Origin of the sequence: Nocardiopsis mangrovi, assembly GCF_042653925.1 — a bacterium.
Classification (GTDB): domain Bacteria; phylum Actinomycetota; class Actinomycetes; order Streptosporangiales; family Streptosporangiaceae; genus Nocardiopsis_B; species Nocardiopsis_B mangrovi.
Genome location: NZ_JBHSFQ010000001.1, coordinates 57,164 through 113,113, shown reverse-complemented (window position 1 = coordinate 113,113; position 55,950 = coordinate 57,164). Strand labels below are relative to the sequence as shown.

54 protein-coding genes (2 of these 54 only partly in view) are annotated in these 55,950 nt (G+C 72.6%); 33 read left to right on the top strand and 21 right to left on the bottom strand.

What is annotated here, in order from left to right; translation table 11 throughout:
• The 5 genes from ACFO4E_RS00525 to ACFO4E_RS00505 all read left to right on the top strand — a co-directional run.
• On the top strand, window positions 1-1,046 hold the 3' portion of the coding sequence (locus tag ACFO4E_RS00525; RefSeq protein WP_378570393.1) for a Gfo/Idh/MocA family oxidoreductase. The gene continues 25 nt to the left of window position 1, outside the view; 1,046 of the gene's 1,071 nt are visible here — the last part of the coding sequence; the start codon falls outside the window, past its left edge; it ends in the stop codon at window positions 1,044-1,046.
• A 164-nt stretch (window positions 1,047-1,210) separates the two neighbouring features.
• Window positions 1,211-2,425 (top strand): MFS transporter, encoded by a 1,215-nt coding sequence (locus ACFO4E_RS00520; RefSeq protein WP_378570391.1) that lies wholly within the window; start codon window positions 1,211-1,213, stop codon window positions 2,423-2,425.
• Window positions 2,426-2,678: 253 nt separating this feature from the next.
• Entirely contained in the window at window positions 2,679-4,034 is a 1,356-nt protein-coding gene (locus tag ACFO4E_RS00515; RefSeq protein ID WP_378570389.1) for a four-carbon acid sugar kinase family protein, read from the top strand.
• 149 nt (window positions 4,035-4,183) lie between these two features.
• Entirely contained in the window at window positions 4,184-5,341 is a 1,158-nt protein-coding gene (locus tag ACFO4E_RS00510; protein ID WP_378570387.1) for an adenosine deaminase, read from the top strand.
• Between the two features lie 183 nt (window positions 5,342-5,524).
• Window positions 5,525-6,292, top strand: coding sequence for a MerR family transcriptional regulator (locus ACFO4E_RS00505; protein WP_378570385.1), 768 nt, complete (start codon window positions 5,525-5,527; stop codon window positions 6,290-6,292).
• 86 nt (window positions 6,293-6,378) lie between these two features.
• Here the strand turns inward: ACFO4E_RS00505 and ACFO4E_RS00500 are convergent, their stop codons facing one another.
• The 6 genes from ACFO4E_RS00500 to ACFO4E_RS00475 form a co-directional block, all read right to left on the bottom strand.
• On the bottom strand, window positions 6,379-7,158 hold the full coding sequence (locus ACFO4E_RS00500) for an enoyl-CoA hydratase/isomerase family protein (protein WP_378570383.1): 780 nt from the start codon (window positions 7,156-7,158) through the stop codon (window positions 6,379-6,381).
• Complete coding sequence (locus tag ACFO4E_RS00495) at window positions 7,159-8,745, bottom strand: tripartite tricarboxylate transporter permease (RefSeq protein ID WP_378570382.1); 1,587 nt, start codon at window positions 8,743-8,745, stop codon at window positions 7,159-7,161. It lies immediately after the preceding gene.
• Complete coding sequence (locus ACFO4E_RS00490; RefSeq protein ID WP_378570380.1) at window positions 8,742-9,305, bottom strand: tripartite tricarboxylate transporter TctB family protein; 564 nt, start codon at window positions 9,303-9,305, stop codon at window positions 8,742-8,744. The genes ACFO4E_RS00495 and ACFO4E_RS00490 overlap by 4 nt, the downstream gene beginning before the upstream one ends.
• Window positions 9,302-10,273 carry a tripartite tricarboxylate transporter substrate binding protein gene (locus ACFO4E_RS00485; RefSeq protein WP_378570378.1) on the bottom strand — a complete coding sequence of 324 codons (972 nt, stop codon included), beginning with the start codon at window positions 10,271-10,273 and terminating at the stop codon, window positions 9,302-9,304. The genes ACFO4E_RS00490 and ACFO4E_RS00485 overlap by 4 nt, the downstream gene beginning before the upstream one ends.
• A 25-nt stretch (window positions 10,274-10,298) precedes the next feature.
• Window positions 10,299-10,694, bottom strand: a complete 396-nt coding sequence (locus tag ACFO4E_RS00480; protein WP_378570376.1) for a thioesterase family protein — start codon at window positions 10,692-10,694, stop codon at window positions 10,299-10,301.
• 124 nt (window positions 10,695-10,818) lie between these two features.
• On the bottom strand, window positions 10,819-12,102 hold the full coding sequence (locus ACFO4E_RS00475) for a CaiB/BaiF CoA transferase family protein (protein ID WP_378570374.1): 1,284 nt from the start codon (window positions 12,100-12,102) through the stop codon (window positions 10,819-10,821).
• Window positions 12,103-12,264: 162 nt separating this feature from the next.
• On the opposite strand from ACFO4E_RS00475, the gene ACFO4E_RS00470 reads away from it, so the two are divergent.
• The 6 genes from ACFO4E_RS00470 to ACFO4E_RS00445 all read left to right on the top strand — a co-directional run bounded on the left by ACFO4E_RS00470 (window position 12,265) and on the right by ACFO4E_RS00445 (window position 17,421).
• Window positions 12,265-13,059: a GntR family transcriptional regulator gene (locus tag ACFO4E_RS00470; protein ID WP_378570372.1), complete on the top strand. Its 795-nt coding sequence runs from the start codon at window positions 12,265-12,267 to the stop codon at window positions 13,057-13,059.
• Window positions 13,056-13,454: an FAS1-like dehydratase domain-containing protein gene (locus ACFO4E_RS00465; protein WP_378570370.1), complete on the top strand. Its 399-nt coding sequence runs from the start codon at window positions 13,056-13,058 to the stop codon at window positions 13,452-13,454. Before ACFO4E_RS00470 ends, ACFO4E_RS00465 begins: the two co-directional genes overlap by 4 nt.
• A gap of 83 nt (window positions 13,455-13,537) precedes the next feature.
• Window positions 13,538-14,029: a MaoC/PaaZ C-terminal domain-containing protein gene (locus tag ACFO4E_RS00460; RefSeq protein WP_378570368.1), complete on the top strand. Its 492-nt coding sequence runs from the start codon at window positions 13,538-13,540 to the stop codon at window positions 14,027-14,029.
• Between the two features lie 88 nt (window positions 14,030-14,117).
• On the top strand, window positions 14,118-15,053 hold the full coding sequence (locus ACFO4E_RS00455) for a U32 family peptidase (RefSeq protein WP_378570367.1): 936 nt from the start codon (window positions 14,118-14,120) through the stop codon (window positions 15,051-15,053).
• A 263-nt stretch (window positions 15,054-15,316) separates the two neighbouring features.
• Window positions 15,317-16,705, top strand: coding sequence for a glycerophosphodiester phosphodiesterase family protein (locus ACFO4E_RS00450; RefSeq protein ID WP_378570365.1), 1,389 nt, complete (start codon window positions 15,317-15,319; stop codon window positions 16,703-16,705).
• A 218-nt stretch (window positions 16,706-16,923) separates the two neighbouring features.
• Window positions 16,924-17,421, top strand: a complete 498-nt coding sequence (locus ACFO4E_RS00445; protein ID WP_378570363.1) for a hypothetical protein — start codon at window positions 16,924-16,926, stop codon at window positions 17,419-17,421.
• A 149-nt stretch (window positions 17,422-17,570) separates the two neighbouring features.
• On the opposite strand, the gene ACFO4E_RS00440 is transcribed toward ACFO4E_RS00445, so the two are convergent.
• A complete protein-coding gene (locus tag ACFO4E_RS00440) occupies window positions 17,571-17,930 on the bottom strand; it encodes a hypothetical protein (protein WP_378570362.1) in 360 nt (119 codons plus the stop codon).
• A 12-nt stretch (window positions 17,931-17,942) separates the two neighbouring features.
• Window positions 17,943-19,265: a helix-turn-helix transcriptional regulator gene (locus ACFO4E_RS00435; protein ID WP_378570360.1), complete on the bottom strand. Its 1,323-nt coding sequence runs from the start codon at window positions 19,263-19,265 to the stop codon at window positions 17,943-17,945.
• Window positions 19,266-19,478: 213 nt separating this feature from the next.
• Between ACFO4E_RS00435 and ACFO4E_RS00430 the strand changes: the two genes are divergently transcribed.
• From ACFO4E_RS00430 to ACFO4E_RS00420, 3 genes are all read left to right on the top strand, one after another.
• Window positions 19,479-20,216: a hypothetical protein gene (locus ACFO4E_RS00430; protein WP_378570358.1), complete on the top strand. Its 738-nt coding sequence runs from the start codon at window positions 19,479-19,481 to the stop codon at window positions 20,214-20,216.
• Between the two features lie 67 nt (window positions 20,217-20,283).
• Complete coding sequence (locus ACFO4E_RS00425; RefSeq protein WP_378570356.1) at window positions 20,284-21,201, top strand: phosphotransferase family protein; 918 nt, start codon at window positions 20,284-20,286, stop codon at window positions 21,199-21,201.
• Between the two features lie 617 nt (window positions 21,202-21,818).
• On the top strand, window positions 21,819-22,241 hold the full coding sequence (locus ACFO4E_RS00420) for a hypothetical protein (protein ID WP_378570354.1): 423 nt from the start codon (window positions 21,819-21,821) through the stop codon (window positions 22,239-22,241).
• A gap of 100 nt (window positions 22,242-22,341) precedes the next feature.
• On the opposite strand, the gene ACFO4E_RS00415 is transcribed toward ACFO4E_RS00420, so the two are convergent.
• The gene (locus ACFO4E_RS00415) at window positions 22,342-22,533 is read right to left on the bottom strand and encodes a DUF397 domain-containing protein (protein ID WP_378570353.1); all 192 of its coding nucleotides are present in this window, start codon (window positions 22,531-22,533) and stop codon (window positions 22,342-22,344) included.
• A 10-nt stretch (window positions 22,534-22,543) separates the two neighbouring features.
• Entirely contained in the window at window positions 22,544-23,386 is an 843-nt protein-coding gene (locus ACFO4E_RS00410) for a helix-turn-helix domain-containing protein (protein ID WP_378570351.1), read from the bottom strand.
• A gap of 326 nt (window positions 23,387-23,712) precedes the next feature.
• On the opposite strand from ACFO4E_RS00410, the gene ACFO4E_RS00405 reads away from it, so the two are divergent.
• Window positions 23,713-24,171: an ATP-binding protein gene (locus ACFO4E_RS00405; protein WP_378570908.1), complete on the top strand. Its 459-nt coding sequence runs from the start codon at window positions 23,713-23,715 to the stop codon at window positions 24,169-24,171.
• A 172-nt stretch (window positions 24,172-24,343) separates the two neighbouring features.
• On the opposite strand, the gene ACFO4E_RS00400 is transcribed toward ACFO4E_RS00405, so the two are convergent.
• Window positions 24,344-26,146, bottom strand: a complete 1,803-nt coding sequence (locus ACFO4E_RS00400; protein ID WP_378570350.1) for a 3'-5' exonuclease — start codon at window positions 26,144-26,146, stop codon at window positions 24,344-24,346.
• 409 nt (window positions 26,147-26,555) lie between these two features.
• Between ACFO4E_RS00400 and ACFO4E_RS00395 the strand changes: the two genes are divergently transcribed.
• Complete coding sequence (locus ACFO4E_RS00395; protein ID WP_378570348.1) at window positions 26,556-26,900, top strand: DUF3817 domain-containing protein; 345 nt, start codon at window positions 26,556-26,558, stop codon at window positions 26,898-26,900.
• 388 nt (window positions 26,901-27,288) lie between these two features.
• Complete coding sequence (locus ACFO4E_RS00390; RefSeq protein WP_378570346.1) at window positions 27,289-27,945, top strand: DUF1707 SHOCT-like domain-containing protein; 657 nt, start codon at window positions 27,289-27,291, stop codon at window positions 27,943-27,945.
• Window positions 27,946-28,078: 133 nt separating this feature from the next.
• On the opposite strand, the gene ACFO4E_RS00385 is transcribed toward ACFO4E_RS00390, so the two are convergent.
• The 7 genes from ACFO4E_RS00385 to ACFO4E_RS00355 form a co-directional block, all read right to left on the bottom strand.
• Window positions 28,079-28,594 (bottom strand): hypothetical protein, encoded by a 516-nt coding sequence (locus tag ACFO4E_RS00385; protein ID WP_378570344.1) that lies wholly within the window; start codon window positions 28,592-28,594, stop codon window positions 28,079-28,081.
• A 184-nt stretch (window positions 28,595-28,778) separates the two neighbouring features.
• Window positions 28,779-29,132, bottom strand: coding sequence for an ADP-ribosylation/crystallin J1 (locus ACFO4E_RS00380; protein WP_378570342.1), 354 nt, complete (start codon window positions 29,130-29,132; stop codon window positions 28,779-28,781).
• Between the two features lie 199 nt (window positions 29,133-29,331).
• Window positions 29,332-31,170 (bottom strand): thiol reductant ABC exporter subunit CydC, encoded by a 1,839-nt coding sequence (cydC, locus tag ACFO4E_RS00375; protein ID WP_378570340.1) that lies wholly within the window; start codon window positions 31,168-31,170, stop codon window positions 29,332-29,334.
• Between the two features lie 121 nt (window positions 31,171-31,291).
• Window positions 31,292-33,193 carry a thiol reductant ABC exporter subunit CydD gene (cydD, locus tag ACFO4E_RS00370; protein ID WP_378570338.1) on the bottom strand — a complete coding sequence of 634 codons (1,902 nt, stop codon included), beginning with the start codon at window positions 33,191-33,193 and terminating at the stop codon, window positions 31,292-31,294.
• Between the two features lie 36 nt (window positions 33,194-33,229).
• Window positions 33,230-34,294, bottom strand: a complete 1,065-nt coding sequence (cydB, locus tag ACFO4E_RS00365; RefSeq protein ID WP_378570336.1) for a cytochrome d ubiquinol oxidase subunit II — start codon at window positions 34,292-34,294, stop codon at window positions 33,230-33,232.
• An 11-nt stretch (window positions 34,295-34,305) separates the two neighbouring features.
• Window positions 34,306-35,829 carry a cytochrome ubiquinol oxidase subunit I gene (locus ACFO4E_RS00360; RefSeq protein WP_378570335.1) on the bottom strand — a complete coding sequence of 508 codons (1,524 nt, stop codon included), beginning with the start codon at window positions 35,827-35,829 and terminating at the stop codon, window positions 34,306-34,308.
• 299 nt (window positions 35,830-36,128) lie between these two features.
• The gene (locus ACFO4E_RS00355; protein ID WP_378570333.1) at window positions 36,129-36,761 is read right to left on the bottom strand and encodes a DUF305 domain-containing protein; all 633 of its coding nucleotides are present in this window, start codon (window positions 36,759-36,761) and stop codon (window positions 36,129-36,131) included.
• 132 nt (window positions 36,762-36,893) lie between these two features.
• On the opposite strand from ACFO4E_RS00355, the gene ACFO4E_RS00350 reads away from it, so the two are divergent.
• Window positions 36,894-37,562: a DUF3105 domain-containing protein gene (locus ACFO4E_RS00350; RefSeq protein WP_378570331.1), complete on the top strand. Its 669-nt coding sequence runs from the start codon at window positions 36,894-36,896 to the stop codon at window positions 37,560-37,562.
• Window positions 37,563-37,658: 96 nt separating this feature from the next.
• Here the strand turns inward: ACFO4E_RS00350 and ACFO4E_RS00345 are convergent, their stop codons facing one another.
• Together ACFO4E_RS00345 and ACFO4E_RS00340 are read right to left on the bottom strand one after the other, a co-directional pair.
• The gene (locus ACFO4E_RS00345; RefSeq protein WP_378570329.1) at window positions 37,659-38,117 is read right to left on the bottom strand and encodes a DUF3515 domain-containing protein; all 459 of its coding nucleotides are present in this window, start codon (window positions 38,115-38,117) and stop codon (window positions 37,659-37,661) included.
• A 21-nt stretch (window positions 38,118-38,138) separates the two neighbouring features.
• Window positions 38,139-38,372: an Lrp/AsnC family transcriptional regulator gene (locus ACFO4E_RS00340; RefSeq protein WP_378570327.1), complete on the bottom strand. Its 234-nt coding sequence runs from the start codon at window positions 38,370-38,372 to the stop codon at window positions 38,139-38,141.
• A gap of 94 nt (window positions 38,373-38,466) precedes the next feature.
• Here ACFO4E_RS00340 and ACFO4E_RS00335 point away from each other — a divergent pair, with 94 nt between their 5' ends.
• Window positions 38,467-39,510: a thiamine-phosphate kinase gene (locus ACFO4E_RS00335; RefSeq protein ID WP_378570325.1), complete on the top strand. Its 1,044-nt coding sequence runs from the start codon at window positions 38,467-38,469 to the stop codon at window positions 39,508-39,510.
• Window positions 39,511-39,912: 402 nt separating this feature from the next.
• Window positions 39,913-40,473, top strand: a complete 561-nt coding sequence (locus ACFO4E_RS00330; RefSeq protein ID WP_378570323.1) for a cellulose binding domain-containing protein — start codon at window positions 39,913-39,915, stop codon at window positions 40,471-40,473.
• Window positions 40,474-40,583: 110 nt separating this feature from the next.
• Here ACFO4E_RS00330 and rpmB read toward each other — a convergent pair whose 3' ends face one another.
• Entirely contained in the window at window positions 40,584-40,769 is a 186-nt protein-coding gene (rpmB, locus tag ACFO4E_RS00325) for a 50S ribosomal protein L28 (protein ID WP_378538063.1), read from the bottom strand.
• Between the two features lie 429 nt (window positions 40,770-41,198).
• On the opposite strand from rpmB, the gene recG reads away from it, so the two are divergent.
• The 13 genes from recG to ftsY form a co-directional block, all read left to right on the top strand.
• A complete protein-coding gene (gene recG, locus ACFO4E_RS00320) occupies window positions 41,199-43,391 on the top strand; it encodes an ATP-dependent DNA helicase RecG (RefSeq protein ID WP_378570321.1) in 2,193 nt (730 codons plus the stop codon).
• An 89-nt stretch (window positions 43,392-43,480) separates the two neighbouring features.
• Window positions 43,481-44,068 (top strand): 16S rRNA (guanine(966)-N(2))-methyltransferase RsmD, encoded by a 588-nt coding sequence (rsmD, locus tag ACFO4E_RS00315; protein ID WP_378570319.1) that lies wholly within the window; start codon window positions 43,481-43,483, stop codon window positions 44,066-44,068.
• Window positions 44,069-44,132: 64 nt separating this feature from the next.
• Window positions 44,133-44,639, top strand: coding sequence for a pantetheine-phosphate adenylyltransferase (coaD, locus tag ACFO4E_RS00310; protein WP_378570317.1), 507 nt, complete (start codon window positions 44,133-44,135; stop codon window positions 44,637-44,639).
• Window positions 44,640-44,870: 231 nt separating this feature from the next.
• Window positions 44,871-45,416 (top strand): YceD family protein, encoded by a 546-nt coding sequence (locus tag ACFO4E_RS00305; protein ID WP_378570906.1) that lies wholly within the window; start codon window positions 44,871-44,873, stop codon window positions 45,414-45,416.
• Window positions 45,417-45,556: 140 nt separating this feature from the next.
• On the top strand, window positions 45,557-45,736 hold the full coding sequence (gene rpmF, locus ACFO4E_RS00300) for a 50S ribosomal protein L32 (RefSeq protein WP_378570315.1): 180 nt from the start codon (window positions 45,557-45,559) through the stop codon (window positions 45,734-45,736).
• 396 nt (window positions 45,737-46,132) lie between these two features.
• Complete coding sequence (gene rnc / locus ACFO4E_RS00295; protein ID WP_378570313.1) at window positions 46,133-46,864, top strand: ribonuclease III; 732 nt, start codon at window positions 46,133-46,135, stop codon at window positions 46,862-46,864.
• Between the two features lie 7 nt (window positions 46,865-46,871).
• Window positions 46,872-47,774, top strand: coding sequence for a bifunctional DNA-formamidopyrimidine glycosylase/DNA-(apurinic or apyrimidinic site) lyase (gene mutM, locus ACFO4E_RS00290; protein WP_378570311.1), 903 nt, complete (start codon window positions 46,872-46,874; stop codon window positions 47,772-47,774).
• Window positions 47,775-47,800: 26 nt separating this feature from the next.
• Window positions 47,801-48,103, top strand: coding sequence for an acylphosphatase (locus ACFO4E_RS00285; RefSeq protein ID WP_378570310.1), 303 nt, complete (start codon window positions 47,801-47,803; stop codon window positions 48,101-48,103).
• Between the two features lie 321 nt (window positions 48,104-48,424).
• Complete coding sequence (locus tag ACFO4E_RS00280; protein WP_378570308.1) at window positions 48,425-48,616, top strand: hypothetical protein; 192 nt, start codon at window positions 48,425-48,427, stop codon at window positions 48,614-48,616.
• A 429-nt stretch (window positions 48,617-49,045) separates the two neighbouring features.
• Window positions 49,046-52,603, top strand: a complete 3,558-nt coding sequence (smc, locus tag ACFO4E_RS00275) for a chromosome segregation protein SMC (RefSeq protein ID WP_378570306.1) — start codon at window positions 49,046-49,048, stop codon at window positions 52,601-52,603.
• A 369-nt stretch (window positions 52,604-52,972) separates the two neighbouring features.
• Window positions 52,973-53,905: an ABC transporter substrate-binding protein gene (locus tag ACFO4E_RS00270; RefSeq protein ID WP_378570304.1), complete on the top strand. Its 933-nt coding sequence runs from the start codon at window positions 52,973-52,975 to the stop codon at window positions 53,903-53,905.
• Window positions 53,906-53,938: 33 nt separating this feature from the next.
• The gene (locus tag ACFO4E_RS00265; RefSeq protein ID WP_378570904.1) at window positions 53,939-54,943 is read left to right on the top strand and encodes a FecCD family ABC transporter permease; all 1,005 of its coding nucleotides are present in this window, start codon (window positions 53,939-53,941) and stop codon (window positions 54,941-54,943) included.
• A 309-nt stretch (window positions 54,944-55,252) separates the two neighbouring features.
• Window positions 55,253-55,950: the 5' portion of a signal recognition particle-docking protein FtsY gene (gene ftsY / locus ACFO4E_RS00260; RefSeq protein ID WP_378570302.1), read on the top strand. Its footprint extends 472 nt past the window's final position; the window shows 698 of its 1,170 coding nt (coding positions 1-698); its start codon is at window positions 55,253-55,255; its stop codon lies off the right edge, out of view.

Here is a 55,950-nt window from a genome sequence, read left to right as displayed (position 1 = left end):
CGGAACTGCATGTCGCCGTCGTGGGGTACGGCAAAGGGGGCGAGGTGTTCCATGCCCCGCTGGTCGACGCGACTCCGGGGCTGCGGCTTTCGGCCGTGGTGACCGGGGATCCCGGGCGGCGGGCGGCGGTGCGGAAGCGGTATCCCGGCGCCGCGGTGCTCGGGTCCGCCGATGAGCTGTGGCAGCGCTCCGGCGAGTTCGAGATCGCCGTCATCACCACCCCCAACGACACCCACGCGCCGCTCGCCCGCAGCGCCCTGGAGGCCGGGCTCTCGGTGGTGGTCGACAAGCCGTTCGCGCTCACGGCCGCCGAGGCGCGCGGGCTCGCCGCGGAGGCCGACCGGCTCGGCCGGGTCCTGACCGTCTACCAGAACCGGCGCTGGGACTCCGACTTCCTCACCCTCTGGAAGCTGATCGACGACGGCGCGCTGGGCCGGGTGCACCGGTTCGAATCCCGCTTCGAGCGGTGGCGCCCCGTTCCCAAGGACACCTGGCGTGAACGCGGAACCGCCGACACCGGTGCGGGCCTGCTCTACGACCTCGGCTCGCACCTGATCGACCAGGCGGTCAACCTCTTCGGTCCCGTCGACTCCGTCCACGCCGAACTCGACGCCCGCCGCGCCGGAGCGGGGGCCGACGACGACGCCTTCCTCGCCCTCACCCACGCCTCGGGCGTGCGCTCCCACCTGTGGATGAGCGCCGTCGCCGCCCAGCTCGGGCCGCGCTTCCGGGTCCTGGGCGATGCCGCGGCGTTCACCATCGACGGGCTCGACGGCCAGGAGGAGCGGCTCGGCCGCGGGGAGCGCCCCGACGCACCCGATTGGGGGGTCGAGCCGGAATCGGCGTGGGGCCGCCTCGGTGCCGACGGCGGCCTGCGCACCGTTCCCAGCGAGCGCGGCGCCTACCCCGCGTTCTACGCGGGTGTGCGCGACGCCGTGGGCGAGGCCGAACCCGTGCCGGTGGAGCTCCACGAGGTCATCCACGGGCTGGAGGTCATCGAGGCCGCGCGCCGCAGCGCCCGCACCGGCCAGGTGGTCGGCCTCTGAGGCGTCGCGCCTGATCCGGGGGGTGGCCGGCCCCGGCGGTCCCCGCGCCCGCCGGCCCCCGCCACCCGTTCGGGCCCGTCGCCGCCCCCCGCCGCCACCGGTGTGGGACAGACCGCACCCCCCAGGGGGTGCCCCGGCGGATCGCGGTGTCTAACGTCGGATGTATGGACGACACGACCACCGAACTCCGGGCCGAGCAGGGACACCGTGCCGGAAGCCGGGGGTACCGGCGGATCGTGGTCGCGATGACGGCGGCGGGCATCGCCACCTTCGCGCAGCTGTACGCGGTGCAGTCCATCCTGCCCGGTCTGGCCGAGGGCTTCGGCGCCTCCGCGTCGCAGGCGGCGCTCAGTGTTTCCTTCGCCACCGCGGGCCTGGCGGTGTTCGTCCTGGTATGGAGCGGGGCCGCCGACCGGTTCGGCCGGGTCCGGGTGATGACGGTGGCCCTCGTCTGCTCCACGCTCCTCGGCCTGGCCGCGCCGTTCGCCCCCGAAATGTGGATGCTCCTGGTCCTGCGCGGCCTCCAGGGGGCGGCGCTGGGCGGTGTGCCCGCCGTCGCCATGGCCTACCTCGCGGAGGAGATCGCCCCCGAACACCTCGGGCGGGTCGCCGGCGTCTACATCGCGGGCAACACCATCGGCGGCATGAGCGGACGCCTGGTCGCGGGGGCCGTGGCCGACATCGGCGGCTGGCGGTGGGGGATCGGCGCCGACTCCCTGCTCGCTCTGGTCGCGCTCGCCGTCTACCTGGCCGCGGTCCCGCGACCGCGCGGATTCGTCGCCCGCCCCCGCCGCTCCGGGGGCCCGGGGCTGCTGCGCCGGGTCGGGGGAGCGGTCGCCGACCCCGGCCTCATCGCGCTGTACTGCCAGGCGCTCTTCCTCATGGGCGCCTTCGTCACGGTCTACAACTACCTGGGCTTCCGCATGATGGATTCGCCGTTCGGCCTCTCCCAGGCCGTGGTGGCGTTCCTCTTCGTCGCCTACCTGGCCGGCACGGTCAGCTCCGCCGCGGTCGGCCGCGTCATCGAGCGCTTCGGGCGCCACCCGGTCCTGCTGGCCTGCGTCGCCGCGATGATCCTGAGCGCAGCCCTGCTGCTGGTCCCCTCGCTCGCCGCCGTGATCGCCGGCCTCGTCGTCTTCACGCTGTTCTTCTTCGCCGCCCACACCACCGCCTCGTCCTGGGTCGGCCACCGGGCCGCGACCGCCCGCGCCCAGGCCGCCGCGATGTACACCCTCGCCTACTACCTGGGCTCCAGCGCGTTCGGCTGGCTGGGCGGGCTGTTCTACGACCACCTGGGCTGGACCGCGGTCGTCGCCTACGCCGCGGCACTGTGCGCCGCGGCCGCCCTCGCCGGGATCGGCCTGCGAAGGCGGGCGTGACCGTGGTCCCCGCTCGGCCTGTGGGGCGCCTTCAAGGCGGAGCCAGTCCGGGGAGACAGTCCTCGTCGCGGTGCGCTCCCTCGTTCCTCGGTCGCACGCCGCTCCTCAGTCCGGCCACCGCCGGCGCCTCACAGGCACGCTCGGTGTGGCCGGTCTCTCCGGGATGAGAGAGTCGTCCTGCGCGGTGTGATCCGGCCCGCGCCGGGTGGCCGTCCGTTCGGGTGGCCCCGATCTGCGCAGAGGAGTCGTTCCCGTGGCCCAGGTACTCGTCGTCGCCGATGACCTCACCGGCGCCAATGCCACGGGCGCGCGGTTCGCGCGCGCCGGGATGCGGGTGGCGACGGTGACTCCCGAGCGTGTGGCCGCCGCGGCCGGCGAGTACGACGTCGTCGTGGCCAACCTCGACAGCAGGCACGCCTCGGCCGAGCAGGCCGCGGACCTGGTCACCGACGTCATCGAGGCCGTGTGGCCGGTCGATCTGGTCGTCAAGCGCACCGACACCACCCTGCGCGGCAACGTCGGCGCGGAGCTGGAGGCCGCGCTCACGGCGGTCCGCGAGCGGGTGCCCGACCGCGTCCCGGTGCGCGCCCTCATGGTGCCGGCGTTCCCCGCCTCCGGGCGCACCACGGTCGACGGCGTCCAGCTGCTCGACGGCGTCCCCCTGGAGAGCACCGAACTCGCCGGCGACCCGTTCTTCCCGATGGCCACCGGCCGCGTCGCCGACATCCTCGCCCGCCAGACCTCGCTGGCCGTGCGGCACGTGCCCGACCGGCAGGTGACCCCCGCCCTGCTCGCCGCCGACCTCAGCGCGGGCGACGAGCCCGTGGTGCTCTGCGACGCCCGGGACGACCGGCGCCTCGAAGACCTCGCGGTCGCCGCGGCCGATGTCCACCGGGCCGACGGCACCGTGTGGGTCGCGGCCGATCCCGGCCCCACCGGCGCCCTTCTCGCCTACGCCCTGCGGCTGCGCGGCCGTTCCGGCGAGCCCGGCCCGCTGCTGGCCGTCGCCGGGAGCCCCACCGCCCTCACCCGCCGCCAGTTCGCGACCCTGGCCCGCACCGGGCCGGCCTGGTTCGTCGACGCCGACGCCGTCCGCCTCGCCGACCCGGAGGACGACCACGCCGATGAGGTGGTCCACACCCTCGCCGAACGCCTCATCGCCGTGAGCTTCCCCGAGGTGGTGGTCCTGCGGGTGACGGCCCCGGGCGACGCGGTGCCCGCCGACGCGGGCCGGGCCCTGCCCGCGCGGCTGGCCGGGCTGGTGGCCGGCGCCGTGCACGCGGTGGAGGCGCGGGCCGGGAGCCACGCGCTGCCCAGCGGACTGTTCCTCACCGGCGGCGACGTCGCCTCCAGCGTCCTGGAGGAACTGGGGGTGCACGCGTTCGAGGTCGGCGGCGAGGTCGTCCCCCTGGCCGTGCACGGCATCCTCGGCGGGGGGCCGCTCGACGGTGCGCCCGTGATCTCCAAGGGCGGGCTGGTGGGCGACGACATGGCGGCGGTCGAATGCCTCGGCCGCCTGCGCCGCGCCGCCCGGGCCCGGCTCCTGCGGGTCCACTCCGAGGTGTCGGAGCACGTGTTGCCCTACCACCGCAACGATCCGCCGCACTGACTCCGCCGCACTGACTCGGCCGCACCGACCCGGCCGCGCCGACCGGCGCCGCGCGCACGCAGCGTCCCGGCAGTCGGGGCCTCCGGTGCAGGTCACCGGTGGATCGTCTAGAATCCGGGGAATTTATCCACCAGGAACCGAGGGGGACGATGACACGACTCGACCACGACACCGTCCGGCGCCTGCCCAAGGTGCTGCTGCACGACCACCTCGACGGCGGCGTGCGCCCGGAGACCCTGCTCGGCCTCGCCGCCGCGTCCGGCTACACCGGCCTGGCCGCCGCCGGCCCCGGCGCGCTCCAGGACTGGTTCGCCGCCCCCGCCGCCTCGACCGAGGAGCACCTGCGGCGGTTCGACCCCATCCTGGACCTGCTCCAGGACAGTGCGGCGCTGACCCGCGTCGCCGCCGAATGCGCCCAGGACCTCGCCGCCGACGGCGTCGTCTACGCCGAGGTCAAGATCGCCCCCGAACAGCACACCCGCCAGGGGCTCACCCGCGAACAGGTCGTCGACGCGGTGCTGGAGGGGCTGCGCGTGGGTGCCGCGCGCGCCCGGCTGTTCGGCCGCTCCATCGACGTACGGCTGCTGCTCACCGCGCTGCGCCAGGCGGCCGATTCCCTGGAGATCGCCGACCTCGCCGTCCGCTACCGGCACCGCGGGGTCGTCGGCTTCGACATCGCCGGGCCGGAGGCCGGCTACCCGCCCACCCGCCACATCTCGGCCTGCGAGTACATCAAGCGGGAGAACTTCAACCTCACCCTGCACGCGGGCGAGGGGTTCGGGCTGTCCTCCATCTGGGAGGCCATCCAGTGGTGCGGCGCCGACCGCCTGGGGCAGGGCGTGCGCATCATCGACGACATCGCCCTCTCGGACGAGGAGCCCGGGGAGGGCGAGCGGCCGGGGGCCCCGGTACGCACCGCCAAGCTCGGCCAGCTCGCCGCCTATGTCCGGGACAAGCGGATCCCGCTGGAGCTGTGCCCCACCTCCAACCTCACCACCGGCGCGGTCGCCCGGCTCGCCGACCACCCCGTCGACGTGCTGCGCCGGCTCCGATTCCGGGTCACGGTGAACACCGACAACCGGCTGCTCAACCGGACGTCAATGACGGGGGAGTTCGCCCGGCTCTGCGACGCCTTCGGCTACGGGCTCGACACCCTGAGCTGGTTCACCGTCAATGCGATGAAGTCGGCCTTCATCGGCCACGACGAGCGGCTCGCGCTCATCGACCACGTCATCAAGCCCGGGTACGGCGCGGTGCGCGCCGACCACGCCGGCGCCGCCTTCTTCCGCCGCGAGGACCCCTGGTGACGCCGCGGCCGCGCTGATCAGCGCGGCCGTGCGCCGTCGGCGGATCCGGCGGCGCGGGCGGGCGCCGCGCGTCCCGGACCGCCCGGCGGCGGGGCTCCGGGGCCGGCCGGTCCGCCGTGCCATGGCTCAATGGATGGCTTGCTACTGTCGAGTAGGAGGCGAAAAGTCCCTAGGCTGGACCCCATGGCCGAATACCGCATCGACGAGCTGGCGCGGCTTGCGGACACCACCGTCCGCAACGTGCGTGTCTACCAGGACCGCGGGCTGCTCTCCCCGCCGCGCCGCGAGGGCCGGGTGGGGATCTACACCGAGGCGCACCTCGCGCGGCTGCGGCTCATCGGCCAGCTCCTCAAGCGCGGCTACACCTTCGCCAACATCAGCGAGCTCGTCACGGCGTGGGAGCGCGGCGGGAACCTCACCGACATCCTCGGCTTCGAGACCGCGGTGGGCGGGCCGTGGTCCGATGAGATCCCCGACTACATCGACGACGAAGAGCTGAGCGGGCTCTTCAACGGCGAGGTCACCCAGCCCGACGTCGCCCGCGCGCTGCGGCTGGGCATCATCGAACGCGAGGGGCCGCGCTTCCGCGTCCCCAGCCCGCGGCTGCTCAACGTCGGTGCCGAGCTGGTGGCCGCCGGGATCCCGGTGCCCACCGCACTCGGCATCGCCGAGCGCCTCAAGACGCAGGTCGACGCGGCGGCGGGCGACCTCGTGCAGGCCATCACCGGCCACATCGTCGCCGAGCACGCCCCCGACGGCCTGCTCCAGGGCGAGGACATCGGCGAGGCCGCCGACCTCATCCGCCGGCTGCGCCCTCTGGCCCAGGCCGCGGTCGACTCCATGCTCGCCCAGGCCATGGCCCGCCACCTGCACGAGATGCTCGGCGAGCGCTTCGCCGAGGTCCTCGACCACCTGCACCAGAACAAGACCGGCACCCGCCAGTCGGTGTAGCCGGCCCGGCCGGCCCGGCCGCGACGGCGGTGCCGCCCCGCCCTGCGCGCGGCGGCGGGGCGGGACGGCACGCGGGGGTCACCCGGTCAACGGCCCGTCCACTGCGGGCGCTCCTTGGCCAGGAAGCCCCGGACGCCGGCCGCGAAGTCGTCGCTGCCGAAGACCCGGGCGACGATGTCGTCCCCATCGGGCAGCGTGCTGCGCCGCAGGCGGCGCACCGCCTCCTTCGCGGCCCACATGGACAGCGGCGCGTGCCGCTGGAGCCGGTCCAGGATCCCCGCCACGCGTCCGTCGAGGTCGGCGGGCGGGCACACCTCGGCGACGAACCCGGCCGCCGCCGCCTCCTCGCCCGTGTACATGCGGGCGCGCAGCAGCACGTCCAGGGTCCGTGCCGGGCCGAAGTGGTGCACCAGCAGGGAGTAGGTGTTCATCGACAGGCAGTTGCCGAGCGTGCGCGCCACCGGGATCCCGAAGCGGGCGGTCTCATCGGCCACCCGCAGGTCGCACACCGCGGCGAGGGCGAGGCCGCCGCCGACGCAGTAGCCGCGCACCGCGGCCACCGTCGGCACCGTGACCGACTCCAGGCGGGTCACCACGCGCTCGATCCGCTTCTCGTAGGCGATCCCGTCGGCGCCGTCGCGGAACTCGGTGAACTGCCCGATGTCGGTCCCCGCGACGAAGGCGGCCGTCCCCGCCCCGCGCAGCAGCATCGCGCGCACGCCGTCGTCGTTGTCGGCGAGTTCGCACGCCTCATAGAGACCCTCGTACATGCCCCAGGTCATGGCGTTGCGGGCCTCGGGGCGGTTGAAGGTCACGGCCAGGACCGCGCCCTGGCGTTCGACGAGGAGTTCGGGGCTCGCGTTCATTCATCGTTCCTCTCGGTCGGCCGCCCCGCCGGGTGCGGTCGGCTCCGCCGGCGCGGGCGCGCCGGTGGTGGGGACGGGACCGCCGTCCGTCGGCGGCCCGTCGGCCGTGCTCCCCGGGCGCCGGCGCAGGCGCGTCAGCAGTGCGGGGCCGGCGGCCAGCACGATAGCGAGGGCCAGGGTGCCCACCGCGATGGGGCTCTGCGCGACCAGGATGAAACTCCCGTCCCCCAGAGCCGAGGTCTGCACCAGCGCCTTCTCGAACAGGGGCCCGAGCACCAGTCCCAGGACCAGGGGCGCGATCGGCAGGTCCAGCAGCTTCATCAGGTAGCCCACCACGCCGAACACGAACACGATCCACACGCTGTAGAGGCTGTTGTCGATCGAGTAGGCGCCCACGAAGCTGGTGCAGATGATCAGCGGGTACAGGTAGGCGTAGGGGATGCGCAGCATCTGCGCGAACAGCGGGGCCAGCGGCAGGTTGAGCACCAGCAGAATCAGGTTGCCGATGAAGAAGGACGCCAGCAGCCCCCACACCAGCTCCGGCTGCTCCTCGAACATCAGAGGGCCGGGCTGCACGCCGTAGACGATGAGCGCGCCCAGCAGGATGGCGGTCGTCGCCCCGCCGGGGATGCCCAGGGCCAGGGTCGGGATGAAGTTCGCGTTGGCCGCGGAGTTGTTCGCGCTCTCCGGCGCGGCCACGCCCTCGATCGCGCCCTTGCCGAACTCGTCCCGGTGCCGCGAGACGCGCTTCTCCACGCCGTAGGCCATGAACGACGCCAGGGTGGAGCCCGCTCCGGGCAGGCAGCCCAGGACGAACCCGATGGCGCTGCCGCGCACGATGGGCGCGCCCGAGCGCTTCAGCTCGTCGCGGGTGATCACCAGGTCGCGGAACTTCGCCCGGATCGGCACGGCCTCGCCGACGCGGAGCTGGTACATCACCTCGCCCACGGCGAACAGGCCGATCATCACCTCGACGAAGGGGATGCCGCCGAGCAGGTCGGTGCTGCCGAACGTGAACCGGGACTCCGCCGTGGCCGAGTCGATGCCGACCGTCGCCAGCAGGAGCCCCACCCCGGCCATGGCGACGCCCCGCAGCTGCGATCCCCCGGAGAAGCCCACGATCGTCGCGAGGCCGAGCACCATCACCGCGAGGTTCTCCGCCGGCCCGAAGTTCAGCGCGAACCGGGCGAACGCGGGGGCCAGCGCCGACAGCAGGAGGAGGGAGGCGATCGCGGCGACGAACGACCCGATGGCCGCGATCGACAGGGCGGCGCCCGCCCGGCCGCGCCGCGCCATCTGGTAGCCGTCGAACGTGGTCGCGACGCTGGACGCCTCGCCCGGCGTCGAGATCAGCACCGATGTGATCGTGCCGCCGTACTGCGAGCCGTAGTAGATCCCGGCGAGCATGATCAGCGCGGTCACCGGTTCGAACCCCAGCGTCAGCGGGAGCAGCACCGCGACGCCGGTGCTGGAGCCCAGGCCCGGGAGCAGCCCGATCACCGTTCCGGCCAGGACGCCGACGAAGCACCACAGCAGGTTCTCCGGGCTGAGGGCCGTCCCCAGGCCCATCATGAGGTTGTCGATCACGACGATCCCCCGATCCCCGGCGTCAGGGTCCAGCCCGGCAGCGGGACGCCGAGCAGGACGCCGAAGACGATGTGCAGGGCGGCGACCGCGGCCGCCGCGATGGCCAGGGAGGTGTACCAGGGGCGCTTCTCCACCAGGGTGGACACGGCGGTGATGTAGGCACCGAACGCGAGCAGCAGCCCGATGTGGGGGAGCGCCGCGACCATCGCCAGGGTCAGCGCGAACACGATGCGCAGGTTGCGCACCCGCTCCGCCCGGCTGCGCCCGCGGGCGTCGGTGCCGGGGCCGGAGTCGGCATCGGCGGCCGGCCCGCGCCCGGCCAGCGTCCGGCGAAGCGCCGCGACGAAGAGGGATCCGCAGGTCAGTAGCAGGATCAGGCCGACGGCCAGGGGCAGCATGCCGGCGCCGACCCGGCCCTCATCGATCCAGATGCCATAGGCGAACGCGGCGACGGCCACCGCGCCGCCGAGGCCCGTCAGCACGCCGAACGCGACCACCTGGCCGTGGCGCTCCGATGTCCACGGGCCACTGCCGGGGGAGAGGCGGGGAAAGGTCCTCACGGGTTCATCACCTCTTCCAGGCTCGCGCGGTTGTCGTCGAGGTAGGCGCGGAACTCCGCGCCGTAGAGGGGGCCGGGCTGGAGCAGGTTGGCCGCGATGTAGTCGTCGTAGGCGTCGCCGGCGACGAACTCCCGGCCGGCGTCCTCCCAGTGCGCGGCGGCCTCCTCGGTGATCCCGCCCGGGGCGATCACCCCGCGGAACTGCCCGTAGGACACATCGATCCCCTCCTCCTTCGCGGTGGGGATCTGGGACAGGGCGTCGTAGTCGTAGCGTTCGTCGGCCGCGACGCAGAGGGCGCGCAGGTCTCCCGACTCCAGCTGCCCCAGGACCTCGCTCGGGTTGAGCGACGCGATGTCGATGCGCCCGGCGATGAGCGAGGCCATGACCTCGCCGCCGGATTCGAAGGGGACGCGGTCGAATTCCGCTCCGGTGTCCTGTTCGACCATCGCGAAGACCGCGTTGTCGAGGCTGGCCGCCCCCGACACCCCGGCGACGACCCGCTGCTCCTTCGCGGCCTCGACGGCGTCGGCGCAGCCGTCGAAGGGCGAATCCGGCGCCACGACGAGGAGGGTGAAGTCCTCGCCGATGCTCATGATCGGCGTGAAGTCGGTGTAGTGGTACTCGGTATCGGCGGTCATCGGCAGCGAGAGCAGCGCCGTCTCGGTCGCCAGCAGGTAGTTCGGGTCGCCCTGTTTGGACAGCAGGTAGGTGTAGCCGATCGCGCCGGCCCCGCCGTCGCGGTTCTCCACGGTGATGGTCGCGCCCGTGGCGGCTTCGAGGCCGGCGGCGATCGTGCGCCCGGCGATGTCGCTGCCGCCGCCGGCGCCGAAGGGGACGACCATGGTGACGTCGCCGGTGAGCTCGCTCGTACCGGCCTCATCGGAGCCGGCCGCGCCGGAACAGGCGCCGGTGCCGGCGGTGAGCAGCAGGGCCGCGGCGGCCGCGGCGGTGCGTCGGGCGCGCATCATCGGACCCTTGGGCGGGCGGGCGCCGTCACCGGAGCGCATCGCTCTTGGCGCCGAGCCGGGCGCCGAATTTGCCGAGGTCGACGATGAAGCGCTCGTGGCTGCCCGTGGCGATCTCGTCGACGCCGTCGTGGGCGCTGATCTCGAAGACCACGCGCCGGCGGTCGACCTCGGTGACGGTCGCGGTGACCGCGACGCTCTGGCCGCGCAGCGTGGGTGCGGTGTGCGCGATGTCGACGCGGCTGCCGACGCTGCTCTGGTGCTCGCCGATGTGGCCGGCGAGCGCTTCGATCGCCGTCTCCTCAAGGAACAGCACCAGATTGGGCGTCGAGAAGATGTCGTGCTCTCCGCGCCGGGTGCAGTGCCGCTCCTCGACGACGCGGTGCGCGGTCCGGGTGGTGCCGGCGGTGACCGAGTGGGACATGGGGGCTCCTGTCGTGGTGGGTGGGTGCGGCGGGGTGGGGCGGGATGGGGCCCGCACGGGCCGCGGGCCCGTGCGCGGCGGGGCGGTGCGAGGGATGGGGCCGGCGGGACGGCCGGAGCGACGGTCAGGATCCGGGAGACGGTGGGGCCGGGTCGCTCACGGCGGGGGCGGCGCCCACGATCCCGCGCCCGGTCAGGTCGGCGATCTCGGCGAGGGTGAAGCCCGCCTCCTCCAGCAGGCTCCCGGTGTCGGATCCCAGCCGCGGCCCGGCCGGGCCGCGGCGCACGGGGGTGGCCGACAACCGCATGGGCGATCCGATCTGGCGCACCCGGCCGGCCCCGGGGTGCTCGGCGTCCCAGAAGAAGCCGCGCTGTGCCAGGTGGGCGTCGTCGTAGGTCTGGTCGGTCCGGTTGATCGGCGCGCACGGCACCCCGGCCGCGTCCAGGGCGGCGATGAGGTCGTCGGTCGTGCGGCGCAGGGTGACCGATTCGATGGCGGGGATCAGTTCGTGGCGCAGGCCGTGGCGGTCGTGGGCGTCGGCATAGCGGGGGTCGGCGAGCAGCTCCGGGAGGTCCAGTGCCCTGCACAGGCCCTGCCACGTCTTCGGGCTCACGGCGCCGGCGGTGATCCAGCCGTCGGACGTGCGCAGGGCCTGGTAGGGGGCGGTGCTCTGGTGCGCGGAGCCGTTGGGGCGGCCGACGGCGCCGGTCGCCCAGTACTTGGACGCCTCCCAGATGGTGAAGGAGACCCCGGACTCGAAGAGGGAGACGTCGACGTGCTGTCCGCGCCCCGTGGTGCGCCGCGCCTCCAGCGCGGCGAGGACCCCCATGGCGACGTAGAGGCCGCAGGTCAGGTCGCACATCGGTACGCCGATCTTGACGGGGTCGCCGTCGGGCATGCCGGTGATGCTCATCAGCCCGGAGCGGGCCTGCGCCATGATGTCGAGGCCGGGCAGGTCGGCGAGCGGGCCGTCTTCGCCCCACCCGGACGCCGACGCGTAGATCAGCGCGGGGTGGCTCTCGGAGAGGTCGCCGTAGCCGAGGCCGAGGCGGTCCATGGCGCCCGGGCGCAGGTTCTGCACCAGGACGTCGGCATCGTCGAGCAGTCTGCGGAGGACCGCGGCGCCCTCCGGCGCCTTGAGGTCGATCGCGACGGAGCGCTTGTTGCGGTTCAGCCGCATGAACGGGGAGCTGTACCCGTCGATGAAGGGCCCGATGTCGCGCACGGCGTCGCCGCCGTCCGGGTTCTCGATCTTCACGACGTCGGCGCCGAGGTCGGCGAGCTGCATGGTCGCGAAGGGGGCGGCCATGTAGGCGCCGACCTCCACGACCTTGACGCCGCTCAGGGGCGGCCGCGCCGTCTCATGCGTATCAGGGTCGGGCTGCGGGGGCATGGCGGTCCTCTCCACGCGGGTGAGTGTCCCCGGACACCGTGAGTGGTGACCGGGGCCACATTTCATCGGGTGGACTATTGTCTACAACAGTCAATAGACAAAAGGCAAGGTCTGCGCCACACTGCCGTGTGAGCCGGTTCACCGGTGCCGGCTCGGGCGAACGGGACAGGGAGAGGCATGACGACCGTCGAGTCGACGACGCCCCGCAAGGGCGCACCGCAGATCGAGCGACCACCGAGCATGGTGCAGCTCGCCGCGCAGTCGCTGCGCCGGATGATCATCGGCGGCGACCTCCTCCCCGGCGACCGCGTCGTCGAGAACCAGCTCACCAAGGAGCTCGGCATCAGCCGGCCGCCGCTCCGGGAGGCCCTGCGGGTCCTGGAACGCGAAGGGCTCATCAGGCAGGTCTCCCACAAGGGGGCCATCGTCACGCCGCTGACCCTGCACGACGTCTACGAGATCGTCACCCTGCGCCGCGTTCTGGAGCGCATGGCGATCGACCTCGCGCTCCCGGTCACCGACGGCGCCCGGCTGGCGCGCTGCCGGTCGGCGCTGGGCGCGATGGAGCTGGCCGCGGCCGACGACGACCCGGCCGCGCTGTCGGAGGCGGCGTTCGGCTTCCACCTCTCGGTGATCGGCCTGTCCGGGCACGACCGCCTGGAGGACACCTACCGCTCGCTCTACCTCCAGATGCTGCTGTGCATGGTGCTCAACCGCCGGGCCCGCGCACAGAGGGCCGAGACCCCCGCCCAGGACGTGCAGCGGCACCGCCGGCTGCTGGAGCTGATCGAGGCGGGGGACCCGGCACCCGTCCTGGCCGAGCTCGAACACCACGGCGACCGCACGTTCATCGCCGACATCGCCGACACCCTGGACGACGGCAGCCCACAGGCACGGGCCTGGCTCGACAGGCTGCGAGCGGAGGCATCGCACGAGCCGCGGGAGCCGGCGGAGCCGGAGGCGCGGGGATGAGCGGCATGGCGAGCCTGCACGCCGCCGTCGGCTGGCGTGGCGCGACCCGGACCGACGCCGTCGAACGGCGGCACCTGCACGCCTACCAGGACGCGATCGGAGCGTCCCGGTCCGACGAGGCACCGCTCACCTTCGTCGCGTGCTTCCTCAGCGAACCCCCCGACTGCCCGGCCGCCTTGACCTACGGGACCGGCTGGCTGAACGGGGAGGACACGTTCGACGGCCACGGCCCGGTGCGGATCGGCACGGTCCTGCACTCGGCGCCGGTGCTCACCGAGGTCACCGAGAAGCACGGCCGGTCCGGCGCCTTCGCCCTGCTCACCTTCGTCACCGACTTCCGCGACGACAGCGGCGCCCTCCTCGTCCGCCACACGGGCGTCCGCCTGCGCCGCTGAGGCTCAGCCGTCCGAGCCGCCGGGGCCGCGCCCCCGCGGCCCGCACCACCCCCGTACCGTCCCCACTCCGCAAGGAGGACGCGTTGAACGAGGCCACCAGCGACAACGAGGCCACCAGCGATTCGCAGGCCGCCGGCGGCAAGGAGGCCGCCGGCCGCACCGCCACGGCGCGATCGGCGGAGGCCGGGTTCGAACCGCCGCCACTGCGCCTGACGCCGACCCTGCGCGACATCGTCCGCTACGCGGGGGCCGCCGGCGACTTCTACGAGATGCACTACGACCTGGACTTCGCCCGCCGCCTCGGGCACCCGGAGCTCTCCCTCCACGGCCTGTACAAGGCGGCGCTGCTCGGCCGCCTCGTGAGCGAATGGGCCGGTGACGCCGGCCGCCTCACCTCCCTCAGCGTGCGCTACCGGGGGATGGACGTCCGCGACCGCGAACTGACCTGCGCCGCCCGCGTCGAATCGGCCGACGGCGGCCGCGTGGAACTCACCATCCGCACCGAGAACGCCGAGGGCGAGGCCACGACGGTCGGAACCGCTGTGGTCACCCTCGACCCCCCGGCCGGAGCCTGACCGGCCGCCGCACGGCAGAGGCCCGCCCAGCGGGGCCGGCGGATCCCGCGCGCCCCCACCACCCCTCCGGACAAGGACGGACCCCACCATGGAGCACACGGCACTGCTGGCACTGGCCGACCGGTTCGGCCACCCCGTTCTCGATGGAACGCTGCCCGCGTCGGCGGCGACGTTCTCCGACGGCGCCCGCTTCCGGATCGAGATCCCCAGCTGCGAGGGGCCCGACGTCTTCGCCGCGGTCCTGGACGAGGCTGAGACGCGCGGCGTGCGGATCGACCGCGTCTCGCAGGGCAGCGGCGTCATGATGCTGACCGACGCCGAGATCCGCCGGATGGCGGCCATGGGCGCCGGCGCCGGGGTCGAGGTCAACCTCTTCATCGGCCCGCGCGGCGCCTGGGATATCGGCGGGCAGGCGAAGGCCACCTCCGCCGCGGGCGGCGCCGCCCGCGGCAACGCGACCCTCGCCGCGTGTGTGAACGAGGCGCTGCGCGCGGTGGACCTGGGGATCCGCAGCCTGCTCGTCGGGGACGTGGGCGTGCTGGAGGTCCTGGGCCGGATGAAGGAGGACGGCGTCCTGCCCGCCGAGCTCGCGCTCAAGACGTCGGTGCTGATGCCGCTGGCCAACGCCCCGACGGGCGCTGTCTACGAGCGGTTGGGCGCGACCAGCCTCAACGTCTCCACCGACCTGCCGGTCCGCGACATCGCCGAGATCCGCGCCGCGACGGCGGCCGCCGTGGACGTCTACGTGGAGGTGCCCGACGACCAGGGCGGTGCGGTCCGGTTCTACGACGTCGCCGAGCTGATCCGGACGGCGGCCCCGGTCTACGTGAAGCTGGGTGTGCGCAACGCCCCCAACATCTACCCGAGCGGCCGCCACATCGCCGGCCTCGCCGCCGACCTCGGCCGCGAGCGCGTCCGCCGCGCCGAACTGGCCCTCACCCTGCTGGCCGACCTCGCCCCCGGCCTCGCCGCGCGCCCTGATGCGGATTCGCGCCCCTCCGACCTGCGCGTCCCCGTGGTCTGAGGGCCACGCGGGAACCCGGATCGCCGCGACCCCCGCAGACCCGGCCGCGGTCGGGCCCGGCAGTTGGGCCGACGGGTCGGCGAACGGCCAGGGGCGACTTCCGGCCGGTCGGTCGGCGAGCGACGGGGAGTCACCACGGGCCCCCGGACGCGTCCATGATCTTCCGGGGCTGTTCACCGGACCCGGCCGACGCCGTTCGATCCCGGTTCGACCTGCACAGGGAGCCTTGCGTGTCGTCCGTGAAAAAGAAGATTGGAGCGTCCGTGGGTACCGTGCCCCTCGGCCAGAGCGCTGCTGTAGGCGCGCTGGCACTCACCGTTCTAGCCCCGGCCGGTCCCGCGATGGCGGCGCCCGCAGGGCAGCCGTTCGACCGGATCCACCAGAACCTGCTCGACCATTCCGAGGACGCGCCGCTGATGATCGCGGCGCACCGCGGGCAGTGGCGGGAGCATCCGGAGAACTCGATCGCGGCCATCGACGAGGCGATCCGCGACGGCTCGGAGATCGTCGAGATCGACGTCCGCGAGACCGCCGACGGCCACCCGGTGCTCATGCACGACGAGACCGTGGACCGCACCACCAATGGGACCGGCGAGGTCTCCGATCTGACGCTGGCGCAGATCAAGGAACTCCGGCTCAAGGAGCACCTGGGCGGTGCGCAGGCCGAGCTCACCGACCACACCGTGCCGACCCTTGAGGAGGCGATGCTCGAGGTCCGGGGGCGCGCACTGGTCAACCTGGACAAGGGGTGGGCCGCCCGCGACGGCGCCTACCGGGTGCTGGAGGAGACCGACACCGTCGACCACGCCCTGTTCAAGGGCAGTCCGACCGTGTCGGAAGCGGCCGAGTTCATGGCCCGGGACCCCGAGATCCAGTACATGCACATCATCAACGACGGCAACGCCGACGTGGTCGGGACCTTCCCCGACCGCCGGCCCGTGGCCTACGAGGTGGTGTTCGACGAGCTCACCGACCCGCAGGTCCAGCCCGCCGTGCTCGACGAGATCCAGCAGGACAGCCGGGTGTGGATCAACACGATGTGGAACGGGCTGGCGGCGACCTACACCGACGAGGCGTCGCGCCGCGACCCGGCGCTGGGGTGGGAGACGGTCGTCGACGAATACGACGCCACCATGATCCAGACCGACTCCGTCGAGGCGCTGGACTACTGGCGCAACGGCGGGGACATGCGGTTCTGGGAGTCCCAGCGCGGCAACCGGACCGTGCGGGTCCAGGCCGAGGACTACGCGCCGGGCGGCGAGGGCGTCGGTTACCACGACCTCGACCCCGACACCTGCGGCCTCAAGCCGGAGGGCGACGTCGACGTCTGCGACATCGAGGGCGCGGTCGCCGTCGGCTCCGTCCAGGCGGGGGAATGGATCAGGTACACCATCGACATCAAGCGCCCCGGCCGCTATGAGGTCTCCGCCCGCCTGGCCTCCGACAGCGGGTCCCCGGGCCGCGTCACCGTGGACTGGGACGATGAGGACTCGACGACCTTCGACGTCATGAACACGACGAACGACGAGCGTGCCTTCATGACACAGCCGGTGGAGACGCGACGCTTCGACGCCGGCACCCACGAGTTCGTCGTGAACATCGACGACGCGGACGGATTCAACCTGGACTACCTCCAGTTCGACCGCACGTAGGCGAGCCGGAGGCCAACAGTGCAGTGGGCCGGCGGGCCGGCGGGTCGGCAGGCCGGCGGGCCTCGGGGCATCGGGCACTGACGCCCGGGGCCCGCCGACCTCGAAGTCGGCGTCGAAAGCGCCGCCCTCCGTCGGACGTGGTCGCTGTAGGGTCTCCCGAATACGCGGAGGGGACTCCGCTTCATGCGCAGGGGGACCCGGCACTGAGGAGGTCGTGCGTGGGCGGTGAGCGGCTCGAAGCCGAGTGGGTACGGGCCTGGTGCACGAGGGCGGGCGCGGACCTGGCGGAGTCGATGCGCTCGTTCCAGGCGCGGCACGGGTTCCCGCCCGGCAGGAACGTGATCGCATGCGCGACGGAGGAGAGCCACCGGGACACGGACGCGCTGGTGGAGCTGACGCCGATACCGTCGGACCTGACCACGCTGTACTGGGTGGTCGCCGAGATCTCGCTGCCCGACGTGGACGCCGGATACTTCGTCCACCCGCCCTCGATGGTCGCGGGGCATTTCCGCGAGTACGGCCCGATCCGTATCGACGGGGAGGAACCGGCTCTGGTGTTCGCCAGCGACGGCGGCGGGCACCTGTTCGCACTGGCAGGCTCCAGACGCGTGTGGCGGTCCGCCACCCCATCCCACTCCGCCCGCTTCGACCTCGCCGCGCCCGGCCTCGACGAGTTCCTCGACACCTTGGCCCATCGGATCGCCGACCGACCCTGACCGGCTGACGCCCGAGGACGGACTCCGCGCCGTCAAACCTCCGCGTCCCAGCGGTCTGATCCATGTCTGACGGCCAGCACGCTCAAGGAGCAGGCCAGGTGCCCGGCATCCGCCGGGCACCTGGCCGGAGCATCAGGACGACCACGAGGTCAGAGGTCCTGTTCGATGCGCTCGAAGATGCCGGAGTCGGTCTTCCGCTGCCACTCGGGAAGCTGCTCCCAGTCGGCTACATAGGAGGGCTTGGGGTCGGCGAAATGCTTGAAGATCTGGCCGGTCCAGCACAGGGCGACGAACCGCCCCTTCTGCTCGGCGGTGAGCCGCGCGGCGGCACCGTTCGTGACGGTGATGAAGGCGGAGACCTGGTCATATACAGCGGTCGCCGCCTCGCGCTCCCAATCGGGGGTGTCCTCCCACGGGGTGATGTATCCCGGTTTGGGCTCCCCGGGATAGTACGCGTTCACGCCGTCGATCCACGCCTGCCGGAACACCCGGCCTCGTTCATCCTGCACAGGTCTCCTTCGTCATCCGTTGATGGAGGGGCTGTTGAAGAGCGCCGTGATGTCGGCGTCGATACGCCGGACCTGAGAGTGCGCCAGTAGGGGCTCCAGGTGTGGCTGAAGGCCATGCAGCTTGCGACCGATCACGCGAGAACCGGTCCGGCGAGCGGCGGCCAGAGCCGTATCGACATAGGTGACCACCTGATCCGGGTCTCGACGTCGGACGCCGAGCATGGCCAAATCGGTGAGCACACTCGCCTTCCGGCGGATGGTGAGGGACCCGGATAAGGCGTCCGTGAGTACGGATTCGGCTAAGTCGTCGCGACCGAGCGCGGTATAGCAGGTCCCGCGCTCCTCGGCCAAGCGCGAGCCGTCGAAGCGTAACCATCCGCCGTTGTGCACGGAACCCTTGAGTCCTTGGACATGTGCAGCGGCGTCGAGAGCGCGCTGGCAAGCGCTGAGGTCACCGAGACCGGCGAAGTTCTCGGCCTGAACGGCGGCGACCCAGTGCCGCGTGGACGACGAACCGTCTCCGCGGCGGGCTACGGCGGCTGCCAGCTCCAGCATGGGGGAGGCTTGGGTGAATCGGCGTTCGTAGACGGAGATGAAGGCGTGCCGGGTCAATGCGCACGCCCACAGATCGAACGCTCCGGCTTCCTTACCGGCTGTTGCGGCAAGGGTGTAGCAGTGGGCGGCGCTCGTGTACCGGTCCCCGTCGAAGAAGAGTTCCCCGGCCAGTTGAAACAGGTCGGCGGCCAAGCCGCACAGGCTCCGGTGATCGGCCTGCGATCGAACTCGGCTCAGTTGATCGGAGAGAACACCCAGCTGATCGAGGACGAGTGGGAGTATCTGGCCTTTGACGTCGGTCAACGCGAAAACTCGCCACAAGTGGGTATTGAGCTGAGCGTACTCGCCAAGGAGCGCGGCATCAGGTCGGCTACGAGGGTCGGCGGCCGAAGAGACACGTTCCACGTCGATGATCTGGGCAGAGGGTAGTGCCATCACCGTGCCGGCCATGCTGAACAGGCGTAGCAGTTCGCGACGCTTCATGTCGTCGATCTCCGTGGGATCCGGATGGGTACGGAGTGCGATCCCAGAATCGCGATCATCGATGTACCCCATCCGATGGGAGCTCTCGTCGGCTCCGGCCAGCAGTCGATCGAGGTGTTCCAGCGAGATCTGTAATCCGCGTGCGAGCTTGGGACGAATCCATGGCTGGGGCTCCCGTTCTCCGCGTTCCCATCGCACCACGGTAGATCGTTCGACCCCTAAGAGACCCGCCAGCCCCTCCTGAGTGAGGCCGAGGCACTTCCGGCGCTGGGCCAGTTCGCGTCGTCTGGGCTCCATCGCTCAGCCTCCGTCCGAGTCGATCAGCAACGTTGTCGTAGGTCAGCGCTGTCGTTGCCGCATCAGTGCCTCGTATCTGCCCCATCCTGGCTGTGGTCGTGTGCCGCGACTGACGGTTGGCTCGAGGTAACGGCGCGACACCGCGCCCAAGGTATCGGAGAGCCCCGTGCAAAGAGGTTCGAATACGGTCGCAGGACGAGGAGGGCACCCCCGGTGACCCCCCTCATCGCCCGCACGACCGTGGAACTACCCGTCGAGTTCGATACCCGGTGGAGCCGCATCCCAGGCGTCACCGTGGAAGGCCGCACGATAGGCATCGAGTCCAATGAGTACTTCTTCCGTCTGGAGTCTCGGACCTGGACGGTCATCAGCTGGGAGAAGGTCTCTGACGAACTACTCCCGGTCGACGAGACTCCGGGGTCCGCCATCGAGCAGACCACTCTGGAATACATCGCAAAGAACGGCCGAACCACGGACGATCCAGCCGAAGTCATGCGTATCGCCTGGGACGTCTACAGCTTCCTGTTTCGTGCGGAGCACCTGCCTGCGCTGGGTCTGGAGGGAATCACCGAAACGCACCTGCGGATGTTGGCCGAGGTCTCGGTCTTCACCGCGCTCAACAAGGTCGAGCAGGACGGCAGGATCACCAACGTCGGCCCCTGCTGGTTCTTCGCCGACGCCGCCCAAGTGGTCTTCGATCTCGACGAGAAGACCGTCGGGCTGCTCGACGAGGTGTACCACGGCGGGTGGTTCAACGAGAACCGACGAATCGAGAGTGTGAAGGCCCATGCGGCTCTCGGGGGACGACTGGTGCACGGCTGCCAGTCCGTTCCCGACCGGAGGGGTGGAGCCGTGGCGCCCTACGGGACCCCCATGGATCGCTTCCGCGACGAACTCGCCGAATTCCGCGACGAGTGGATGACGAAGGTTCGGTCCTACCGCGCCGTCTGATTGCGGGCCAGGAGAACCTGGCTCCCCGCCGAGTGGCGGGGAGCCAGGCCATGACAAGGAGCAATGAATGCACCAGTGTGAGATCGATCAGCTGCGGCGGGACGTACTCGGTCGGGTCGGCGTCGGTCCGCTGCTCGACAACGTCGACGTCCTGCACAGCTGGGAGCTATCGCACGTGGAGCGGCTGCGGCTGGCCGATGGCGGATCGCTGGTGTTCAAGTGTGCGACCGAGCCGTTCACCCATGAACACACCGCCCTGCTCAGTGCGTTGCAGGCAGGGGTCGACGTCCCCAGGGTCGAGGCGTCGATCAGGACGGGAACTCTGCTCGGCATGCTCATGGAGGACATGGGGGCACCGGATTGCGATCCCACCGACGCCCACGGCATTGCCGCGGCCGTCCGCCTTCACGCGGCGGCGGTACCACCGCATCTTCCGCCCGCGGATGCAGGCTTTCTGGCCTCGCTCCCTGAGCGCGCGCTGCGCAACCTTCGGCTTCTCTATGAAGAGGACCGCTGGGAAGGCACCGACGACATCGGCGAGACCCTGTCGGAACTCGCACGGGCGGGCCGGAGCCGCGCCGAGGGCGCGCTCACGCCGCCCTACGGGTGGGTGCATGGGGAATTCCATCCCGAAAGCGTGCTCGTACGCGGCGACCGTGTCCGGCTGTACGACTTCGCCCGAGCCTTCCGCGGTCCGGGGCTGATCGACCTGGCCTCTTGGCACGGAACCGTGGACACCCCGGACCCGGACGCCACGCGGGTGTTCATCGAAGGCTATGTGGAGGCCGGCGGCGAGTCCGGGGCACTCGCTCCTAGAGGCGGACTGGACGCAGAGCGCTGGGCATTGGGGTGGCACCGGGTGTGGGCCCTGGAATGGTTTCTCGCCCAGGCGGTCACATGGATCGCCGATCCTGCCGCGGATTCGGCGTACATCACCGCAGTCCGCCGTCATGTCGGCGACGGCGCTGAACTTCTCAAGATCTAGCGTTCGCCAGGAGGTCCAGCCCGTGGTCGCCCCTGCCTACCTGTTGATCGATATTGATGGGGTCCTCAACCCGTTTCCTGGTCCGGGGGGCTCCATCCCTCCGGGCCACCGTCCGCATCTCGTCTCGCCCCAAGGTCACCGCGACGTTCCCGTCTGGCTCGATCCCTACCACGGGCGGTGGGTGAAGGCCGTCCGATCCACGCGCTTGTTCCACCCAGTGTGGGCGAGCAGTTGGATGGAGGATGCGGGGCGTCTCATCGGGCCCCCTCTGGGGCTGGGGGCTCTGCCGTACATCGATCTGGGAACACCCGACATATCCACTCCCCACCCGCACGGATATCTCTGGAAGCGGGATCCCGTCTCCGCATGGGTGGGAGACGCCCCGGTGGCGTGGATCGACGACGATTTTGCTCCGCTCGACTACGAGTGGGCAGCTCAGCGTTCTCTGCGTGGATCTCCGACGTTGCTCGTCCAGCCGGATCCCTACCAGGGGCTCGATCTCCGCCACATCAGGGCCGTACTGATGTGGGCGGAAAGCACGCTTCAGAGCCCGCGAGTAGGACATCGGGAAGGGGACGTACGTGTCAGGCGATCGGTCGTCGATCCATCCGTTCCGAGTGCTTGAAACCCCGGATGGGGGTACAGCCCGGATCGACCGGGACATCGTCCCTCTGGTCCGCAGATTGTGGGGTATCGGCATCCGTCTCAGGGCGAGTTGCCAGAACTTCGGTGAGTCCCTACACGAAGTACCGTCCCTCGCCGTCCCGCCCGGAGACCACCGCTGGTCGGGCTTCTACCAGGACCGGGTATGGCTGAAGCTCTCCAGTGAGCACGCCTGCCGATTGGTCGCCCTTCTCGCAAGCAACGACGAACTCCGCTCCTACATGCGCGAATGGGGCGGCGCCGATTCGTGGATCTGCTCCCGGTTCATCGTGCCCAACGCTTTCGGCGGCGACGCCGTCACCTCTGACGACGCCCACATCTTCTTTCCCAGCACCCACCTACCCGTCGTCATCTGCACTTTGGATGAGGTGGGGTGAAAGGCTGTGGCCGGATGCACCGGGTCGGGATACGATCTCGGGCGGAACGAGTACACGACTGCCCCCAGCCGCCCGGCGGCTGGGGGCAGTCGTCTTCAGGTCAGATCGCGTCGTTCTTGACCGCGCGGAGGAAGGACCGCCACTCCACCCCGGGGAAGACGAGTTTCCCCGCATCGCGGTTCTTCGTGTCGCGGAGCGCCGATGAGTTCGGGCCGTCGGCGACCTCGACGCAGTTCTGTTGCTGGGTGTAGGTGGACGTGCGCCATCTGGCGGCGTGGGGGAACGGCTGCATGTCGATCTCTCTATCGGCTCAGCATCTGCTTCAGATACGGGATCGTCCGCTCCTCATCGAGTGCGGAGCTACGCACGTGATCCCACAGCTTGCGGTACACGCTGATCTCGTCGGGCCGCTCAAGGTAGAGGCCGTCGGTGAACGTCTCCAGGTAGACCACCGGGGACGCGGGATCAGGGAAATCAATGATGACGAATGGGCCCGTGGCACCGGCATGGACCCCCGCGCTCGTCGGAAGGACCTGGATCGTGATGCGGCTGGAGGAGTCCGCCAGCTTCACCAGGTGATCGATCTGTTCGCGCATGACCTCAGGTGCGCCCGCCAAGCGCTGCAAGGCATGTTCCTCGATGACCGCCCACACGTCCGGCGCGTCTTCCGCGGTCAGGATCTGCTGGCGGCGCATCCGCGCGTCGACCGCTCGCTGGATGTCATCGGGATCGCGCCAGAGCCGGGCCCGCTGCACGATCCGTGCATAGCCCGGGGTCTGCAAGAGGCCGGGGACACCGAACGCCTCGTAGTTCGCGATGCTGGTGGCCTCGGCCTCAAGCTCGACGTATGAGCCCGTGAGGATGTCGTCATAGCGCGTCCACCAGCCACGCTGCTGCGCTTGGCGGACGAGGGCGAGGACCGCGTCGTAGTGCTCGTGACCCTCCTCAACCGAGTACTCGCGCAGAAGCGCCTTGACTTCGACGACCGAGGGCTTCTTGCGCTCGCCCGTCTCGATATGGCCGAGCTTCGCCCGCGACCACTCCAGGCGCTTGGCGGTCTCATCGAGGCTCAACCCGGCGTCCTTGCGCATGCGCCGGAGGATGGCCGAAAGCTGGCGCCGTCTGATGGTCGGACTCGCGGCCACTCGCTTCCCCTTCGTGCGCAGATGCTTGTCGTTGCTGATCGTAGCCCTCCAAGGCGAGAAAACAGACATATAGCAATCTAAGGAATAGCGCTTGAATCTTAGATTTCTAGGATTCATTATGGAGCTGTACTCGTTCCCAGTCGCTCTGTTCCAAGCGACTCGACCCCTCGGGGGTTCTTCATGCGTGACTTCAAGCGTTACGACGGCATCCGGGCCAAGCGGTGGCGTGCATCCCTGGTCAGGCGCTATGCGATGACGACTCCTCGCGCCTTGGCCGCTGCGAATCGGACGCGGCGGATCGTGGCGGCGGTGGGGGTGGCGTGGTGATGCTGCGGGCGCGGAGGGATTTGGCTCCGTTGAAGGGGAGCGATCACCACGGGCGGTTGCACGTGCTTCCCGGGCGGGCGGAGAGTGCTGCTGAAGCGCGGCGGCTGCTCGTGTCCGGGCTGGGGGCGCGGCATCCCTATCTGTACAACGCGCAGCTCGTGGTGACGGAGCTTGTGGCCAACGCCGTGCGGCACTCGCGTAGTGGGCTTTGGGGCGGGGAGGTCGGGCTCTACATCGAGGCGTCGCGGGGTGGTGCTGCTCGCATTGAGGTGATCGACAACGGGCCGCTGCTGCACCGGCCGAGCCGTCCCGTCGTCAAGCGTCCCCGGGACGGCGGTGAAGGCGGCCGTGGCCTCGCGCTCGTTGGCGCGTTCGCCGACGTGTGGGGGACTCTTCGCAACCCCAACGGCTACACCACCGTTTGGGCTCGCTGGAATGCGGGTGGGCGAGCCGCCTGAGCACGCTCGACTCGTTCGAGGACTCCGTCGTTCGTCTGCCCCAGCTGATCGGGCTGAACGACGGCCACGGCCTCCCGGGCTTCGCCCGGGAGGCCGTTTCGTGCCGATCAGAGCCGTCGGCCCTCCCGGGTGGAGCCCGGGAGGGCCGACGGCTGCGTTCTTCCGTGTTCGGTCAGGTCACAGGGTCGATGTGGGGGAGGAGGCGGCTGGGGGTGCCGACGAATGAGACATAGAGGGTGTCGCGGGCTCGGGTGCAGGCGACGTAGAGGAGGTTGCGTTCCTGCTGGTAGACCTGCTCCAGGGCGACGGGGTCGCCCTCGCTGGAGTCGATCGCCGCCTTGGGCGGCAGCAGGGGCTCGCTCAGCCCCGCGACCGCCACGCAGCGGTACTCCTGGCCCTTGAGCCGGTGCATGGTCCCCAACCGCACCGCCCGGATGCCGTCGTCGGCGTCGAGCGGCGCCGTGGGAATGCCGCGCGCGGTCAGTTCCTTGGCCAGGCCGCGGACCACCCACTGGTTGCGGCCGGCCACGGCGATGGACGACGGTGCGACCCCGGCTTCGAGCCACGCGCGGACCTGGTCGCCGAGGGCACGGCGCTCTTCGTCGCGGCTCACGCATCCGCGCACCGCGGGCTCGGGACCGTTCAGGAGTGAGCCCCGGCCGTCGGGGGTTCCGACGCCCTCACCCGCGGGCCGGCCCAGGAGGGGGGCCGCCCAGTGCAGGATCTCCTGGCTCACGCGGTACACGGTGCGCAGCCGGTGGCTGCGCCCGCGCACGTTGATGCCCAGCGACGCCAGCGACACGCGGTGGTCGCCAACGCGCCGGTCCGGATCGCCCGCGATGAAGAGGTCGTCCGGCCCCTCGGCGACGATGGCGCGCAGCAGCCGCCACTGGGCAGGGTGCAGGTCGTGGGCCTCGTCCACCACGACGTGGCGGTAGCGCGGCCCGGTGCGCGCCAGGATCCGGGCCGATTCGGCCGCGATCTGCGGGTAGGACCACTCGCCGGAGACCCGCATGGCGGCGGTGTAGCGCTGGATGGTCTCCCACACCTGCGTGCGGTGCTCGGGGGCCAGGTGCAGCACCCGGCCGCTGCGCTCACATCGGATGTAGTCGGGGCAGGTGGCGATGGACTGCGCGAGGATCACCTGCTCCCATTCGTCGGCGAGGAAGCGCCCGGAGTAGGGGAGCCCCTCGGACCAGGCGGCCTCGCGCCACCGTTCGCCGAGGGCGTCGCCGCTGATCGCCTCGGGCACCGTGCCGGTGTGCTCGCAGACCACGCCCCTGGCCAGCGAGTCGACGGTGGCGACCTCGACCCGGGCGCGCACGTCGGCGTCCGGGAGCAGGCGGTCGAGCAGCCCGGACAGGGTCCGGGCCGACAGGCGGCCGCGGGTGGTGAGCAGGATCGCGCGCCGGTCGAGGTCGGGGAACGCGGCGGCGTCGCGCGCGGCGAGGTAGGCGGCCCGGTGGAGGGCGACCGCGGTCGTCCCGGTTCCGGGGCCGCCGGTGACCTGCGCGGAGCCGGTGAAATGGGCGTCGGTGAAGCGGCGCTGGTCGGGGTGGAGCGTGGTCCGCCAGTCGTCGAAGGACCCGGCGAGGGCGTCGGCGAGCGCGGCCGGGCCGGTCACCTTGGGCGCGCCGGCCGGGGGAGCGGGCGGGCGGCCTCCGCCGACGAGTTCGATCTCGGGGCCGCCCGCGGGCCGCAGGCCGCGCGCGTAGGCGATCGCCTCGTCGCGCGGGCGGACCGCCACCAGGCACCGAGTGTCGCCGGGGCCGGTGGCGGGCGCGACGACACCGGACCACTCCGGGCCGATGCGCAGGAGCCCGATGCCGGGGCCGGGGGTGTCGGCGACGGCCTCCAGCCGGTCGCGGTCGCCGGACATGTAGGCCTGCACCGCGGTCAGCGCCGCCGCCTGGATCGCGTTCTCGAGCCGGGAGAATTCGGAGAGGAAGGTCGGGGAGATGGCGAGCTTGGGCACGTCCTTTGTTCCTCCGGTCGCAGTCCTGACATGGGGAGTCGGGCGGGAAGATCGGCGTGCACGACCGCGCTTCCACATAAGGTCATGCTCGCTGCGCAATTCCGGCAAACGGCTCGTGGAGGGCGATCCACGGCACCCGGGAGGGGGAATTCGGGGACGGAGAAACGGCAGGTCAGAGCGGTCGTTTCGAGGGTGTTTTCGAGGCGCGGCCGGATTCGGGTGGGAAAAGCGTCAGCGGCGCCCGGATTCCCGGGTCGTCTGAAGTCCGTAACCCGTGATATCGATCGTCCGTAATCGGGGGTGATGGGGTTCACCGAGGGGGTGGTGCCACCGCCTCCGAGCGGTGGAGCAGACTGGGGGAGAGGGATTCGCGCCCTCCGCCACCACCCCCGCACGAACAGGAGCCCACGTGTCCAAGCCGGTACTGACCATATTCCGGGTGATCGCCACGGTCGAGGCCGTCACGTGGGCGGGGTTGCTGGTCGGGATGTTCTTCAAGTACGTGGTGGTTCGCAACGAGATCGGTGTGCAGATTTTCGGTCCTCTGCACGGGGCCGCGTTCATCCTCTACGTGATCATCGCCGTAATCGCCTGGTACCGGCTCGGCTGGAGCCTGTGGACCGGCGTGCTCGCGCTGGTGGCGAGCGTCCCGCCCTTGGGAACGGTCGTCTTCGAGCGGTGGGCGTCGGCGCGCGGCCGGATCGAGCCCGCGGCGGCCGTCGGCGACACGGCGGGAGAGCCCGCCGGGGTCTGACCGGGCGGCCGATCGGGCGGAAGGGCGGCTCAGGTCCCTGCCAGGGCCCGTCCTTCCCCGGCAGGGGCCTCAACCGCCGCGCCCGCGGCGCACAGGTCCACGGCATCGTGAATTCGGTGGGGTTGTATTCGCATTTCTTTGCGGGGTGTCACCGTCGCGGTCAACGGGCGAACAATCATTGCACGTATGGCCGAAAAGGGCGCGCGTTTTCCCGGTCCCGTGTCGCGCATTCCCTGGGGCATTCGCCGACCGTCGTGAAATGCCCGCCGTATTCCCGCCATTCGGTACGGCGTACCATGATCGCGGTGGTCGCGGGCCGGTGACCGGGGTCGGACCCGCTGGTGAACGGCGGGGGACCACCGATGGCGGACGGGGACGAGGAGGGCGGATGGACGCGCACGGGGCAGACGGCGGCCCGGACGGCGCGCACGGCCGGATGCGGGCCTCCGACCGCGACCGCGACCGCGTGGCGGAGATCCTGCGCGAGGCCGCCGCCGAGGGCCGCATCACGCTCGACGAACTCGATGAACGACTGGACCGCGCTTTCGCGGCCCGCACCTACGCCGAACTCGACCCGCTGACGGCAGACCTGCCGATCCCCGGGGTCCAGGCCCCCGCACCGGTCACCCCGGCGGCCTACCCGCCCGCGTCACCCGGGCCCCCGCTGGTGCTCAAGTCCTCCATCGCGGGCAGTATCGTGCGCCGCGGCGCCTGGGAAGTGCCCGCGCGGGTGCGGGTGGTCAACCCCTACGGGGTCGTACGCCTGGACTTTCGTGATGCCACCCTGCTCAGCGATGTGGTCGAGCTGGAGTTCGGCGAATCCTGGGGCGAGGCCAGGGTCGTGCTGCCCGACGGCGCGACCGCCGCGGTGGACGTCGACACCTCGTGGCTGGGCAGTGTCGACAGCAGGGTGCCGCCGGCGCCCGCTCCGCCTGCCCCGCACTTCGTGGTCAAGGGAAGTGTCAAGGGCGGGTCGCTCAAGATCCGCTACGGCCGCTCACCGGGCGGCTGGCTCAGCGGCGACATCTGGGACGACTGGCTCTGACCCGATCCCGGCCCCGGCCCCGATCCCGGCCCCGGCCCCGATCCCGGCCCCGGCCCCGATCCCGGCCCCGGCCTCGGTCCCGGTCATGCCGCGGTGACGCGGCCCGGGCGCAGCGGCCGTGACGTCCCCCTGCCTATGCCTTGCGCTGGACGGCCTGGGCCGTGGTGAGGAGTTCGGGTTCACCGAAGCGCCGGGGATCGAGCCACAGGGATACCGCCAGGCCGGGCTCTTCGAGCCAGAAGGCACGGCCGTCGCCGTGCCGGCCCGGGCTCGTGCCGTGGTCGAAGGGGTCGAGCTCCCACGTGCCCGGGTCGATCTCGTGGTACTCGGCGAGGAACGCGCGCAGCGCGGCGAGGTCGGTCAGGGCCGCTCCGCGCAGCACGTTGACCTTGAGGCCGACGCGGTAGCCGCCGCCGGGGGCGGCGCCCTCCCATACCCGGGACGTGAAGGCCACCCCGCCCCACTCGGTGGCGAAATCGGCGCGGTCGTCCCCGGCTCGCTCGGGCACGGACCCGACGACGAACCCGGAGAGCTCGCCGCCCCCATCTCCGCCCGCGCGCCCGGCGGAGGGGCCGGACGGGCCGGATGGAACGGGCAGATGGGCGGCGCCGACGAGCAGGACGGCGAGAAGCCCGGCGAGGATCCCCATGCGACACCTCCGGCGGTGGTGGACGGGACGCCCGTGCGGCCGTCCCTCGATCTCCATGCTGGAGGACGTACCGTCTCCACCGCCACACGGGTCCCGTGCCTGTGGACAGGGCCGGCGGACGACCGGCGGCGGTACCCAGGGCGGGCGCGCGGGCCGCACGGGGCACCGCGCGCCGCCTCCGGACTCAGCGGAACTCGTGGACCACCTGGATCCGGCCCACGATGTGGGCGTTGAACGCGTCGAGGTCCTCAGCCGGAACCCACAGTTCGAGGATGGTCCGCCCGCCCGCCTGCCGCACGGGGTAGCGGGACAGGAACGCGGAGTCGACCTCGAAGCGGGTGACGAAGCTGGCGCCGTCGCGCTCGACGTTCCAGTCCCTGGCGATCCTGATGGCATAGTCCTCGTTGAGGACCGGGTAGAAGATCGGCTGCTCGGGCAGCCGGGGCGGCCAGGCGCGCCATCGCAGTTCCCGCACCAGGCCGAGTTCCGCCGGGCCGGTCGGGCGCCACAGGGTCGTCGTCACGGGCCGGCCGGTCATGGGGATCGCCCTTTCGCTCGCGGGATCGCGGATGCCGCCGGTCAGCGGCGGAGAACGGGACGGGACGCTACCGCGGCGCCGTCCGTTCCGCCAGGCGTTTTCCCGCGTGCGCCGGCGCCGCCCTTCTCCCCCGGTCGCCGGCACCCACCCCGGCGGGGTCCGCGCCCCCGGAGCGGGTCCCGCCCGGTCCACCCCGAGGTCAGCGGGTCCGGTGGGCGTCGCGGTACCAGCCCTCCCGGGCGAGGAGCTCCTCATGGGTGCCGTGCTGGAGCACGCGGCCCTCCGCGACCACGTAGATGCGGTCGACACGGTCCAGCCCGGCGAGGTCGTGGGTGATGAGCAGCGTGGAATACCCCTCCGCCGCGTCCAGCAGATCGGCCACGACCTCGTCGCGCGTATCGGGGTCGAGGTGCGCCGTCGGCTCGTCGAGCACCATGACCCGCGGCGCCGCCAGCAGGGCGCGCGCGAGGGCGAGCCGCTGGCGCATGCCGCCGCTGAGCCGGGTGCCGTGCGATCCGACCTCGGTGTCGAGGCCGTCGGGCATCGCCTCGACCTCGTGGTCGAGGCGCGCGCGCCGCAGGGCCGACCACAGCTCCCCGTCGTCGGACCCGGGCCGTGCCAGCCGCAGGTTCTCGCGCAGGGTGCTGGCGAAGATGTGCGGGTCCTGCGGCACGCCGGTGACCACCGTGCGCACCTCGTCGGCCGGGAGCCCGGTGATGTCGGAGCCGCCCAGTTCGACGGTGCCGCCGTCGGGGTCGCGGAAGCGCAGCAGCACCGCCGCGAGCGTGCTCTTGCCCGCCCCGCTGGGGCCGAGCACCGCGATGGTGCGCCCGGCGGGGAGGTCGAGGTCGACCCCGTCGAGCGCCCACGGCTCGGCCGGGCCGTAGCGGACGCGCAGCCCCCTGACGCGCAGGGCCGTACCGCCGCCGGCCGCGTCCGCCCCGCGAGGGAGACCGCCGTCGGCCGGGTCCGCACCCCCGGGCGTGCCGCCGGGATTGGCCCCAGCGTCCTCCGGCGTTCCGCTCCCGGCGGGCTCGGCGATCGCGGGCGGGGTATCGAGCACGTCGAACAGCCGCTCCCCGCCGGCCCGGACGGCGCCCAGCCGCGCGGCCACGGCCGGCAGCGGCGCGACGACCTCGAAGGCCGCCAGGGCGGTCAGCACGATCACCGCCATGGGAATGGGGCCGAGGGTTCCGTCCCGCACAGCGGCGACCGCCAGCAGGAGGGTCCCCCATACGGTCAGACCGGTGATCAGAGCCGTCGCCCCCGCTCCGAGGCCGAGCAGGGCGGCGTCGCGGCGCGCGACGCGGGTCAGCTCGTCGTCGGCGGCCTCGACGCGCCGCACCGCCCGGTCCATGGCGCCGTAGGCGACGAGGTCGGGGGCCCCGTAGAGGGTGTCGACCAGCGCCGTCGACAGGTCGCCGCGGGCCGCGGCCTGGCGGCGGCCCGGCCCCCGGCCCAGGGCGGCCGCCGCCAACGGCACCGCGACCCCGGCCAGCAGCAGCCCCGCGGCCAGCAGCAGCCCGCCGGGCGCCAGCAGCGCCGTCGCGAAGGCGACGGCCGCCGCGCCCGTCACCACGGCGACCAGGGGCGGGGTGAGCCCGCGCACGAGCAGGTCCTGCGTCACGTCGGTGTCGCTGACCAGGCGCGACACCAGGTCGCCGGAGCGGAACCGGCGGATGGGCTCGGTCCGCGCCAGGCGCTCGTAGACGCGTACCCGCACATCGGCGAGCGTGCGGAACGCGGCGTCGTGAGTGACCAGCCGCTCCAGGTAGCGCGTCACGCCCCGCGAAACCCCGAGAGCGCGGGTGGCGACCACGGCGACGCTGATCGCGGTGATGGGCGGATGGGTGGCGGCGGTGGCGATCAGCCAGGCGGCGACGGCGAGCAGCGCCACGCCGGAGCCCGTGGCCAGGGCTCCCAGCAGCACTCCGAGGGCGAACCGCGAACCGCGCGGCCGGGCCAGCGCGACCATCCGCCACAGCGGATCCCGCCGGACGGTGGGCACGGTCGCGGCAGTGGAACGTGTCGGGGTCATCCCCGCCTCCTCGTCAGTGCGCCGCCGACACAACGGCGGGGGCGGTCGTGACCGCACTCTCCGCGCGCCTGCGCGGCTCGTCCCGTCGAGCCACGCGCGTCCCGCCCGTTCGCTTCCCGGGTCATGCGGCCGCCTCCGTCGCGACGCGGCCCGCGTCGATGCGGACGGTGCGGTCGGCCGCCGCGGTCCAGCCGGTGTCATGGGCGACGATGATCCCGGTCCGGCCGCGCAGCAGGCGGATGACCGCCTCCCGCACCGCGGCGGCGTTGTCGGGGTCGAGGTGGGCGGTGGGTTCGTCCAGCAGCACGATGGGGGCGTCGCGGAGGAACGCCCGTGCCAGGGCGATGCGCTGGCGCTGGCCGGCCGACAGCCGCGCGCCCCGTTCGCCCAGCCGGGTGTCGTAGCCGTCGGGCAGGTCCCCGATGAAGCCGCCGGCCTCCGCGAGAACGGCGGCGCGCCGGATGTCCTCGCGCGTCGCGTCGGGGGCCCCGAGCGCGATGTTGCCCGCGACCGTGTCGTCGAACAGGTAGGGGTGCTGCGGGACCCACGCGATGCGCGACCGCCAGTGCGCGGCCGGGATGCGGTCCAGCGGAGTCCCGCCCGCACCCGGCCCGGGCCCGTCGGCGGTGTCCCCGGCGGCCCGCGCCGCGTCTTCGGGGCCGTCCACCAGGATCCGGCCGGCGGTCGGCTCGGTGAACCGCAGCAGCAGCGACAGCAGGCTGCTCTTGCCCGACCCGCTGGGCCCGGCGAGCAGGAGCGTGTCGCCGGGGACGACGTCGAGGGAGACGTCGCGGAGCGCCGGGGCGTCGCGACCGGGGTAGGTCAGCCCCACACCCTCGAACCGGATCCGGACGGCTCCGTCCGGCGGCTCCGCCGACGGCGCGCCCGCATGGCCCCCGCTCCCGGACACCGCCCGTTCGCCGGTACTCGCGCCGCCGGCGGGGGCACCGCTCTCGGACGCCGCGCCCTCCCCGGCGCCGCCGCCGCGGCGGCGCTCCAGGACCGCGAACACCTGCTCCGCCGCCGCGACCCCCTCCATGCTCGCGTGGAAGCGCGCGCCCACTTCGCGCAGCGGCAGGTAGGCCTCGGGCGCGAGGATGAGCACCAGCAGCGCGGTCTCGAAGTCCAGCACGCCGTACATCAGCCGGATCCCGATCTCCACCGCGACCAGCGCCACCGCGAGGGTCGACAGCAGCTCCAGCACCAGCGCCGACAGGAACGCAACCCGCAGGGTGCCCATGGTCGTGCGGCGGTGCTCGTCGGTGATGCGCCGGATGATGGCGGCCTGGGCCGTGGCTCGGCGGAAGATCGCCAGCGTGGGCAGCCCTTCGACGACGTCCAGGAAATGCCCGCCGAGGCGGCTGAGCAGCCGCCACTGCCGCTGGGTGCGGGCCTGGGTGTGCCAGCCGACCAGGGCCATGAACACCGGGATGAGCGGCAGGGTCACCGCGATGACCGCCGCCGAGATCCAGTCGGCTCCGGCGACCACCACGAGAACGGCGAGGGGAACGAGCACCGCGAGCACCAGCTGCGGGAGATACCGGGCGAAGTAGTCATCCAGCGCGTCGAGGCCACGTGTGGCGAGCGTGACCAGCTCACCGGCGCGCGCGGTGCCCGTTCCCTCTTCGGCCCCGGACGGCCCTGACAACCACACCGGGTCCGGCCCCGGACGCCCGTGGGCATCCGGGGGGTCATCGTGCCTCGTCGTGAGGCGGGAGCCCGTCACGTGTGCGACGAGCGAGCGGCGGAGCTGGGACTTCGCCCGCGCCGCGGATCGGAGGGCCGAGGTCTCGGCCGCGTAGGACAGCAGCGCCCGGGCGACCGCGACCGCGGCGACGGCGCCGATCGCCCAGGACAGCTCGGCGGTGCCCATGCCGCCGGTGGCGCCGGCGATGGCGTGCGCGAGCAGCCACGCCTGGGCCAGCACCAGTCCGGTGACGGCGACGCCGGCGGCCACCGTGACGGCCAGGTGCACGCGCACGGCCCGCGCGCTGCGCACCAGCCGGGGATCGAGGGGTTTCATGGCAGCCGTCCGTTCCTTGCGTGTCCGTGCCCGTTCTCAGCCGGATCCGGGCGACGCGGGGGCATCGCCGCCCCCTGCCGCCGCGCTGCCGCCACCATAGGCGGGCGCCGGCTCGATGTGCTCGCGGGTCACGCGCCGGCGGAACACCCAGTAGCTCCATGCCTGGTAGCCCACCACCACCGGCAGGAACACCAGCGCGACCCAGCTGATCACCGTGAGGGTGTAGGGCGCCGAGGCGGCGTTGGCGACGGTCAGGCTGTGCGCCGGGTCCGTCGAGGAGGGCAGTACATCGGGGTAGAGCGATCCGAACAGGGTGACCGTCAGCGTGCCGATCGCCACCGCCGTGGCGGTGAACGACCAGCCCTCGCGGCCGCGCGCCGCCAGCACCACCCCGAGGACGAGCGCCCCCGCCGCCGCGACGGCGACCGGCAGCGTCCACGCGGTCCCGTGGGCCGCCTGGGTCCAGGCGAGGAAGGCGGTGCCCGCCGGGATCGCGACGGCGCCGGCGCGCATCGCCTGCTCACGGGAGCGCCGCCGCACGTCGCCGTCGGTCTTGAGGGTGAGGAACACCGCGCCGTGCAGCGTGAACAGCGACAGCGTGGTGAGCCCGCCCAGCAGGGCGTAGGGCCCGAAGAGGTCGAGGAGGCCGGCGTCGACCACATGGTCGGCGCCCATGTCGACGCCGCGCACGATGTTGGCGAAGATCACGCCCCACAGCACCGTCGGGACCGCGCTGCCGAAGACGATCGCCCGGTCCCACCACGCGCGCCACCGGTCGGTGTCGCCCTTGCCGCGGTATTCGAAGGCGACCCCGCGCACGATGAGCGCGAGGAGGATGAGCAGGACCGGCAGGTAGAAGCCGCTGAGCAGGGACGCGTACCAGGCGGGGAACGCGGCGAAGGTGGCGCCGATCGCGGTGATCAGCCAGACCTCGTTGCCGTCCCAGACCGGCCCGATCGAGTTGATCATGACGCGGCGGTCGGTGTCGTCGCGGCCGACGGCGGGCAGCAGCGTCCCGACGCCGAAGTCGAACCCCTCCAGGACGAAGTAGCCGATCCACAGCACCGCGATGGCGATGAACCAGATGAGTGGGAGATCCATGGTGGGCGCTCCTAGTAGACGAAGGCCGGGACGGGGGCGTCGTCGTCGCTGCCGTCGCCGTCGTCGTTCTCGGGCATGACGTGGGCGGGCCCCGCCTTGACGTAGCGCCACAGCAGCCCGGCTTCGACGACGGCGAGCACCCCGTAGACCGCGGTGAAGGCCGCGAGGGAGATCGCCACCTCCGCGAGGCTCACCCCGGGCGAGACGCTGGCGGCGGTGAGCAGCTCCCCGTGGACGGTCCAGGGCTGGCGGCCCATCTCGGTGAGGAGCCAGCCCGCGATGTTGGCGGCCAGCGCCGCGGGGAGGGCGGCGATCGCGGCGTAGTAGAACCAGCGCGTGCGGGGCAGCCGCCGGCCCCGGGTCAGCCACAGCCCCAGCGCGGAGACCGCGACGCCGAACAGCCCGAAGCCGATCATCAGCCGGAACGACCAGTAGAGGACGAAGACGTTGGGGATGTAGTCGCCGGGGCCGTACTCCTCGGCGTACCGCGCCTGGAGGTCGTTCATGCCCTCCACGGTGCCGTCGATCCGCCCGGTCGCCAGGAAGCTCAGCACGTGCGGGATGGTGAGGTCGACGACGTTGAGCCGCTCCTCGGTGTCGCCGACCGCGAAGGTGGAGAACGCGGCGCCCTCCTCGGTCTCCCAGAGCGCCTCGGCCGCGGCGAGCTTCATCGGCTCATAGGCGGCGGCGAGCTTCGCCTGGTGGTCGCCGGAGTACACGACGACGAGGCCGGCGATGAGGGTGACGAGCATGCCGACGCGCAGTGTCCTGCGGAACAGCTCGTTGTCGCCGGTCAGCTCGGGCGCCGGGGCCGCCGCCGTCGCGGTCGCGGTCGCCGTCGCGACACCGCCGCACGCTGGGGCGGGTGCGCCCGCGCTGCCTTCGGCCGCGGCGGCGCGCTCGGCGCGCCCGCTCCACAGCTTGTAGGCGCTGACGGCCGCGACGAACATGCCCGCGGTGATGAAGGCGGCGGAGACGACGTGCAGGTAGGTCGACCACGCCTGGTTGTTGGACAGGACCGCCCAGATGCTGGTCAGCTGGGCGCGGCCGGTCTCCTCGTTCACCTCGAAGCCCACCGGGTGGCGCATCCAGGCGTTGGCGGCCAGGATGAAGTAGGCGGACAGGTTGGTGCCGATGGCGGCCGCCCAGATGCAGGCGAGGTGGATCCCGCGGGGCAGCTTGTCCCAGCCGAAGATCCACAGCCCGATGAACGTGGACTCCAGGAAGAAGGCGACCAGCGCCTCCATCGCCAGCGGGGCCCCGAACACGTCGCCGACGAAGCGCGAGTACTCGCTCCACGCCATGCCGAACTGGAACTCCTGCACGATGCCGGTGACCACGCCCATGGCGAAATTGATCAGGAACAGCTTGCCGAAGAACTTGGTGCCCCGGAGGTAGGCGCGGGAGCCGGTGCGGTACCAGGCGGTCTGGAGCGACGCGACGATCACCGACAGGCCGATCGTCAGCGGCACGAACAGGAAGTGGTAGACGGTGGTGATCCCGAATTGCCACCGTGCGAGATCGAGAACGTCCATGCGTGCCTCTCCGCGAACCTGGTGTCTTCGTCGACGACCCGTAGTACTACGAAGTGTAGTTCTACGGCATGTAGTACGTCGCCTCGGGGAGGGGGAGGGACACATCACGTCGGGGGAGCACGGGCGGCCGATCGCCGCCGGGCGGGCCGGCGGCCGAGCGGATCGGGCGCCTCGCCGGCCCCGCGTACCTGGAACGACGCCGGCCGGAACGGGGACGGGTGCGGTGAACGGAGCGGCCGCGCCCCCGCTGGGCGGGGGCGCGGACGGGGGTCGCGTGACGCATCACACGGGTGCCGGGGTCAGACGGGCTCGGCGCCGCGGTCCTCCAGCAGGTCGTTCATGAGGTCGATCTCGGTCTGCTGGGCCTCGGCCATTCCCGCGGCGAAGCCGCCGACCATCTCGTCGCCGCCGAGCCGCACCTCGGCCTCGGCCATCTCGATGCCGCCGCGGTGGTGGTCGATCATCGTCTCCAGGAACAGGACCTCGGCGTCGGTGCCCTCGGCGTCCTCCAGTTCCGCCATCCGCTCCGCGGAGGCGTAGCCGGGCATCGTGTCGGGGGCCTCGCCGCCATGGCCGTCGTGCCCGGCCATCCACGCCATCGGCGGCTGGGAGGAACGGGCGGGCAGGTCCCACTGCACCAGCCAGCCCTGCATCCGGCCGATCTGCTCCTGCTGGGTGCGGGCGATGTCCTGGGCGATGGCCCGCAGGGTGGGGTCGTCGGTCTTGTCGCGGATCACGAAGGACATGTCGACGGCCTGCGCGTGGTGCACGCTCATGTCGCGCAGGAAGCCGGCGTCGGCCGATGTATCGATCGGGTAACCGGGCCGCCCCGCGATGTAGCCGCACGCCAGGGCGACGACCACCAGGGCGATCGCGATGTAGAGGGGGACCCGGCGGGTCCGCCGGGGCTGTTCGTCCGGTGCGTCTGTCATATGCTCTTCAACACTTATGGGAACCATCCTGGCCAATGGGGCGTTTGGGATGGCGCGCCCCTGAGTCGAGGTTAGTCGAGGTTCACCGGGTGTCCTCGTGTCCGTCCGCCCACCCCCGGGAGAGATAGCGCAGTGGCCAAGAACTCAGCCGCAGCCCAACGCCGCCGGCAGAAGGCCGAAGAGCGGCGGATCCAACGCATCCGCGAAGAGCGCCGGCGCAAGATCCTCAGGATCTCCGCCGTGGCCGGCACCGCGGTGGTGATCCTCGGACTCGTCGGATTCGGCGTCTACACCGAGATCGACCGCCGCAACATCGAGGGTCTGCGGACGTTCGACGACCTCACCAACGAGCACGTCGCCGAGCCGGTCGACTACGAGCAGACCCCGCCCGTGGGCGGCGACCACCACGCCATCTGGCAGAACTGCGGCACCTACGACGCCCCGGTGTCGACCATGAACGCCGTGCACTCCCTGGAGCACGGCGCGGTGTGGATCACCTACGACCCCGAGCTCCCGGCGGACCAGGTCGAGACCCTCAACTCCCTCTACACCCAGGGGAGCTACATCCTGGTCAGCCCCTTCGAGGACGGCGACATGCCCGCGCCGATCGTGGCCAGCGGCTGGGGTTCGCAGGTCGGGGTGGACGCCCCCGACGACGACCGGCTCTCGAAGTTCCTGCGGACCTACGAGCGCAGCTCCTCGGTGCCCGAGCCCGGCGCCGCCTGCTCGGGCGGGCTCGACATGACCGCCGCCGAGCTCGAAGAGGCCGGCGGGATCGACGCCCTCGCCGGCGGGATGTGATCCACGCGTATCCACATCCCCAGATGAGCGGGAAACGGGTCTCCGGCATCCGCCGGGGCCCGTTCGGCGTTGCAGGGGAGCCGCGGCCCCGGTCCGCTAGAGCTCGCCGCCGGGCAGGGCAGGGACGCCGTCGGCGATCAGCGCGCTGACGGCCACCAGGGCCTCGGCAGGGGGGCCATAGGACGGCGGCACGGTCATCTCCACGTACGCCTCCCGCCCCACGGCCGTGTACAGGGTCGGGCGGTCGGGCGGCTGCGGCAGCCACGCGATGTCGTCCACGACCATCAGCTCGGAGTCGGGCAGCAGGCCCGCCGGGCGTTCCACGCCGCACCGCAGCGCGATCGGCGGATCGCCCCAGGCGGCGGTGTAGGGCGATTCCGGCTCGACCGTCGCCCGTGCCTCGCCGAAGAGCTCGTCGGGCGCGCCCTCGACGAGCGCGCGGCACTGCTCGGCGGCGGCTCCCTGCGGATCGGGCACGGGAACCTCCACGGTGCCGGAGCACCCCGACACCAGCGCCAGCCCCGCCACCGTCGCGCCCACCGCCACACGTCGCATCTCGAAGACCGGCCTCCGCGCTCAGATGTTGACGATCGGACAGGTGAGGGTGCGCGCGATGCCTTCGCGGCGCTGGATCTCGGCGATCACCAGCCGCCCGAGAGCGTCGATGTCCTCGGCCTCGGCCCGCACGATGACATCGTAGGGCCCGGTGACGTCCTCGGCCCGGGTGACTCCCTCGATCGCCGCGATGTCGAGCGCGACATCCTTGGCCATGCCGACCTCCGTCTGGATCAAGACATATGCCTGCACCATGAGACCTCCTGAAGAACGCTCGTCGGCGATCGCGCGTCCCGATCGGTTCGGGCGCGGGTCCGGACCACTCCGCCAAGGGCGTCACCGTACCCTGATGGCTGTGTGCACCACCATCGGGGACCTAGGTGAATTCGGCGTGATCGCGCGTGTGACCGCCAGATTCCCCGGTTCCGACGACGTAATCCTCGGTCCGGGCGATGACGCCGCCCTCGTCGCCGCACCCGACCGGAGGGTCGTCGCGACGACGGACATGCTGGTCGAAGGGCGGCACTTCCGCCGCGACTGGTCGTCACCGTGCGACATCGGCCACAAGGCGGTGGCGCAGAACATCGCCGACCTCGCGGCCATGGGGGCACGCCCCACCGGGCTGCTCATCGGCCTGGCCGCCCCCGCCGACCTGCCCGCCGCCTGGGCCGACGCGTTCGCCGAAGGTGTGGGGGCCGAATGCGCCGCGGCCGGCTGCGCCGTGGCGGGCGGCGATACCGTGCGCTCGGACCTGCTGACCATCTCCGTGACCGCGCTGGGCGACCTCGGCGGGCGCGCGGCCGTGCGGCGCGACGGGGCGCGGCCCGGCGACACGGTCGCGGTCTGCGGCCCGCTGGGGCTGTCGGCGGCCGGCTACGCGCTGCTCGCCGCGGGGATCGCGCCCGGCCACACCCCCGAAGCCCCCGGCGCGCCCGCTCCGCGCGACGACGCCCGGCAGCCGGACTGGGCCCTGTGCCTGCGCGAGCACCGCCGGCCCGGACCGCCCTACGACGAGGGCCCGCGCGCCGCCCGGCTCGGCGCCACCGCCATGCTCGACGTCAGCGACGGCCTGCTCCAGGACCTCGGGCACATCGCACACGCGAGCGGGGTCGCGATCGACGTCGAGACCCGGCTGCTGCGCCCCCACCCGGCCCTGTCCGCCGCGGTGCGCGCCCTGGACGAGGCCGGGGCGCGGCCCCGCGGGCCCGTCGACCTCATGCTCGCCGGTGGCGAGGACCACGCGCTGGCGGCGACCTTCCCGCCGGACACGGAGCCGCCCGGCACATGGGTGCGGATCGGCAGGGTCGCGGCGGGCACCGGGGTCACCGTGGACGGGCGCCGCTCCCAGGCGGGCGGGTGGGACCATTTCGGCGCATCGGGCGGGGCGCGATGAACCCGCGCGGACGTCGCCACGTGTTGTGGAAGTGTTCCCCGAACACCATGTCACACCGTCGGAACGCGGGGTTATGATGTCGGATTCGAAGGCTGGATAACGTTAAGCTCTGGCTGCGTCTTTGTCTGTCAGCACCGGATCGGGGTCACCGTGCGCCCACGTGGAACGGATCGCCGGCCTGGGGAGGGTACCCCGGGCGACCCGGAGTACACCTCCGATCGGACGCGTTCGGCAGTACGCCCCCCACCGCCCGGCAAGCCCTGGAAACCGGCGGGCGGCCACCGTGCGAAGGGCACGCGCCGGCGCACGGCCCAGCCCGCGCACGCCGCCGACCCGCGGCGCGAAACCGAGCGACGCGGTGCCCACCGCTCCGAGCCCGAGCACACGGGTCCGCTCTCCACCATGGGGCACGTCCTGGAGAGCACCGTCCCCAAGCGCGTGCAGCCGCCCCGGTTCCTCACCGTCATGGTGGTCTCGGGCGTCACCCTGGCACTGACCCTCTTCGGCTACAGCACCACGCAGATCTACCTGCGCTTCAGCGAGCCGCCCGACGCCCAGGGCGCTCTCCCCGATGCCGGCGCCACCGCCGCCCCCGACACCGCACCGGGCGTCGGCGGTCCCGACACCGCGCCCCCGGACTCCGGCGGCTCGACCAGCGTGAGCGCGGTCTCCTACCAGACGGTCGAGACCTCCAGCGACAGCTTCACCGGCCAGGTCACGGTCACCAACACGGGCGGCTCCGCCCTCGACGGCTGGGAACTCTCCCTCGGGTTCTCCGACGCCACCGTCACCGACGCCTGGGACGTCGAGTGGGAGCGCACGGGCTCCGGCATCGTCGCCCGCCAGCCCGACTGGGCCGACCCCTTGGAGCCCGGCGACTCCGTGACCGTCAGCTTCACCGCCGAGGGCGAGGCGCAGCGGCCGGACTCCTGCTCGCTGAACGACGCCCCCTGCGACCTCTGACCCCCGGCCGCGCACCCGGTGCCGAACCCCCGGCCAACGCCGAAGAGCGCCGCGGACCGAAGGCCGCGGCGCTCTTCGCCGAAATCATGAACCGGAGGGAACCGCAGGTGTCAGCGGTCGACCTTGCCGGCCTTGATGCAGGAGGTGCACACCTGGAGGCGCTTGGGCGTACCGCCCACGCGGGTGCGCACGGTCTGGATGTTGGGGTTCCAGCGGCGGCGGGTGCGGCGGTGCGAGTGGGAAACACTGTTACCGAACCCTGGTCCCTTGCCGCAGACGTCGCAGGTGGAAGCCACGGTAACTCCATTCAAGCGCTCGGGTCCGCATGCTGGCGCACACGTGGTGATTGACCCGGAAGAGGTCTGATGAGCAGGCCGGCGCGGCGCGCCAACCGTGGAAGCGTACACGACGACCAAGCCCGACCCCCAAAACGGGACGGGCGCGATGCCGGCGCCGTTCACGCGATCGCGAAGGGCCTACCGACCCCCGCTGCGGGGAGGACGGCCATGGGCCGAACCCCGCGAACACGAACTCCACCGAGTATAACCCGGGTGCGGTGCGGGACGGTCGCCGCGTGATCGGGGCCCGGGCGAGCGTGACCCGGTCACGCGCAACGGCGAGCCGACGAGCGTGGCCGGAGAGCGCGGAACGCGCGCCGAGGGGTACAGACGTTCTACCGTGACGGGGGAGGACCACGCGATGCCGGGCACGACGAGGAGGAGCCGGTGATCGACTTCGACGAGCCGCTACGCAAATCGGTGGGTGCGGCCGCCGCGACCAAGCTCGCCGCCGAGCTCGACCTGCACACAGCGGGCGACCTGCTCCGCCACTATCCCCGCCGCTACGCCACCCGGGGGGAGAAGAGCGACCTCGCCTTCCTCGTCGAAGGGGAGTTGGCCACCGTCGTCGCCGAGGTCGTGGAGAGCAAGCTGCGCACCCTCCCTCCGCGCAACGGCCGCAAGCGCGCGATGCTGAACGTCGTCATCAGCGACGGAACCGGCCTGCTCACCCTCGCGTTCTTCGCCAAGGCCGAGTACCACAAGCGGACCCTGGCACCGGGGTGCCGCGCCCTGTTCTCCGGGAAGGTCACCTCCTTCAAGGACAAGAAGCAGCTCTCCCAGCCCACCTACCAGGTCCTGCCCGACGACGCGCACGCCGACGAGCGCGCCCGCGAGTTCGCCGAGCGCCCCATCCCGATCTACCCCGCCACCGCCAACCTGTCGTCCTTCAAGGTCGCGGACTGCGTGAAGATCCTGCTCGACACGATGGGCGAGCTCGCCGACCCCCTCCCGGCCGACCTCCGGGCCCGCCACCGGCTCCAGGGGTTCACCGCCGCCCTCAACGGCATCCACCGCCCCACCGGGTCCAACGACATCGGCCGCGCCCGCAAGCGCCTCAAATGGGACGAGGCGTTCGTGCTCCAGGTCGCGCTGGCCCGGCGGCGCCGCGCGGCCGAATCCCTGCCGGCGCGCCCCCGGCCCCGCAGCGAGGGCGGCCTGCTCGACGCCTTCGACGCCGCCCTCCCGTTCACCCTCACCGCGGGCCAGTCCGAGGTCGGCGAGGTGATCTCCGCAGGGCTCGACACCTCCACCCCGATGCACCGGCTGCTCCAAGGCGACGTCGGCGCGGGCAAGACCATCGTCGCGCTGCGCGCGATGCTCCAGGTCGTCGACGCCGGCGGGCAGGCCGTACTGCTCGCCCCCACCGAAGTCCTCGCCCAGCAGCACCACCGCTCCATCACCGCGATGCTCGGCCCGCTGGCCAGGGCCGGCCAGATCGACGGGGCCGAACAGGCCACCCGCGTCGCCCTGCTCACCGGATCGCAGGGGGCGGGCGCCCGCCGCGAAGCGCTGCTCGACGCGGCCTCCGGCGCCGCCGGGATCGTCATCGGCACCCACGCCCTCCTCCAAGAGCACGTCTCCTTCGCCGACCTCGGCCTGGTGGTGATCGACGAGCAGCACCGATTCGGCGTCGAGCAGCGCGACGCCCTGCGCGAGAAGTCGGCCGACGGCCGGCCGCACGTGCTCGTCATGACCGCCACCCCCATTCCGCGCACCGTGGCCATGACCGTCTACGGCGACCTCGACGTCGTCTCCCTCACCCAGGCGCCCGCCGGCCGCTCGCCGGTGGCCACGCACGTCGTGCCCGCCAGCGAGAAACCCCACTTCCTGCACCGGGCCTGGGAGCGCGTCCGCGAGGAGGTCGCGCGGGGACGCCAGGCCTACGTCGTCTGCCCCCGCATCGGCGGCGAGGCCGACGCCCCCGCACCCGAAGAGCCCGTCGAGCCGGGGGAGGAGGCGCGGCGGCCGCCGCACGCCGTGGCCGACGTCGCCGCCGGGCTCCTCGACGGCCCGCTCGCCGGGCTGCGCGTCGAGGAGCTGCACGGCCGGCTCTCCCCGGACGACAAGGACGCCGTCATGCGCCGCTTCGCCGCCGGGGAGACCGCCGTCCTGGTGGCGACCACCGTCATCGAGGTCGGCGTCGACGTCCCCAACGCCACCGTCATGGCGATCATGGACGCCGACCGCTTCGGCGTCTCCCAGCTGCACCAGCTGCGCGGCCGGGTGGGCCGGGGCGCCCATCCGGGGCTGTGCCTGCTGGTCACCGACGCCGGGGACGGCACCCCCGCGCGCGAGCGGCTGGCGGCCGTGGCCGCCACCACCGACGGATTCGAGCTGTCGCGCGTGGACCTGGAGCAGCGCCGCGAGGGCGACGTGCTCGGCGGCGCGCAGTCGGGGCGGCGCTCGTCGCTGCGGATCCTCACCCTGCTGCGTGACGAAGACCTCATCCGCGACGCCCGCGACGAAGCCGTCGCGCTGCTGGAGGCCGACCCGCTGCTCGAAGGGCACCCGCCGCTGACCGCCGCGCTCGACGCCCTGCTCAGCGAGGAGCGCGCCGACTACCTGGAGAAGACCTGACCGGGACACGGCCCGGTGCCGCGGCGGGACCTGGCCGCCCGGGGCGGACCTGGCCGTCCGGGTTCCGCTCCCCGCGCTAGCGTGGCCCCATGACCCGCATCATCGCCGGCGCCGCCGGAGGGCGGCGGATCGCCGTCCCCGGCGGTCGCACGACCCGCCCCACGAGCGACCGTGCGCGCGAGGCCCTGTTCGCCTCCGTCGTGTCCGACCTCGGCCCCCTTGACGGCCTGCGGGCGCTCGACCTCTACGCGGGTTCCGGCGCGATCGGCCTCGAAGCACTGTCGCGCGGTGCCGCCCACGCGCTGCTGGTGGAGTCCGACCGCCGCGCGCTGTCAGTGCTCCGCGCCAACGCCGCCTCCCTCGGCCTGCCCGGTGCCAGGATCGCCGGCGACCGCGTGCAGCGCGTGCTCGATGCCGGGCCGCGCGACGGCGACGGCGGCTACGACCTGGTGGTCGCCGACCCGCCCTACGCGGTGACCGAGGCCGAGGTCGGCGCGGTCCTGGCCGCCCTCCGCGATCACGGCTGGCTGGCCCCCGGCGCGCTGGTCGTGGTGGAGCGGGCCGCCCGGGGGCCCGGGCTGGAGTGGCCCGAGGGGTTCGCAGGGGACCGGGTCCGCCGTTACGGCGAAGCGGCCCTTTGGTACGGTCACGCCGCGAGTCCTTCCGGTCATTCGTGACCCTGCGGGCAGAATCGTGGTGGAGTGCCCGTCCGCGGAGGTCGCCAGAAAGGAGCGGTTCACCGTGCGTCGTGTCGTCTACCCCGGGTCCTTCGATCCGGTCACCAACGGTCACATCGACATCATCGGCCGTGCGGCACGCCAGTACGACGAGGTGATCGCCGCCGCTCTGAACAACGTCAACAAGCGCGGGCTGTTCCCCTTGTCGGAGAAGCTGGAGATGCTCCGCGAGTGCACCGCCGACCTCGGCAATGTGCGCGTGGCCGAGTTCGACGGCCTGCTCGTCGACTTCTGCCGTGAGAACGACATCGCCATGATCATCCGCAGCCTGCGGTCGGTCAGCGACTTCGACTACGAGTTGCAGATCGCGCAGATGAACTACCGGCTCTCCGGTGTCGAGACCATGTTCATGACGGCCAACCCCCAGTACTCCTTCCTCAGCTCCAGCCTGGTCAAAGAGGTCGCGCAGTACGGCGGGGACGTCAGCAGCCTGGTCACCCCCAACGTCGAGCAGCGGCTGCGCGACACCTACGGGGTCGGGCCGCGCCCCTCCGCGCCGGAGAACGGCTGAGCGGTCCAGGGCCGGGCGGGGCCACCGCCGGTGACCTGCCCCGGCCTCCTGATTTGGGCATGACCTGGCCCGATCGCTAGACTCTGAGGCGACCGTGCCATGCGCATGCCGCGCATGGCGCCCGCCGCGACACGCGGCGGCCCGCACATCCGCCCGCGTCCCGTTCCAGGGGCGGCGGACCCCACCGAAAGCGCGATCACCCTGTCTCGTCCAGATCTCCGCTCCCAGTTCGTGGTCGACACCCGGCCGCTGGGGCGCCAGCCCGGTTCGTCGCGGACCGTCTCCCGCGCCGTGTCCGCTCCCGGTTCGTTCGCGACCGGGATGTCCGGCGTGCCCGAGGGCGCGGAGATCGACCTTGATCTGCGCCTTGAGGCGGTCATGGAGGGCGTGCTCGTCACGGGCACGGCCACGGCGACCGCGACCGGCGAGTGCTCCCGCTGCCTCGACCCCGTCTCCGAGCCGGTCGAGGCCGGGTTCCAGGAGCTGTTCCGGTACCCGTCGGACGACGACCTCGGGCCGGCCGATCCGGTGGACCAGGACGATGAGGATGAGGACTACTATCTTGAGGGCGAGTCGATCGACCTCGAACAGGTGGTCCGCGACGCGGTCGTCCTCGCACTGCCGCTCTCGCCGCTCTGCCGGGACGACTGTCCGGGCCTGTGTGTCGAATGCGGTGTCAAACTCGCCGATGCCGAGCCCGGACACGGTCACGGCGACGGCGTCGACCCCCGGTGGGAGGCGCTGCGGCAGCTGGGCGAGGAGCCCGGCGACCGATGAGTTCGCACTCCGCGGACCAGCGCTCGCGCGAACCGGCCCCGGCCGTGTGCGAGCGTGGGGCACCACCCCGCCCCCGCGGAGACGACGCAAGTACGTTTCGCTCCCGCCGACCGCGCGGGTGACCCAGGAGGATTGAACAGATGGCCGTCCCGAAGCGGAAGATGTCGCGGAGCAACACCCGTACCCGCCGTTCCCAGTGGAAGGCGTCGCGTCCGGTGCTGACCACCTGCCCGCGCTGCCGCGACCCCAAGCTCCCCCACGTCGCCTGCCCCACCTGCGGCACCTACAACAACCGCCAGGTCATCACCCCGGCGTCCTGAGGACATCCGGCCGGTCCGCCCTCCCCGCCCACGGCGCGGGGCCGGCGCCCGGCACGGCCGCGGCACAGCGCCGTCGTCCGGACCGATGAACCCGCTCCGCCGCATGCGGCGGAGCATCGGGGATCGGCGGGCGGCGGCTTCCGGCGTCCCCGCACCGTTGCGCGCAGGGGCCCGTGCCGCCGGCCGGGGCCGCGGAGCCGGCGGTGGATCGGCGCACAACCGAACAATGCGGCCGGTTCGGGCATATCCCGAGGCCGTGGTGGACGCCGGGGAGCATGTCTCCGCGACGCTCACCTCGTCTTCGAGCGTCCCTGGCCGGTTTCTTGAGCGCAGCCGCGTATCGAACCCGTGCGCCTCTTCCGTGGACGGCGCTGGAGACTAGGGGTGTGAAGGTCGTTGGCCACTCAACTCAACGCCGCCGAGGCGCGCGAGTTCTACCGGGCGATCGGTGTCGAGCTCGATGCCGAGGTGCTGGCGCGCGCGCTCACGCACCGCTCCTACGCCTACGAGAAGGGCGGTCTGCCCACCAATGAGCGCCTGGAGTTCCTCGGCGACTCCGTGCTCGGGCTGATCGTCACCGACACCCTCTTCCGCGGCCACCCCGACCTGCCCGAGGGGCAGCTCGCCAAGCTGCGCGCCGCCGTGGTGAACATGCGGGCGCTCGCCGACGTGGCGCGCGGCCTGGGGATCGGCGACTACATCCGGCTGGGCCGGGGCGAGGAAGGGACCGGGGGCCGCGACAAGTCCTCCATCCTGGCCGACACCCTGGAGGCCATCATCGGCGCGGTCTACCTCGACCGCGGCCTGGACGTCGCCGCCGACCTGGTGCACCGCCTGTTCGACCCGCTGATCGCCACGGCCTCGGGCCTGGGCGCCGGCCTCGACTGGAAGACCTCGCTCCAGGAGCTGACCGCCGCGGAGATGCTGGGCGTGCCCGAGTACCACGTCGACGAGAGCGGCCCCGACCACCAGAAGACGTTCCGGGCCCGGGTGCGCGTGGCGGGCGAGGACTACGGGCTGGGGGAGGGCCGCAGCAAGAAGGAGGCCGAGCAGCAGGCGGCCGAGTCGGCGTGGAAGGCCATCCGCGCCCGCTCCGAGGGCGCGCGGCCCGACGAGAAGCAGGGCTGATCCGGCCGTGCCCGAGCTCCCCGAGGTCGAAGTCGTCCGCCGCGGCCTGGACCAGTGGGTCACCGGCCGTACCATCGGCGCGGTCGCCGTGCTGCACCCCCGCTCGATCCGCCGGCACGTCCCCGGCGCCCCCGACTTCGTCGCCCGGCTGTCCGGCCGCACGGTCACGGCCGCGCTGCGCCGGGGCAAGTACCTGTGGCTGACCCTCGATTCCGGCGAGGCGATGCTCGCCCACCTGGGAATGAGCGGGCAGCTGCTCGTCCAGCAGCCCGGAAGCGACGCGGAGCGCCATCTGCGGGTGCGGCTCGACACCGGGGAGCGGGAGCTGCGCTTCGTCGACCAGCGCACCTTCGGCCACCTGATGGTCGAGCCGCTCGTCGCCGACTCCACGGGCACCGGCGCCGGGGTTCCCGAGGCCATCCGGCACATCGCCCTGGACCCGCTGGACGCCGCCTTCGACGACGACGCCTTCGGCCATGCGCTGCGCCGCCGGCGCACCGAGATCAAGCGCGCCCTGCTGGACCAGTCGCTGATCAGCGGGGTGGGCAACATCTACGCCGACGAAGCGCTGTGGCGGGCGCGGCTGCACTGGGCGCGGTCCACGCGAACGCTGCGCCCGGCGCAGATCACCGCGCTGCTCGCCGAAGTGCGCGACGTGCTGCGCGAGGCCCTGGCCGCGGGCGGCACGTCATTCGACGCGCTGTATGTGAACGTCAACGGCGAGAGCGGGTACTTCGAGCGGGGATTGAAGGCCTACGGCCGGCGCGACCTGCCGTGCGAGCGCTGCGGCACGCCGATCCGCCGCGATCCCTTCATGAACCGCTCGTCGTTCTCGTGCCCGAAGTGCCAGCCGCGCCCGCGGCCGGTCGCGGGCGCGGCGCCCGGGGCCGCGCGGCGCCCGGGCGTGTAGCGTGCGCGAACAGGAGGGATGAACCGATGTCCGGCACCGCGGAGGAGACGACCGGCGGCGACGCGCGGCTGACCGCGTGGGTGCGCGGCCGGGTCCAGGGCGTGGGGTTCCGCTGGTGGGTGCGTGCCCGGGCGCTGGAGCTCGGGCTCACCGGAACGGCGACCAACCTGGCCGACGGCCGGGTGGAAGTGGTCGCCGAGGGCCCCAAGGACCGGTGTGACGAATTGCTCGCGCTCCTCCGGGGCGGCGATCCCCCTGGTCGGGTGCTCGGAGTGGTCGAACGGTGGGGAAAACCCCGGGGTTCCTCCTCCGGATTCTCGGAGCGGTGAGTATGCTAGTGGGGCGACGCGATCCGTGTGTGCTCCGCGTCGGCCCGTCGAACGCCTTCGCGGCGCGGAATCGACCGCAGGGTGTGTCGGCCGGGGCCGGGGGGTACTCATGTGCGGATCGTGCGCTGTGACCTGCCTGCATGGTTACTGTCCGGTTACTTATTGTTTCGTCCAATCTTGACCAGCAACGCATGTGGTGAGACTCTGGAAGGCAGACCGCGCGCCTTTCGTCCACGATGCGGACGACATTCTCGACCGCGTTTCCGTGGCTCACACGTGCGTTGAATTCCATCTGGTCACTCAATGTGGAGGACCCACATCATGGCGAAGGCTCTGTTCGGCCACGTCGGTGGTCCTGACCCTCGAATGGTTCAGGAGATGCGGCGGCTACAGAAGCGGGTACGTGACCTCGAAGACGAGGTAGGCCGACTCCAGGCCCACAACGACCAGCTCTCCGCCGCCGTAGCCGATGTCGCCGTCGGCGCTGCCGACCGCGAGCCCGCGCTCGCGTAACGCGGCGTAACGACTACTTCCAGCAGACCGATCACCGGCGGGCGTTCGCCGGTGGATCCGGACACCGACAAGGGACGCCCTTAGCTTGGCGTCCCTGGGTCCGCGACGACAGCGTTCGCGTGTTCTTTGAACTCTGTTGACCGACCTTTACTCACTAGTGGTGTACCCCGGGGGTGAATTCCGCAACCCTCGGCCCGGTCGATTCCAGGCCCGATTCCCCGACGGACTCGGGCCGCGCGGCCCCGCGCCGGACCCGCCCCCCAGTGCCCCCACCCGACCCACCCGTCCGCGGCACCCGCCCGGTGCCCGCCGCCGATGTGGCCGTGACCATCGCGGACACGTCACCCGATGCGGCGGCATGACCGGGCGGTTCGTGGCACCCTTGACGCTTGACACGCACGAAGCGCCGGGTGGACGAGGAGGGCACGCGTGTACCTGAAGAATCTCACGCTGCGCGGCTTCAAGTCCTTCGCGTCGGCCACCACCCTCCGGTTCGAGCCGGGCATCACCACCGTTGTGGGGCCCAACGGGTCCGGCAAGTCCAACGTCGTCGACGCGCTCGCCTGGGTCATGGGGGAGCAGGGCGCCAAGAGCCTGCGCGGCGGCAAGATGGAGGACGTCATCTTCGCGGGCACCTCCTCCCGCGCCGCGCTGGGCCGCGCCGAGGTCAGCCTGACCATCGACAACTCCGACGGCGCGCTGCCCATCGACTACTCCGAGGTCACCATCAAGCGGACCATGTTCCGCAACGGCGGGTCGGAGTACGCGATCAACGGCGACACCTGCCGGCTGCTCGACATCCAGGACCTGCTCAGCGACTCCGGGATCGGCCGCGAGATGCACGTCATCGTCGGGCAGGGGCAGCTCGACACCGTGCTGCACGCCGGACCCGAGGAGCGCCGCGCGCTGATCGAGGAGGCCGCGGGCATCCTCAAGCACCGCAAGCGCAAGGAGAAGGCGCTGCGCAAGCTCGACGCGATGCAGGGCAACCTGGACCGCGTCACCGACCTCACCGCCGAGCTGCGCCGCCAGCTCAAGCCCCTCGGCCGGCAGGCCGAACTCGCCCGCCGCGCCGCCACCATCCAGGCCGACCTGCGCGACGCGCGGCTCCGGCTGCTCGCCGACGACATCGTCACCCTCACCGAGGCGCTGGCGAAGGAGCAGGCCGACGAGGCCGCGGTGCGCACCCGGCGCGAGGCCGCCGAACGGTCGCTGGCGGCCGCCCAGGAGCGCGAGGCGCTGCTCGACACGGCCGCCACCGAGGCCGCGCCCCTGCTGGCCCGCGTCCAGGACACCTACCACGGGCTGTCCCGGCTGAAGGAGCGGCTGAGCGCGGTCGCCGACCTCGCCGCCGAGCGCCACCGCAACCTCGCGGCCGGCCCCGGTGAGGAGCGCTCCGGCCGCGACCCCGACGAGCTGGAGCGCGAGGCCGAGGAGGTCCGCGCCCAGGAAGAGGAGCTGCAGTACCGGCTCGACGACGCCCGCGAGACCCTGGAGGCCGCGGTCGCCGAGCGGTCCGCGGCCGAGGAGGCGCTGAAGGCCGAGGAGCGCCGGATCTCCGCCGCCGCGCGGGCCGCCGCCGACCGCCGCGAAGGGCTCGCGAAGCTGCGCGGCCGCGTCGACGCGGTGCGCGGCCGGCTGACGGCGAGCGAGGCCGAGGTGGAGCGGCTCGACGACGCCGCAGTCGAGGCCCGGGAGCGCGCCGAGGCCGCGCAGGCCGAGTACGAGCAGGCCGCCGCCGACTCCGCCGGGGCCGACGAGGGCAGCGCCGAACTCGACGCCGCGCTGGAGACCGCGCAGGAGCGGCTCGTGGCCGCCGAAGCCGCGCTGAACGAACTCCGCGACACCGAGCGCGCGGCCGAACGCGAGCGCGCCGCGCTCGCCGCCCGCAAGGAGGCCCTGGAAATGGGCCTCAACCGCAAGGACGGCACCGGGGCGCTGCTGGGAGCGGGGGACCGGCTGCCCGGCCTGCTCGGCTCGCTGGCCGCGCTGATCGAGGTCGAGCCGGGGCACGAGACCGCGATCGCCGCGGCGCTCGGCGCCGCCTCCGACGCCGTGGCCGTGGCCGACCCCGCAACGGCGGCGGCGGCGCTGGAGCTCCTCCGGGGAGACGACGCCGGCCGCGCGGCGATCGTCGTGGCCGCGGCCACGACCGACGCCCCGCCCCGCGGGACCTGGCCGGCGCCGCCCGCCGGGCTGCGCTACGCCGTCGACGCCGTCACCCCGCCCGCGCACCTCGCCCCGGCGGTGGCCGCGCTGCTGGACCGCATTCTGCTGGCCGCGGACGCCGACGAGGCGGCTCGCGCCGTCAAGGGCCATCCCGGCCTGCGCGCGGTGACCCGCGACGGCGACGTGTTCGGCGCCGTGCTCGTGCGCGGCGGCTCGTCGTCGGCCCCCAGCCTGCTGGAGGTGCAGGCCGCGGTCGACGAGGCGGCCGAGAGCCTGGCGGAGGCCGCGGCCTCCGGCAAGCTCGCCGCCGCCGACCTCGCCGAGGCCAAGCAGGAGCGCGCCGCTGCCGCGGGCGCCGTCGACGAGATCACCACCCGCCGCCGCGCCGCCGACAGGCGCCGCAACGAGATCGCCCAGCAGGTCGGCAAGCTCGGCGGGCAGGCGCGCTCGGCCGCCGCGGAGGTCGAGCGCTACACCGCCGCGGCGGCGAAGGCCGCGGCCGGGCGCACCAGCGACCTCGATACCCTCGCCGACCTGGAGCAGCGGCTGGCCGACGCCGAGGCCGAACCCGTCGACGACGGCGACCCCGACACCGAGCGGCGCGACGCCCTGGCCGAGAGCGCGGCGGTCGCCCGCTCCGCGGAAATGGAAGGGCGGCTGGCGGTGCGCACCGCCGAAGAGCGGGTGCGGTCGATCGTCGGCCGCGCCGACGGCCTCATGCGGGCGGCCGAGGAGGAACGGCGCGCCCGTGAGCGCGCCGCCCGGCGCCGCGCGCGGCGGGCGCGGCAGTCGACCGTCGCCCGAGCCGTTGCCGACGGAGCCGGCCGGGCACTGCTGCGCATCGACGACTCGCTGGCGCGCGCCGACACCGAGCGGCGGGCGGCCGAAGACGAGCGCGCCGCCCGCGACGCCGAGCTGAAGACGGTGCGAGCCCGGGTCCGCGAACTGTCGGTGGAACTGGAGAAGCTGGTCAACGTCGTGCACGGCAGCGAGGTCGCCCGCGCTGAGCGCCGCCTGCGCCTGGAGCAGCTGGAGGCGAAGGCGGTCGAGGAGATGGGCGTCGACGTCGCGACCCTGGTCGCGGAGTACGGGCCGCGGGTCCCGGTGCCGCCACCGCCGGGGGTGCCCGACGACGAGGCGGTGCCGGTCCCCTACGTCCGAGAGGTGCAGGAGAAGCGCGCCCGCAGCGCCGAGCGCCAGCTCGGCCAGCTCGGCCGGATCAACCCGCTGGCCCTGGAGGAGTTCGCCGCTCTGGAGGAGCGCCACGCGTTCCTCACCACCCAGCTGGAGGACCTCAAGAAGACCCGCCGCGACCTGCTGACCGTCGTCCAGGAGGTCGACGCCCGGGTCCAGGAGGTGTTCTCCGCCGCCTACCACGACGTGGAGCGGGAGTTCGCGCTGATCTTCGGGCGGCTGTTCCCCGGCGGCGACGGCCGGCTCATCCTCACCGCCCCCGACGACATGCTCACCACCGGGATCGAGGTCGAGGCGCGGCCCCCGGGCAAGAAGGTCAAGCGGCTGTCACTGCTCTCGGGCGGTGAGCGGTCGCTGACCGCGGTGGCGTTCCTGGCGGCCATCTTCAAGGCGCGGCCGTCACCGTTCTACGTCATGGACGAGGTCGAGGCCGCTCTCGACGACACCAACCTGCAACGGCTGCTGGTCATCTTCGAAGAGCTGCGGGCGTCGTCGCAGCTCATCGTCATCACCCACCAGAAGCGCACCATGGAGGCCGCGGACGCCCTCTACGGCGTCACCATGCAGGGCGACGGCATCTCCCAGGTGATCAGCCAGAAGCTGGACCGCGCCAAGCAGGGATAGGGCGCGCCGTCCGCAGGCCCGGCCGATGGCTCCCGGCCCTTCCATCGGCGTCCCCGCCCGTCCCCGCCTGCTGGGGACGGGCCGCGGCGGCGCCCGGAAACCGACCGACTAAAGTGGACATGTTGCCCTGCCGGTGGATTCCGGCAGGTCAACGGCATCGTGTGAGCGAAGTCCGGTACCGGCGCGCTGAGGCGCCCGGCGAATCCGGCGCTGTCCCGCAACTGTGACGCCCACCGGCCCCCGGTGGGACGAGCCAGGTCGCCTCCGCGATGCCGGCGTCCACTGTCCTCGTGGGAAGGGCGGTCCGTCCACGCGTTCGGCGGGCTCCTCGACCTCCCCCATCCCCTTCACGCAAGAAGAAGGAGTCCCGTGCGCATCGCACGCCCGACGCCGGCCGTCCTGGTGCTGGCGGCCCTCACGCTGTCCGCCTGTAGCGGACAGGAATCCGCGGAACCCGACTCCGCCGCCCCCGCTGAAGGCTTCCCGGCCACCGTCACCGACGCCCGCGGCGAGGTCACCCTCGACACCGCCCCCGAGCGCATCGTCTCCCTCTCCCCGTCCAGCACCGAGATGCTCTTCGCCATCGGCGCGGGCGACCGGGTCGCCGCAGTGGACGAGTACTCCGACTTCCCGGAGGAGGCCCCGGTCACCGACCTGTCGGGCTTCACGCCCAGCGTGGAGGCCATTAGCGAGCACGACCCCGACCTCGTCGTCCTCGCCCGCGAAGCCGAGGACACCGCGGAGCAGCTGGAGCAGATCGACGTCCCCGTGCTCGTGATGCCGGCGGCCGTCACCCTCGACGACACCTACTCCCAGATGCGCCTCCTCGGCGAGGCCACGGGCCACGCCGAGGAGGCCGCGCAGGCGGCGGACGAGGTCGAAGCCGAGGTCGACGGCATCGTCGAAGCGGCGCGCGAGGAGATCGGCGACACCGACCTCAGCTACTACCACGAGCTCGACGACGGCATGTACTCCGTCACCTCCGAGACCTTCATCGGCCAGATCTACGCCGAATTCGGGCTGACCAATATCGCCGACTCCGTCGAGGACACCGCGGGCGGCTACCCACAGCTCTCGGCCGAGTACGTCGTGGAAGAGGACCCCGACCTCATCTTCCTCGCCTACGGCGGCGCCGACGCGGCCGACGACCTGGCCGGCCGCCCCGCCTTCGACGGCATCACGGCCGTGCGCAACGGCGACATCGTCGAACTCGACCCCGACGTCGCCTCGCGCTGGGGCCCGCGCGTCGCCGACCTCGCCGCGACCGTGGCCGAGGCGGTCACCGCCGCCGACGCGGGCTAGCCGGTGCGACGCTCCCGCCGGGCCTGGCCGCCGCTGGCCATAGCGGCGGCCGGGCTGGCGGCGGCGCTGATCGCCGGTGCCGCCGCCGGCGCCGCCTCCTCCATCGGCCCCGCCGACATCACCCGCGAACTGCTCTCCCGGCTCCCGCTGGGGGTGGAGTCCCCGCTCAGCGACCGCCAGGTCGCGGTGCTGGTGGAACTCCGGCTGCCCCGCGTGGTGCTCGGCGCGATCGTCGGCGCCCTGCTGGCCACGGCCGGCGCCGCCTACCAGGGGGTCTTCCGCAACCCCCTGGCCGATCCCTACCTGCTCGGCGCCGCCGGCGGCGCCGGCCTGGGCGCCACCCTGGTGATCGCCTACGGCGACCAGCTCTTCGACGCCCCGCGCGCCCTCGTCCCCGTCGCCGCCTTCATTGGAGCGCTGGCGGGGGTCGCCGCCGCCTACTCGCTCGGCTCGGCGGCGGGCCGGGGCGGCACGGCGGCCCTGGTACTGGCCGGGGTCGCGGTGTCCTCGTTCCTCTCCGCCGCACAGACCCTGGTCCAGGCGACCCGGACCGAGGAGCTCCAGCGCATCTACTCCTGGGTGCTCGGCGGCCTGGGACGCGGCGGGTGGGACGACGTCCGGTCGATCGCCCCCTACGCCGCGGTGAGCGTGGTGGTCCTGCTGGCCAGCGGCTACCTGCTGGACCTGCTCGCCTTGGGCGACGAGAAGGCGCAGAGCCTCGGGCTCAACGCCACGGCCGTGCGGCTGGTCGTGATCGCCGCCGCGTCGCTGGCGACGGCGGCGGCGGTGTCGGTCAGCGGGCTGATCGGGTTCGTGGGCATCGTGGTCCCGCACATCGTGCGCCGCCTCGTGGGCAGCGGGTACCGGCTCATCCTGCCGATGTCGCTCATCACGGGCGCGGCGTTCCTGGTCCTCGTGGACATCCTCGCGCGCACCGCGATCGCCCCCGCCGAGCTGCCGCTGGGGGTGGTGACCGCGTTCCTGGGCGCCCCGTTCTTCCTCGTCATCCTGCGCGCCACCCGCCACCGCTCCGTCTGAGCCGCGGGCGCTCCCGGAGCGCCGGGCCCCGCCCCCGGCCCGCCCGCCGGTGTTCGCCGGGCGCGACCGGCGTGTCTCCGGGAGCGCTGGGTGTCGCCTTCGTTGCGGGTGGGATACCGGTGGGGCTTCGCGTGGGGTCTCCCTCCCTCCACTGCGGCTCCGCCCAGTCGCTCGTGTTTCCGGGAGCGCTGGGTGTCGCCTTCGTTGCGGGTGGGATACCGGTGGGGCTTCGCGTCGGGTCTCCCTCCCTCCACTGCGGCTCCGCCCAGTCGCTCGTGTGACCCTTCTTCTGCGAGACTGGACGGCGTTATGGACTACACGATCTTCGGCGTTGCCGTCTTCATCGTCGCCCTCCTGGTGTTCGGCGGCGTCTTCCTGATCCGACCCCGCAAGCCCGAATCCCGCGACGAGTCCGCTGCGGCACCGCCCTCCGGCGCACCCGCCGCGACCGCCGTCGCCGAGCCGGAGGAGCGCGAACCCGGCGGCGAGACGGCGGCCGGGACCGCCACCGCGGTGGCCGAACCTCCCGCGGCGCCGGAGATCGAGGTCCCGCCGCCCTCTGCCGGGCGGCTGGTCCGCCTCCGCGCCCGGCTGGCGCGCTCGCAGAACGTCTTCGGGCAGAGCCTGCTGGGGCTGCTGTCGTCCGACCGGCTCGACGACGAGGCGTGGGAGGAGATCGAGGACACCCTGATCACCGCCGACGTCGGCGTCACCTCCGCCGCGCAGATCGTCGCCGGCCTGCGCACCCGGGTCAAGGTCCTGGGCACGCGCACCCCCGAAGAGGTGCGGCGCCTGCTGCGCGAGGAACTGCTGACCCAGATCGACCCCGCGCTGGACCGCACGGTGGCCACCGGGCCCTTCCCCGGGCGCCCGGCCGTGGTCATGGTCGTCGGCGTCAACGGCACCGGCAAGACCACGACCACCGGCAAGCTGGCCCGTGTGCTGGTCGGCGACGGCCGCAGCGTCGTGCTGGGCGCGGCCGACACCTTCCGCGCCGCGGCCGCCGA

What these genes read in the sequence shown, in the direction of transcription:
- ACFO4E_RS00520 (WP_378570391.1), top strand. Translation starts at nt 1,211, where the DNA reads ATGGACGACACGACCACCGAACTCCGGGCCGAGCAGGGACACCGTGCC.
- ACFO4E_RS00510 (WP_378570387.1), top strand. Translation starts at nt 4,184, where the DNA reads ATGACACGACTCGACCACGACACCGTCCGGCGCCTGCCCAAGGTGCTG.
- ACFO4E_RS00505 (WP_378570385.1), top strand. Translation starts at nt 5,525, where the DNA reads ATGGCCGAATACCGCATCGACGAGCTGGCGCGGCTTGCGGACACCACC.
- ACFO4E_RS00500 (WP_378570383.1), bottom strand. Translation starts at nt 7,158, where the DNA reads ATGAACGCGAGCCCCGAACTCCTCGTCGAACGCCAGGGCGCGGTCCTG.
- ACFO4E_RS00485 (WP_378570378.1), bottom strand. Translation starts at nt 10,273, where the DNA reads ATGATGCGCGCCCGACGCACCGCCGCGGCCGCCGCGGCCCTGCTGCTC.
- ACFO4E_RS00480 (WP_378570376.1), bottom strand. Translation starts at nt 10,694, where the DNA reads ATGTCCCACTCGGTCACCGCCGGCACCACCCGGACCGCGCACCGCGTC.
- ACFO4E_RS00470 (WP_378570372.1), top strand. Translation starts at nt 12,265, where the DNA reads ATGACGACCGTCGAGTCGACGACGCCCCGCAAGGGCGCACCGCAGATC.
- ACFO4E_RS00465 (WP_378570370.1), top strand. Translation starts at nt 13,056, where the DNA reads ATGAGCGGCATGGCGAGCCTGCACGCCGCCGTCGGCTGGCGTGGCGCG.
- ACFO4E_RS00455 (WP_378570367.1), top strand. Translation starts at nt 14,118, where the DNA reads ATGGAGCACACGGCACTGCTGGCACTGGCCGACCGGTTCGGCCACCCC.
- ACFO4E_RS00435 (WP_378570360.1), bottom strand. Translation starts at nt 19,265, where the DNA reads ATGGAGCCCAGACGACGCGAACTGGCCCAGCGCCGGAAGTGCCTCGGC.
- ACFO4E_RS00425 (WP_378570356.1), top strand. Translation starts at nt 20,284, where the DNA reads ATGCACCAGTGTGAGATCGATCAGCTGCGGCGGGACGTACTCGGTCGG.
- ACFO4E_RS00415 (WP_378570353.1), bottom strand. Translation starts at nt 22,533, where the DNA reads ATGCAGCCGTTCCCCCACGCCGCCAGATGGCGCACGTCCACCTACACC.
- ACFO4E_RS00405 (WP_378570908.1), top strand. Translation starts at nt 23,713, where the DNA reads ATGCTGCGGGCGCGGAGGGATTTGGCTCCGTTGAAGGGGAGCGATCAC.
- ACFO4E_RS00390 (WP_378570346.1), top strand. Translation starts at nt 27,289, where the DNA reads ATGGACGCGCACGGGGCAGACGGCGGCCCGGACGGCGCGCACGGCCGG.
- ACFO4E_RS00385 (WP_378570344.1), bottom strand. Translation starts at nt 28,594, where the DNA reads ATGGGGATCCTCGCCGGGCTTCTCGCCGTCCTGCTCGTCGGCGCCGCC.
- ACFO4E_RS00380 (WP_378570342.1), bottom strand. Translation starts at nt 29,132, where the DNA reads ATGACCGGCCGGCCCGTGACGACGACCCTGTGGCGCCCGACCGGCCCG.
- cydC (WP_378570340.1), bottom strand. Translation starts at nt 31,170, where the DNA reads ATGACCCCGACACGTTCCACTGCCGCGACCGTGCCCACCGTCCGGCGG.
- cydD (WP_378570338.1), bottom strand. Translation starts at nt 33,193, where the DNA reads ATGAAACCCCTCGATCCCCGGCTGGTGCGCAGCGCGCGGGCCGTGCGC.
- cydB (WP_378570336.1), bottom strand. Translation starts at nt 34,294, where the DNA reads ATGGATCTCCCACTCATCTGGTTCATCGCCATCGCGGTGCTGTGGATC.
- ACFO4E_RS00360 (WP_378570335.1), bottom strand. Translation starts at nt 35,829, where the DNA reads ATGGACGTTCTCGATCTCGCACGGTGGCAATTCGGGATCACCACCGTC.
- ACFO4E_RS00355 (WP_378570333.1), bottom strand. Translation starts at nt 36,761, where the DNA reads ATGACAGACGCACCGGACGAACAGCCCCGGCGGACCCGCCGGGTCCCC.
- ACFO4E_RS00345 (WP_378570329.1), bottom strand. Translation starts at nt 38,117, where the DNA reads ATGCGACGTGTGGCGGTGGGCGCGACGGTGGCGGGGCTGGCGCTGGTG.
- ACFO4E_RS00340 (WP_378570327.1), bottom strand. Translation starts at nt 38,372, where the DNA reads ATGGTGCAGGCATATGTCTTGATCCAGACGGAGGTCGGCATGGCCAAG.
- ACFO4E_RS00335 (WP_378570325.1), top strand. Translation starts at nt 38,467, where the DNA reads ATGGCTGTGTGCACCACCATCGGGGACCTAGGTGAATTCGGCGTGATC.
- ACFO4E_RS00330 (WP_378570323.1), top strand. Translation starts at nt 39,913, where the DNA reads ATGGGGCACGTCCTGGAGAGCACCGTCCCCAAGCGCGTGCAGCCGCCC.
- rsmD (WP_378570319.1), top strand. Translation starts at nt 43,481, where the DNA reads ATGACCCGCATCATCGCCGGCGCCGCCGGAGGGCGGCGGATCGCCGTC.
- rpmF (WP_378570315.1), top strand. Translation starts at nt 45,557, where the DNA reads ATGGCCGTCCCGAAGCGGAAGATGTCGCGGAGCAACACCCGTACCCGC.
- ACFO4E_RS00285 (WP_378570310.1), top strand. Translation starts at nt 47,801, where the DNA reads ATGTCCGGCACCGCGGAGGAGACGACCGGCGGCGACGCGCGGCTGACC.
- ACFO4E_RS00280 (WP_378570308.1), top strand. Translation starts at nt 48,425, where the DNA reads ATGGCGAAGGCTCTGTTCGGCCACGTCGGTGGTCCTGACCCTCGAATG.